54 protein-coding genes (1 of these 54 only partly in view) are annotated in these 56,559 nt (G+C 69.0%); 21 read left to right on the top strand and 33 right to left on the bottom strand.

Features of this window, described 5'->3' with window-relative positions:
* Positions 1 to 126: the 3' portion of a hypothetical protein gene (locus GGD89_RS02830; RefSeq protein WP_184042592.1), read on the top strand. The gene continues 33 nt to the left of window position 1, outside the view; only the last 126 of its 159 coding nucleotides appear in the window; its start codon lies beyond the left edge, outside the window; the stop codon is at positions 124 to 126.
* A gap of 105 nt (positions 127 to 231) precedes the next feature.
* Here the strand turns inward: GGD89_RS02830 and GGD89_RS02825 are convergent, their stop codons facing one another.
* From GGD89_RS02825 to GGD89_RS02810, 4 genes are all read right to left on the bottom strand, one after another.
* The gene (locus GGD89_RS02825; protein WP_246422352.1) at positions 232 to 750 is read right to left on the bottom strand and encodes a universal stress protein; all 519 of its coding nucleotides are present in this window, start codon (positions 748 to 750) and stop codon (positions 232 to 234) included.
* A gap of 128 nt (positions 751 to 878) precedes the next feature.
* Positions 879 to 1,697 carry a TIGR02186 family protein gene (locus GGD89_RS02820; protein ID WP_246422351.1) on the bottom strand — a complete coding sequence of 273 codons (819 nt, stop codon included), beginning with the start codon at positions 1,695 to 1,697 and terminating at the stop codon, positions 879 to 881.
* The gene (locus tag GGD89_RS02815) at positions 1,697 to 2,617 is read right to left on the bottom strand and encodes a sulfite exporter TauE/SafE family protein (RefSeq protein ID WP_184042591.1); all 921 of its coding nucleotides are present in this window, start codon (positions 2,615 to 2,617) and stop codon (positions 1,697 to 1,699) included. Before GGD89_RS02815 ends, GGD89_RS02820 begins: the two co-directional genes overlap by 1 nt.
* An 83-nt stretch (positions 2,618 to 2,700) precedes the next feature.
* The gene (locus GGD89_RS02810; protein ID WP_184042590.1) at positions 2,701 to 3,384 is read right to left on the bottom strand and encodes an NTP transferase domain-containing protein; all 684 of its coding nucleotides are present in this window, start codon (positions 3,382 to 3,384) and stop codon (positions 2,701 to 2,703) included.
* 532 nt (positions 3,385 to 3,916) lie between these two features.
* Here GGD89_RS02810 and GGD89_RS02805 point away from each other — a divergent pair.
* The gene (locus GGD89_RS02805; protein WP_184042589.1) at positions 3,917 to 4,465 is read left to right on the top strand and encodes a cytochrome b; all 549 of its coding nucleotides are present in this window, start codon (positions 3,917 to 3,919) and stop codon (positions 4,463 to 4,465) included.
* Between the two features lie 231 nt (positions 4,466 to 4,696).
* The gene (locus GGD89_RS02800) at positions 4,697 to 5,074 is read left to right on the top strand and encodes an FtsB family cell division protein (RefSeq protein ID WP_246422349.1); all 378 of its coding nucleotides are present in this window, start codon (positions 4,697 to 4,699) and stop codon (positions 5,072 to 5,074) included.
* Here GGD89_RS02800 and GGD89_RS02795 read toward each other — a convergent pair.
* Positions 5,062 to 6,873, bottom strand: a complete 1,812-nt coding sequence (locus tag GGD89_RS02795) for an AMP-dependent synthetase/ligase (protein WP_343058516.1) — start codon at positions 6,871 to 6,873, stop codon at positions 5,062 to 5,064. The genes GGD89_RS02800 and GGD89_RS02795 overlap by 13 nt on opposite strands.
* 336 nt (positions 6,874 to 7,209) lie before the next feature.
* On the opposite strand from GGD89_RS02795, the gene GGD89_RS02790 reads away from it, so the two are divergent.
* The 4 genes from GGD89_RS02790 to GGD89_RS02775 all read left to right on the top strand — a co-directional run bounded on the left by GGD89_RS02790 (position 7,210) and on the right by GGD89_RS02775 (position 12,606).
* Positions 7,210 to 9,048 carry a M3 family oligoendopeptidase gene (locus GGD89_RS02790; RefSeq protein WP_184042587.1) on the top strand — a complete coding sequence of 613 codons (1,839 nt, stop codon included), beginning with the start codon at positions 7,210 to 7,212 and terminating at the stop codon, positions 9,046 to 9,048.
* A gap of 3 nt (positions 9,049 to 9,051) precedes the next feature.
* On the top strand, positions 9,052 to 10,443 hold the full coding sequence (locus GGD89_RS02785) for an ABC1 kinase family protein (protein ID WP_184042586.1): 1,392 nt from the start codon (positions 9,052 to 9,054) through the stop codon (positions 10,441 to 10,443).
* A 250-nt stretch (positions 10,444 to 10,693) separates the two neighbouring features.
* Entirely contained in the window at positions 10,694 to 11,998 is a 1,305-nt protein-coding gene (locus tag GGD89_RS02780; protein ID WP_184042585.1) for a diguanylate cyclase domain-containing protein, read from the top strand.
* A gap of 188 nt (positions 11,999 to 12,186) precedes the next feature.
* A complete protein-coding gene (locus tag GGD89_RS02775) occupies positions 12,187 to 12,606 on the top strand; it encodes a response regulator (RefSeq protein WP_184042584.1) in 420 nt (139 codons plus the stop codon).
* Between the two features lie 46 nt (positions 12,607 to 12,652).
* Here the strand turns inward: GGD89_RS02775 and GGD89_RS02770 are convergent, their stop codons facing one another.
* The 8 genes from GGD89_RS02770 to GGD89_RS02735 form a co-directional block, all read right to left on the bottom strand.
* Complete coding sequence (locus tag GGD89_RS02770; RefSeq protein ID WP_184042583.1) at positions 12,653 to 13,618, bottom strand: NAD-dependent epimerase/dehydratase family protein; 966 nt, start codon at positions 13,616 to 13,618, stop codon at positions 12,653 to 12,655.
* A gap of 38 nt (positions 13,619 to 13,656) precedes the next feature.
* On the bottom strand, positions 13,657 to 14,361 hold the full coding sequence (locus GGD89_RS02765; protein WP_184042582.1) for an ABC transporter ATP-binding protein: 705 nt from the start codon (positions 14,359 to 14,361) through the stop codon (positions 13,657 to 13,659).
* Positions 14,362 to 14,385: 24 nt separating this feature from the next.
* Positions 14,386 to 15,147: an ABC transporter ATP-binding protein gene (locus tag GGD89_RS02760; protein WP_184042581.1), complete on the bottom strand. Its 762-nt coding sequence runs from the start codon at positions 15,145 to 15,147 to the stop codon at positions 14,386 to 14,388.
* Entirely contained in the window at positions 15,144 to 16,187 is a 1,044-nt protein-coding gene (locus tag GGD89_RS02755; protein ID WP_343058515.1) for a branched-chain amino acid ABC transporter permease, read from the bottom strand. The genes GGD89_RS02760 and GGD89_RS02755 overlap by 4 nt, the downstream gene beginning before the upstream one ends.
* A gap of 11 nt (positions 16,188 to 16,198) precedes the next feature.
* The gene (locus GGD89_RS02750) at positions 16,199 to 17,083 is read right to left on the bottom strand and encodes a branched-chain amino acid ABC transporter permease (RefSeq protein WP_184042580.1); all 885 of its coding nucleotides are present in this window, start codon (positions 17,081 to 17,083) and stop codon (positions 16,199 to 16,201) included.
* A gap of 279 nt (positions 17,084 to 17,362) precedes the next feature.
* Positions 17,363 to 18,532 carry an ABC transporter substrate-binding protein gene (locus GGD89_RS02745; protein ID WP_184042579.1) on the bottom strand — a complete coding sequence of 390 codons (1,170 nt, stop codon included), beginning with the start codon at positions 18,530 to 18,532 and terminating at the stop codon, positions 17,363 to 17,365.
* Positions 18,533 to 18,963: 431 nt separating this feature from the next.
* Complete coding sequence (locus tag GGD89_RS02740; protein WP_184042578.1) at positions 18,964 to 19,380, bottom strand: hypothetical protein; 417 nt, start codon at positions 19,378 to 19,380, stop codon at positions 18,964 to 18,966.
* Positions 19,381 to 19,409: 29 nt separating this feature from the next.
* Positions 19,410 to 20,243, bottom strand: a complete 834-nt coding sequence (locus GGD89_RS02735; RefSeq protein ID WP_184042577.1) for a Phenylacetic acid catabolic protein — start codon at positions 20,241 to 20,243, stop codon at positions 19,410 to 19,412.
* A 506-nt stretch (positions 20,244 to 20,749) separates the two neighbouring features.
* On the opposite strand from GGD89_RS02735, the gene paaX reads away from it, so the two are divergent.
* From paaX to GGD89_RS02680, 11 genes are all read left to right on the top strand, one after another.
* Positions 20,750 to 21,730: a phenylacetic acid degradation operon negative regulatory protein PaaX gene (gene paaX, locus GGD89_RS02730; protein ID WP_184042576.1), complete on the top strand. Its 981-nt coding sequence runs from the start codon at positions 20,750 to 20,752 to the stop codon at positions 21,728 to 21,730.
* Positions 21,727 to 23,046 carry an FAD-dependent oxidoreductase gene (locus GGD89_RS02725; RefSeq protein WP_184042575.1) on the top strand — a complete coding sequence of 440 codons (1,320 nt, stop codon included), beginning with the start codon at positions 21,727 to 21,729 and terminating at the stop codon, positions 23,044 to 23,046. Before paaX ends, GGD89_RS02725 begins: the two co-directional genes overlap by 4 nt.
* 59 nt (positions 23,047 to 23,105) lie before the next feature.
* Positions 23,106 to 24,083: a prephenate dehydratase gene (locus GGD89_RS02720; RefSeq protein WP_184042574.1), complete on the top strand. Its 978-nt coding sequence runs from the start codon at positions 23,106 to 23,108 to the stop codon at positions 24,081 to 24,083.
* Between the two features lie 34 nt (positions 24,084 to 24,117).
* Complete coding sequence (gene amrB, locus GGD89_RS02715; RefSeq protein ID WP_184042573.1) at positions 24,118 to 25,602, top strand: AmmeMemoRadiSam system protein B; 1,485 nt, start codon at positions 24,118 to 24,120, stop codon at positions 25,600 to 25,602.
* 41 nt (positions 25,603 to 25,643) lie between these two features.
* On the top strand, positions 25,644 to 26,087 hold the full coding sequence (locus GGD89_RS02710) for a hypothetical protein (protein ID WP_184042572.1): 444 nt from the start codon (positions 25,644 to 25,646) through the stop codon (positions 26,085 to 26,087).
* Between the two features lie 205 nt (positions 26,088 to 26,292).
* Positions 26,293 to 27,297, top strand: coding sequence for a TRAP transporter substrate-binding protein (locus GGD89_RS02705; RefSeq protein ID WP_221238294.1), 1,005 nt, complete (start codon positions 26,293 to 26,295; stop codon positions 27,295 to 27,297).
* A 97-nt stretch (positions 27,298 to 27,394) separates the two neighbouring features.
* Entirely contained in the window at positions 27,395 to 27,928 is a 534-nt protein-coding gene (locus tag GGD89_RS02700; protein ID WP_184042571.1) for a TRAP transporter small permease, read from the top strand.
* A gap of 3 nt (positions 27,929 to 27,931) precedes the next feature.
* A complete protein-coding gene (locus GGD89_RS02695; protein ID WP_184042570.1) occupies positions 27,932 to 29,245 on the top strand; it encodes a TRAP transporter large permease in 1,314 nt (437 codons plus the stop codon).
* Between the two features lie 66 nt (positions 29,246 to 29,311).
* Positions 29,312 to 29,611, top strand: coding sequence for a hypothetical protein (locus tag GGD89_RS02690; RefSeq protein ID WP_184042569.1), 300 nt, complete (start codon positions 29,312 to 29,314; stop codon positions 29,609 to 29,611).
* Positions 29,612 to 29,880: 269 nt separating this feature from the next.
* Complete coding sequence (locus GGD89_RS02685; RefSeq protein ID WP_184042568.1) at positions 29,881 to 30,423, top strand: DUF2141 domain-containing protein; 543 nt, start codon at positions 29,881 to 29,883, stop codon at positions 30,421 to 30,423.
* A 150-nt stretch (positions 30,424 to 30,573) separates the two neighbouring features.
* A complete protein-coding gene (locus GGD89_RS02680) occupies positions 30,574 to 31,065 on the top strand; it encodes a Dps family protein (RefSeq protein ID WP_184042567.1) in 492 nt (163 codons plus the stop codon).
* A 163-nt stretch (positions 31,066 to 31,228) separates the two neighbouring features.
* On the opposite strand, the gene GGD89_RS02675 is transcribed toward GGD89_RS02680, so the two are convergent.
* The 15 genes from GGD89_RS02675 to rpoZ all read right to left on the bottom strand — a co-directional run bounded on the left by GGD89_RS02675 (position 31,229) and on the right by rpoZ (position 47,125).
* Entirely contained in the window at positions 31,229 to 31,921 is a 693-nt protein-coding gene (locus GGD89_RS02675) for a glutathione binding-like protein (protein ID WP_184042566.1), read from the bottom strand.
* Between the two features lie 223 nt (positions 31,922 to 32,144).
* The gene (locus GGD89_RS02670; RefSeq protein ID WP_184042565.1) at positions 32,145 to 33,188 is read right to left on the bottom strand and encodes a DctP family TRAP transporter solute-binding subunit; all 1,044 of its coding nucleotides are present in this window, start codon (positions 33,186 to 33,188) and stop codon (positions 32,145 to 32,147) included.
* A 465-nt stretch (positions 33,189 to 33,653) separates the two neighbouring features.
* Entirely contained in the window at positions 33,654 to 34,271 is a 618-nt protein-coding gene (locus GGD89_RS02665; protein ID WP_184042564.1) for a type 2 periplasmic-binding domain-containing protein, read from the bottom strand.
* 3 nt (positions 34,272 to 34,274) lie between these two features.
* Complete coding sequence (locus GGD89_RS02660; protein ID WP_184042563.1) at positions 34,275 to 35,546, bottom strand: MBL fold metallo-hydrolase; 1,272 nt, start codon at positions 35,544 to 35,546, stop codon at positions 34,275 to 34,277.
* 195 nt (positions 35,547 to 35,741) lie between these two features.
* Positions 35,742 to 37,055: a hypothetical protein gene (locus GGD89_RS02655; protein ID WP_184042562.1), complete on the bottom strand. Its 1,314-nt coding sequence runs from the start codon at positions 37,053 to 37,055 to the stop codon at positions 35,742 to 35,744.
* Between the two features lie 86 nt (positions 37,056 to 37,141).
* Positions 37,142 to 37,579, bottom strand: a complete 438-nt coding sequence (locus GGD89_RS02650) for a hypothetical protein (RefSeq protein WP_184042561.1) — start codon at positions 37,577 to 37,579, stop codon at positions 37,142 to 37,144.
* On the bottom strand, positions 37,576 to 38,460 hold the full coding sequence (locus tag GGD89_RS02645) for a hypothetical protein (protein WP_221238293.1): 885 nt from the start codon (positions 38,458 to 38,460) through the stop codon (positions 37,576 to 37,578). Before GGD89_RS02645 ends, GGD89_RS02650 begins: the two co-directional genes overlap by 4 nt.
* Positions 38,461 to 39,467: 1,007 nt before the next feature.
* Positions 39,468 to 40,226, bottom strand: coding sequence for a DNA repair protein RecO (gene recO, locus GGD89_RS02640; RefSeq protein ID WP_184042559.1), 759 nt, complete (start codon positions 40,224 to 40,226; stop codon positions 39,468 to 39,470).
* Between the two features lie 17 nt (positions 40,227 to 40,243).
* A complete protein-coding gene (locus GGD89_RS02635; protein WP_184042558.1) occupies positions 40,244 to 40,402 on the bottom strand; it encodes a hypothetical protein in 159 nt (52 codons plus the stop codon).
* Between the two features lie 39 nt (positions 40,403 to 40,441).
* The gene (gene era, locus GGD89_RS02630; protein ID WP_184042717.1) at positions 40,442 to 41,386 is read right to left on the bottom strand and encodes a GTPase Era; all 945 of its coding nucleotides are present in this window, start codon (positions 41,384 to 41,386) and stop codon (positions 40,442 to 40,444) included.
* Between the two features lie 53 nt (positions 41,387 to 41,439).
* Positions 41,440 to 42,165 (bottom strand): ribonuclease III, encoded by a 726-nt coding sequence (rnc, locus tag GGD89_RS02625; RefSeq protein ID WP_184042557.1) that lies wholly within the window; start codon positions 42,163 to 42,165, stop codon positions 41,440 to 41,442.
* A gap of 381 nt (positions 42,166 to 42,546) precedes the next feature.
* The gene (lepB, locus tag GGD89_RS02620; RefSeq protein ID WP_184042556.1) at positions 42,547 to 43,284 is read right to left on the bottom strand and encodes a signal peptidase I; all 738 of its coding nucleotides are present in this window, start codon (positions 43,282 to 43,284) and stop codon (positions 42,547 to 42,549) included.
* A 126-nt stretch (positions 43,285 to 43,410) separates the two neighbouring features.
* Positions 43,411 to 44,223, bottom strand: coding sequence for a pyridoxine 5'-phosphate synthase (locus GGD89_RS02615; RefSeq protein WP_184042555.1), 813 nt, complete (start codon positions 44,221 to 44,223; stop codon positions 43,411 to 43,413).
* A 106-nt stretch (positions 44,224 to 44,329) separates the two neighbouring features.
* Positions 44,330 to 46,486 carry a RelA/SpoT family protein gene (locus tag GGD89_RS02610; protein WP_184042716.1) on the bottom strand — a complete coding sequence of 719 codons (2,157 nt, stop codon included), beginning with the start codon at positions 46,484 to 46,486 and terminating at the stop codon, positions 44,330 to 44,332.
* Positions 46,487 to 46,669: 183 nt separating this feature from the next.
* Positions 46,670 to 47,125, bottom strand: coding sequence for a DNA-directed RNA polymerase subunit omega (rpoZ, locus tag GGD89_RS02605; protein ID WP_184042554.1), 456 nt, complete (start codon positions 47,123 to 47,125; stop codon positions 46,670 to 46,672).
* Positions 47,126 to 47,528: 403 nt separating this feature from the next.
* On the opposite strand from rpoZ, the gene GGD89_RS02600 reads away from it, so the two are divergent.
* Complete coding sequence (locus GGD89_RS02600) at positions 47,529 to 50,765, top strand: AsmA family protein (protein ID WP_184042553.1); 3,237 nt, start codon at positions 47,529 to 47,531, stop codon at positions 50,763 to 50,765.
* On the opposite strand, the gene GGD89_RS02595 is transcribed toward GGD89_RS02600, so the two are convergent.
* Positions 50,762 to 51,190 carry a MerR family transcriptional regulator gene (locus GGD89_RS02595; RefSeq protein WP_184042552.1) on the bottom strand — a complete coding sequence of 143 codons (429 nt, stop codon included), beginning with the start codon at positions 51,188 to 51,190 and terminating at the stop codon, positions 50,762 to 50,764. The two genes, GGD89_RS02600 and GGD89_RS02595, sit on opposite strands and share 4 nt — an antisense overlap.
* Before the next feature lie 101 nt (positions 51,191 to 51,291).
* Between GGD89_RS02595 and GGD89_RS02590 the strand changes: the two genes are divergently transcribed.
* Positions 51,292 to 51,951 (top strand): cation efflux transmembrane domain-containing protein, encoded by a 660-nt coding sequence (locus GGD89_RS02590; RefSeq protein WP_184042551.1) that lies wholly within the window; start codon positions 51,292 to 51,294, stop codon positions 51,949 to 51,951.
* 96 nt (positions 51,952 to 52,047) lie between these two features.
* Positions 52,048 to 52,737: a GNAT family N-acetyltransferase gene (locus tag GGD89_RS02585; protein ID WP_184042550.1), complete on the top strand. Its 690-nt coding sequence runs from the start codon at positions 52,048 to 52,050 to the stop codon at positions 52,735 to 52,737.
* 19 nt (positions 52,738 to 52,756) lie between these two features.
* Here GGD89_RS02585 and GGD89_RS02580 read toward each other — a convergent pair whose 3' ends face one another.
* The 4 genes from GGD89_RS02580 to GGD89_RS02565 form a co-directional block, all read right to left on the bottom strand.
* Positions 52,757 to 53,509 carry an ABC transporter permease gene (locus GGD89_RS02580; protein ID WP_184042549.1) on the bottom strand — a complete coding sequence of 251 codons (753 nt, stop codon included), beginning with the start codon at positions 53,507 to 53,509 and terminating at the stop codon, positions 52,757 to 52,759.
* On the bottom strand, positions 53,506 to 54,204 hold the full coding sequence (locus GGD89_RS02575) for an ABC transporter permease (RefSeq protein ID WP_343058512.1): 699 nt from the start codon (positions 54,202 to 54,204) through the stop codon (positions 53,506 to 53,508). The genes GGD89_RS02580 and GGD89_RS02575 overlap by 4 nt, the downstream gene beginning before the upstream one ends.
* Positions 54,205 to 54,556: 352 nt before the next feature.
* On the bottom strand, positions 54,557 to 55,315 hold the full coding sequence (locus tag GGD89_RS02570; RefSeq protein WP_184042547.1) for an ABC transporter substrate-binding protein: 759 nt from the start codon (positions 55,313 to 55,315) through the stop codon (positions 54,557 to 54,559).
* A 100-nt stretch (positions 55,316 to 55,415) separates the two neighbouring features.
* Complete coding sequence (locus GGD89_RS02565) at positions 55,416 to 56,201, bottom strand: ABC transporter ATP-binding protein (protein ID WP_221238305.1); 786 nt, start codon at positions 56,199 to 56,201, stop codon at positions 55,416 to 55,418.
* Positions 56,202 to 56,559 lie beyond the last annotated feature (358 nt).

The raw sequence follows: 56,559 nt of genomic DNA, 5'->3' as shown, positions 1-56,559 counted from the left end.
CTGCTGGCGTACGCGGTGTTCGGCGCCATCGCGTTCTGGAAGCACCGTCAGCTCGTGCGCGAGGTGGAGAGCACCGCCGCGCGGACGCGGGCCAGCGCCCAGCCGCCGGAGGCGGCCCCGGACTGACCACCCACCCCGGCGACACATGACTCTGGATGGGGGCGGGCGGACCCGGTCGGGATCGGGGACGGCAACCGTCCGAAGGGAATAGACCGTCCAAGGACCGCCCCCTCACCCGAACCGGTCGATTTCCTCGTCCGTCAGTCCGGCGGGAATGACGATGGCCGGCACCCGCAGGCGCGCCCCGAACGAACCCGCGAGGCCCGCGATCAGGGGTCCCGGACCCTTCTTGCCCTTGCGCGCGGCCACGACCAGCGCGGAGATCTCGGGCTCGTCCGCCACGACCTCCAGGATCTGGTCAACCAGGAGGCCCTCGCGCACCTCCAGCATCGGCGTCTGCCGGGACCGCTTGTTGACCCCGGCCGCCAGGCGCTGCAACAGACGCTCCGCCTCCTCGCGCGCCTCGCGCTGCATCTGTTCGCCGACGAACCCGAAATGCTGGAAGTCGGGAGGCTCCACCACCCGCAACATGGCCACACGGCCGCCGGTGGCCCGCGCCCGCACGCTGGCGAACCGCAGGGCCTGGTGCATCTCCTCGGTGTCGTCCACCACCACCAGGAAGGTGAGCGGCGGCGACATCGGCGCCGGCGCCCGCCCGCCCGCAGGCCGACTCGGTGTCTCGTCGCTCATGCCCGCCTCCCGCGCGAACCGGTCCGGAGCCGACCGGGTCCGCCCTCTCTCGACCCGCTCACTCGACTCGCCGTCCGCGATCCCGCCCATCTGGCCATCCGGCATCCGGCCGCCCGTGGCGTCCGGTCTCACACCCGCCGGAAGACCGCCGCCGCCGCCCAGCCCGTGACGATGGCGATGGCGATCGCCGCCAGGCCATAGAGCACCGACCGCTGGTGCGCGAAATCGAACAGATCGGCGCCGAAGCCGGTCTTGCTGATGACCAGGGGCGTGATCTCGGCGCTGACCACGTCCCCGTCCCGGAACAGATAGACCTCCACCGAATACAGCCCGGTGGGCACGTTGGCCGGAAAATGCAGCTCCGCCCGGAACAGGCGGTTGGCCAGCATGGTGACCGGCATCGTTCGGATGCCGTAATGATGCTGTTTCTGCTTCAGGCGCACAAGCGCCGCCCGGAAGCCTGGAACAAAAGAATCGGTCACGCTCTGCGACATCAGCGTGAAGGCCAGGTGCTCGGTTCCGATCTGATGACGCGACAAGACGCTGGTCTGGGCGATGTCGTCCAGGGCGCGGTTGGCGAACACCTGATAGAACGCCGGCACGTTGTCATAGGTCACGCTGTCGCGATTGGCCCAGATGATGCCCCACAGCTCCTTGCGGCGCACGACCTTACGCGTCATCGGCCCACGCACCACCAGGACAACGTCACCGGGACCGTCGGTGGCGCCGAACAACAGCACGTCGGTTCCCGTGAAGCCCGTGGTGATGGCCACCAGATGCTTGGACAGGTCGGCGACCAGGGGCACCACGGTCTGCTGGGCCCGGGCGGACGCCAGCAGGCCAACGGCGACCAGCGACAGCAGGCCCGCCAGCACACCAACGCCGACCACCATCCATCGCGGACGGCCCGGACGCCGGCCGGACGCGGTGGTGGCGCGACGGCCCATCACCCGGCCTCCAGGACCAGGGTGAACACGTCATCGGGCGTGGCCACCAGGTCATAGGCCAGCTTCAGGCACACGGCGATCACCAGCGCCGCCAGCAACACGCGCAGTTGCTCGCTCTTCAAGCCGGCCCCGACCCGGGCCCCGAACTGGGCGCCGACCACCGCGCCAAGCAGCAGCAGCATGGCCAGCACGACATCGACGGTCTGGTTGATGGTCGCCTGAAGGAAGGTCGTGTTGGCGGTGACAAAAATAATCTGGAACAACGACGTGCCCACCACCACCTGGGTCGGCATGCCCAGAAGGTAGATCATCGCCGGCACCATGACGAAGCCGCCGCCCACACCCATGATCGCCGTCAGGACACCGACGAACACACCCACCGCCAGAGGTAGCAACGCGCTGATATACAGCTTCGACTTGCGAAACCGCATCTTGAACGGCAGGCCATGGATCCACATGTGGCGGCCGGCGTTGCTGCGATGCTTGCTCCCCTTGCGCTGACTGCGCACGATGGTCTGCAGGCTTTCGATCAGCATCAGGCCGCCGACAACCCCCAGGAACACCACATAACTGAGGGAGATGGTCAGGTCGATGTGGCCCAGGTCCTGAAGCACCGCGAACAGCCACACACCGGCGGTCGAGCCGATCAGCCCCCCCACCAGCAACATCCCCCCCATGCGGAAGTCCACGTTGCCACGGCGTGTGTGCGCGATGACACCGGACACGGAAGAGGCGATGATCTGGTTCGCGCCGGTGCCCACGGCCACGGCCGGCGGCACCCCCATGAACATGAGCAGCGGCGTCATCAGGAACCCGCCACCCACGCCGAACACCCCGGACAGAACCCCGACCGCTCCACCGAGACCAAAGATCAAGAGTGCGTTGACCGACATCTCGGCAATGGGCAGATAGATCTGCATGGAGGGCCGGATCCTCGATGGCGCGCGTCCGTCCGGACAAGAGGGCCGTGTGTGTCGGTTTTAGGGGGCCGCGCCCCCCCCAATCAAGGGAAAACCCTCGGCGCCGCGTGGGCGCGCGCGGCGGCCAGGGCAGCGGCGTCGTTGACGTTCAGGAAAGGATCCGGATCACGCGCCGGCCAGGACACGGACGCCAGGCCACAGCGCTCGGCCCACTGCCCCGCCCGGCGCAGCCCCTCGCGCTCCAGGGCGCGGCGCAGCGCCGGCGCCACGCTCACCGGCCACAGCGCCACCAGGGGATGCCGACGCCCCGCCGACACGGCGCAGGCCCCGGCGGCCCCGCCCGCCGCGCACCCGCGCCACAGCCGGTCCAGCAGGTCCTCGGGCACGAACGGCAGGTCCACGGGCACCGACACCAGCCAGGAGACGGCGGCATCCCGCGCCACAACGGCCTCCAGCGCGGCCAGCAACCCGGCCAGAGGACCGGCACGCCCGCCCCCGGGCTCGGTCAGGGCGTCGCCGACGACGGTATCGATCCGCCGGGCCGTCACGCCCTCGATCAGGCGTGCCCGGTCGGTGGCGGCATGCGCGCTGACCAGCACCGGTCCCGGCCACGGCGCCAGCCGATCCAGCACCCGAGCCAGCATCGGCCGGCCATCCCCCAGGTCGAGCCGCGCCTTGTCGCGCCCATCAAGACGCCGCCCGGCACCGCCCGCCAACACGCACAGGGCGACCGCGCCGGCCGGTGGCGCGGCCAGCGGGCCGGTCATGGTCCGCCTCCCGTCCCCGTGGGGCACCGTGTCGGCCGACTCATGCATGGCTGGAAAAACGCCCACACAAAGGACACCGAGAGGACGACACCCGGCCGGTCCTTCCTCGGACCTGTGCAAAGGACCATGGGAAGCCGCCCACCCCATGGGCGTTCGGTTTCGGGGATGAGACGGACGCCGCGCGCTCGGGGTGACGACAGGCCATAGCCGTGTGGCCGGCATGTCCGAGCTGGCACGTCACAGTTTGTCACACCTGGTGGCACTTCGTCGCACATGGGCACGCGCCCCGTCATCCTTCGGTGACGGCTCCATGGGACCTTGGCCTTGCGGTCGACCAAGCCGGCCCGGTCGCCGCACCCCCGCCCCGCGCGCCCGCCTCGTCCCCCCACCCCGGGGCCGCGCGCGGGGCGGCTCTCTGTCAGGACCGGCACCCGTCCACACCCCCATCGGGCCATCGCCCGGAGCCGTCGCACGGCAGTGGTTCAAGAAGCCCCCACGCAGCGCGTCAAGGCCAAGACTGAGGATACCAGGAATGCCACTCACCGACACCCGATCCCGCTATGGCTGGATCAGCATTATCAACCACTGGACCATCGCCCTGCTCATCCTGGGTCTGATCGCCTTCGGTCTGGTCCTGGCGGGCATGCCCCGGAGCCCGGACAAAGGCGCCCTGATCCAGGTGCACAAGACCCTGGGGGTCCTCGCCCTGGCGCTGGCGCTGGTCCGCATCGCCTGGGCCACCCTCCAGACCCGGCCGGGCGCGGTCGAGGGACAGTCCGTCGCGGCCGAGCGGTTGCGCGACCTGCTGCACAGAACACTGCTGGTGGCCACCGTGGCCCTGCCGGCATCGGGCGTCCTGATGTCCCTTTACAACGGCCATGCCGTCGCGATGCTCGGACTGTTCACCATTCCCGCGCAGGGAGAGGTCGCCTGGATCGCCGGTCCCGCCCACCTGATCCACGAGTGGGGCAGTTATCTCGTGCTGGCGCTGGTGGCCGGCCACGCCCTGGTCTCCCTGATTCACCATTTCTGGAATGACGATCCCACCCTGCGCCGCATGCTGAGCGCGACTCCCCGCTGAGCCCCACGCGCGGCGCCGTCGGTGCCGGATCGAGAGGGTGGCCTTCCTGGTCGGTGAGGGAATGGCCCCGTCGAACGCCCGGGTGTCGCCGCGACGCCCGGGCTTCGGTCGCCCACCGCCACGTCGCCGGGACGGACGACCTGCGGCATTCCGGCAACGCTTCCGCCATCACCGGGGACTCGGGGCCGCACCCTCCTTGACGGAGTCAGTGCCCCCTGATTCACTACGGTCATGTCTACACTTGCCGATTCGCGCCGGCGTGCCCGTCTGGTCGTGCCGCCCCTCCTGGGGGTGGCGGCCATGGCGTACTTCGCCTATCACGCCGTCCATGGCGACCGGGGGCTGACGACGTGGTGGTCCCTGCGCCACGCCATCAAGGAAGCCCGCGCCGAACTGGCCGTGGTCTCGGCCGAGCGCCGCGAACTGGAACACCGGGTCTCGCTGCTGCGGCCCGACCACCTGCACCCGGACATGCTGGACGAACAGGCCCGACGCATGCTGAACCTGATCGGCCCGGACGAGATCATGGTCCTGAATGCCGAGGTCGCGCCGGCATCGGCCGATCCCGGCGGCGATCTCGGCCCCGTCGATCCCGGTCAGGACCGATAGAGCCGTTCCAGGCGGTCCCCGTACTCCGCTTTCAGGATATGGCGCCGCACCTTCAGGGTCGGCGTCATCTGGTCGTTGTCCACGGTGAACGGCTCCGGCGCGATCATGAAGCGGCGCACCTTCTCGATCTGTCCCAGCTTGGCGTTGACCCGGGTCACCGCCGCGCCGATCGCCGATCGCAGGTCGGGATCGTCGGCCAGCGCCGGCAGATCGGCGTCCTTGCCGGCCTTGGCCGCCCAGCGGCCCAGCCATTCGCTGTCGGGCACCAGCAACGCCACCAGGTGCGGCCGCCGATCGCCATAGATCATGGCCTGGGCGATTTCCTGTTCCAGGCACAACAGCCCCTCGACCCGCTGCGGCGAGATGTTGTCGCCCCCCGAGTTGACGATGATGTCCTTCTTCCGGTCGGTGATCTGGATGCAGCCCTCGGCGTCAATGAGCCCGACGTCGCCGGTATGCAGCCAGCCGTCGGCATCGATCACGTCGGCGGTGGCCTTCGGGTTGTTCCAGTAGCCCTGCATGACCAGCCCGCCCTTGACCAGGATCTCGCCATCCTCGGCCAGACGCACCTGAACATCCTTCAACGGCGGTCCCACGGTGTGCATGCGCACCTTGCCCGGCCGGTTGACGCTGATCACCGGGGACGACTCGGTCTGGCCATAGCCTTGCAGGATGGGCACGCCCAGGGCATGGAAGAACAGCCCCACGTCCACGTTCAACGGACCGCCCCCCGAGACCATGGCCTTCAGGCGGCCGCCGAACCGCTTGCGCACCTTGGAGCGGACCAGGCGGTCCACGACGTAGTCCTGCAATCGCTCCAGGAGAGTCAGGGACTTGGGGTCGTGATAGCGCTTCAGGCCCAGGTCCAGCGCCCGCTGGAACAGCTTGCGCTTCGCCGGCGACTGGCTTTCCAGGCCGCGCACCACGCGCGTGCGCATCGACTCATAAAGGCGTGGCACGGCGGTCATGATGGTCGGCCGGGCCTCGGTCATGTTGCTGGCCAGCCGATCGACGTTCTCCGCGAACCAGATCTCGGCGCCGATGGACAGGGGGAAGTGCAGGCCGGCGGTGTGCTCGTAGGAATGGCTGAGCGGCAGGAACGACAGGAACACCTCGCGCCCCAGCCCGAGCGTCCTCAGCACGGCATAGGCCCCCGCGCAGTTGTGCAGGATGTTGGCATGGCTGAGCATCACCCCCTTGGGCACGCCCCCGGTGCCGCTGGTGTAGATGATGACCGCCACGTCGTCGGGCTCGATCGCCGCCAGGGTGGCCGGCCAGGGCTGGGCGCGATGACGCTCGATAAGGTCGCCCCAGGCATGCACGTCGATGCCGGTGTGCTGGTGGAGCTGGGGATCCTCGATGGCGACGGCGACGGGGGTGATCCGGGCCATGCCGGCGGCCTCCAGCGCCCGGGCCGCCAGTTGGGGCGTGGAGACGATCATCACCGTCGCGCCGGAATCATCCAGGACGTGCAGGTGGTCGGCGACGGTGTTGGTCACGTAGCATGGCGTCACCACGCCGCCCGCCATCAGGATCGCCAGGTCGGCGATGAACCACTCCGGCCGGTTCTCGCTGATCAGCGCCACCCTGTCCCCCGGGCGAACCCCCAAGGCGATCAGCGCGTTGGCCATCGCCACCGCCTGGGTCCGGACCTCGCCCCAGGACTGGGATCGCCACGCGCCGTCCCGCTTGCGCCACAACAACGGAGCGCGCTGGAAGCGCTTGGCCTGGTTGAGGAACACGCCGACCAGGTCGATGGCCGTCTCGAAGTCCGTGGCACGATGACGCGGGGATGGCACGAGATTCGTCTCCCTCTCGGTCGCGGTCGGGGTGCCACCCTGTCCGCGCGGTTGGTCTTTCCGTCGCCGGTCGCGGAGACTGACCGTCGGCCCGCTCATGGCCGCCCTCCGGGGCGCGGCCCCCTGTGTCCCGCTCACCGGTATTCTCTCGACAACCCACGATGTTTGGCGGCGCTCACCCCAACGTCCCAAGCCGGTTGTCGGTATACACATTTGTCCATCGGACGGTGGCCGCATGGCAAGCGCGGAGTGCCCCCGTCCGCCCCGGCCCACCGCCGGACGGTGGACTCCGTGCGTCACCGTCCCCATATCGCGGAAGACAGCAAGGAGACCCGCATGCCCGCTTCCGATCCCCTGCCCCCCACGCACACCCCCGGTCCCGCCCGCGCCCCGGAGGGCGGCGGCGGCCTGTCATCCACCCTGCCCGGCTGGGACCTGGCGGACCTGTACGGCGGCATGGACGACCCGGTGCTGGAGTCCGACCTGACGGCGGCGCGCGCCTCGGCCGCGGCCTTCCGGGAGCGCCACCTGGGTCAGGTCGCCGCCCTGTCCGGCGCGGACCTGGGCGCGGCGATCGCGGCGTTCGAGGCGATCAGCGAAACCCTCTACCGCATCATGTCCTACGCGCAGCTCCTGCACGCCGTGGACCAGACGGACGAGACCATCGGGCGCTTTCATCAGGGCATGCAGGAAAAGGTGACGGACATCTCGTCGCTGCTTCTGTTCTTCACCCTGGAGATCAATCAGCTCGACGACGAGACCCTGGCCGACAAGCTGACCGCGCCGGCGCTGAACCATTATGCCGCCTGGATCCGCACGGTCCGGGCCTTCCGGGATCACGAACTGCCCGAGGCCATGGAGCGACTGATCCACGAAAAGGAGGTGACCGGCCGCGCCGCCTGGGTGCGCCTGTTCGACGAGACGCTGGCGCACCTGCGCTTCGACATCGACGGGCAGTCGCGCACGCTGACCGAGGCCCTCGACCAGTTGTCCGACACCCAGCGGTCGCGACGCGAGAGCGCCGCCCGGGCCATCGGCGCGGAGTTGGCGGCCAACGCCCGCGTGTTCGCCCACATCACCAACACCCTGGCCAAGGACAAGCAGATCGAGGACACGTGGCGGCGGTATCCCCACGCCCTGGCGTCCCGCAATCTGGCCAACCAGGTGGAGGACGAGGTGGTGGAGGCGCTGGTCACGGCGGTGCGCGACTCGTACGCCGACACCGCCCACCGTTACTACGCCCTGAAGGCGCGATGGTTCGGTCAGGAGCGGCTCGCCACCTGGGACCGCAACGCGCCGCTGCCCGACGCCGAGGACCGCCGCTATGCCTGGCCCGAGGCCCGCGATCTGGTGCTGAACGCCTACGGGGCCTTCAGTCCGCGTCTGGCCGAGGTCGGCCAACGCTTTTTCGACAACGCCTGGATCGACGTGCCGCCGCGCCCGGGCAAGACCTCGGGGGCCTTCGCCCATCCCACGGTGCCGTCGGCGCATCCCTATCTGCTGCTGAACTTCATGGGCCGCAGCCGCGACGTGATGACGCTGGCCCACGAACTGGGTCACGGCGTGCACCAGGTGCTGGCCGCGCCGCGTGGCGTGCTGATGTCGGATACCCCGCTGACGCTGGCCGAGACCGCCTCGGTGTTCGGCGAGATGCTGACCTTCCGGGCCATGCTGAACGCCGAGACCGACCCGAAGCGGCGGCGGACCCTGCTGACGGGCAAGGTCGAGGACATGCTCAACACGGTGGTGCGTCAGGTCGCCTTCCATGAGTTCGAGTATCGCGTGCACCGGGAACGGCGCGAGGGGGCCTTGTCCGAGGACCGGCTAAGCGCCATCTGGATGGATGTCCAGCGGGAAAGCCTGGGGCCGGCGTTCGACTTCGACGACAGTTACCGCGTGTTCTGGGGCTACATTCCGCATTTCGTGCACACGCCGTTCTACGTCTATGCCTACGCCTTCGGCGACTGCCTGGTGAACAGTCTCTACGCCGTCCATCAGGCGGGCACGGTCCCCGACTTCCAGGAAAAGTACCTGGACATGCTGGCCGCCGGCGGGACCCTGCGCCACACGGAGCTGCTGGCCCCGTTCGGCCTGGATGCCCGCGACCCGGCGTTCTGGCGGCGCGGCCTTGGCGTGCTGACCACCTTCATCGACGAACTGGAGCAACTGGCCTAAGCCATGCCCGAGAACAAGTCGCGAGAAAACAACAACCTGGGCGGACGCGTGCGGCGCTATGCCCAGGTGTCCACCGCCATGAGCGGCATCGCCGCCCGGGCCGCCGGCGAGCGGTACCTGGGCATGCGATTCGACAAGGGCCGCCAGGCCAGCGAATTGCGCGAGGCGCTGGGCGGCCTGAAGGGGCCGTTGATGAAGGTGGCGCAGATCCTGTCCACCATCCCGGAGGCGCTGCCCGAGGAGTACACCCGCGAACTGGCGCAGTTGCAGGCCGATGCTCCGCGCATGGGCTGGCCGTTCGTGCGTCGGCGCATGAAGGCCGAACTGGGCGCGGACTGGCCGGCGCGGTTCGGCACGTTCGACCGCGAGGCCACGGCCGCCGCCTCGCTGGGCCAGGTGCACCGGGCCACCCTGCCCGACGGCACGCGATTGGCCTGCAAGCTGCAATACCCGGACATGGCCTCGGTGGTCGAGGCCGACTTGCGGCAACTCAAATGGATCATCTCCATCTACCGCAGCTACGACAGCGCCATCGACCCCAGCGACATTCACGCCGAGATCGCCGAGCGCCTGCGCGAGGAACTGGACTACGCCCGCGAGGCCCGCAACATGGCGCTGTACGGCCACATGTTGCGCGACGAGCCCCATGTGCACATCCCCACCGTCGTGCCCGAGGTGTCCACGCAGCGTCTGTTGACCATGAGCTGGATGGACGGCCGGCGCATGCTTGAGTTCGTCGACGAGTCGCCCGAGGTCCGCAACCGGATCGCCTACAACATGTTCCGGGCCTGGTACGTGCCGTTCTATGAGTACGGCGTGATCCACGGCGACCCGCATCTCGGCAACTACACGGTTCGCGATGATCACAGCATCAATCTGCTGGACTACGGCGCCATCCGCATCTTCCCGCCGCGGTTTGTGAAGGGCGTCATCGACCTGTTCTTCGCGCTGCGGGACAACGACCACGACCGCGCCGTTCATGCTTATGAATGCTGGGGGTTCGAGAACCTCAGCAAGGATCTGATCGAGGTCCTGAACCTGTGGGCGGAGTTCATTTACGCACCCCTGATGGAAGACCGCACGCGGCGCATCCAGGAAACGAACAGCGGGCGCCAGGGCCGCAACGTCGCGGAAGGGGTCCATGAAAAGCTCAAGCAGGTGGGCGGCGTGAAGCCACCCCGCGAGTTCGTGCTCATGGATCGCGCGGCGATTGGATTGGGTTCGGTGTTCATGCACCTGAAAGCCGAGATAAACTGGCACCAGTTGTTCCACAACTTGATCGATGACTTTAACGTCGACGCCCTGGCGGCACGGCAAAGCGATGCCCTGGCGGCCGCCCAGCTTCACCTGGCGGACGAGGCGCCACCGCGCGCCGCCGACCCCAAGAGCGCCTGACCCCGACGGGGGACCCTGGAAGGACCGTGGCGCTCCCGGTTTGATCTTGACCGTCCGGATTGTTTGCGCGTTGATGGGCCGCGACAGAGAGGAACGGCAAGGGGTTCATCGATTAACCCCGGCTCGGTCGGTGGCGTCGTCGCGTCGTCATGGCACCCAGGCGATCGCGGGCACGCGATGCCCGACGTCCGCGACGCTGTGAACTCTTCCGGCGGAACGGCGAACACGGGTCGGTACGACAACGATGGACATGGATCTGGGCGAAGGGCTGACCTGCCTTCTGATTGAGGACAACCTGGGCGATGCACGCCTGATTCAGTATCTGCTCGACGACGCGGATGGGGCCCGTTTGTCCTTCACCCATGTGACGTCGCTGGCGCCCGCCCTGGACCTCTTGCGCCAGGAGTCGTTCGACGTCATCCTGCTGGACCTAACCCTGCCGGACTCGAACGGCCTCGAAACCCTGGAAATCGTGCACCGCACGCGGGCCGACATCGCCATCGTCGTGCTCACCGGCATCGATGCCACCGACATCGCCATCGGGGCCGTGCAACGCGGCGCCCAGGATTACCTGGTCAAGGGGCGGGGCGACGGCCAGCTCATCAAGCGGTCGCTGCTCTACGCCGTGGAGCGTCAGCGCGCCAACCAGCGCCTGCTCCTGGCCGAGGCCGCGTTTCGCGCCATCGACACCGGCATCATGGTCACCGACGCCGCCGGCAAGGTGGTTCGCGTAAATCCGGCTTTCTGCCGCGTCACCGGATTCGAGAACCAGGAGGTGGTGGGCACCCAGTCCTCGCTCCTGCGCACGGGCATCCACGAGGCCGCCTTCTACGAGGCGCTCTGGCAACAGCTTCGGGAGACCGGCGCCTGGGAGGGTGAGATCTGGACCCGCCGCAAGCACGGCGAGGTCACGCCGGAGTGGCTGCGTATCAACGTGGTGCACGACGACTCCGGCGGCACGGCCGGCTACGTGGCGATCTTCAGTGACATCACCTTTCGGCGCCATGCCGAGCAGGATTTGCTGCGCCAGGCCACCACGGATCCGTTGACGGGGCTTGGCAACCGCCAACTGTTCCAGCGCCTGCTGGCGAGCACCATCGAACAGGCCACCCGCTATCAACGCGAGGCGGCGTTGCTGTTCCTGGACCTGGACGGCTTCAAGGACATCAACGATTCCGCCGGGCACGCCGTGGGCGACACGGTGCTGCGCGAGGTGGCCGCGCGGCTGCGCGGCGCGGTGCGTATCTCCGATGAGGTCTCCCGCCTGGGCGGCGACGAGTTCGTCGTCATCCTGCCCGAGGTCCGCAACCGCGACGCCGCCGAGGCCGTCGCCACCAAGCTGCTCCAGGAAATCACGCACCCCTTCGATGACGTGCCGACCGACCGGCCCCTGACGGCCAGCATCGGCATCGCCATGATCCCCGACAACGGCGACACCAACGAGGCGCTGATCGAGGCCGCCGACGCGGCCATGTATGCCGCCAAGCGATCAGGCAAGAACACCGTGCGCTTCTACTCCAAGACCCTCGCCGCCCGCCACGGGCAGGACGGCTGACCGCCGGGAGGACGGCCGCCGACAGGCCCCGCTCGCCGGGGTGTCCGGCGTTTCCCTCGCGCCCGAAGTTGCGGTACGTTTGTGGGCATCACGCGCTTTTTTCGGGCTCCGCCATCGACGTGCCCGAACCGCCCACGGACAGCGGACCCCATGCCCGCGCCTATCCAAGACGGAGGCTCACCGCGACTATGGACATCCTGCTTGTCGAGGATAATCCCGGTGACGCCCGTCTGGCGGCCGAGGCCTTCAAGGAAGGAGGATCGCAGACGCGCCTGCACGTCGTTCAGGACGGCATCGAGGCCATGTCGTTCCTCCGCCGGGAGGGCCGCTACCAGGACGTTCCGCGCCCCGACCTGGTGCTGCTAGACCTGAACCTGCCACGCAAGGACGGCCGCGAGGTGCTGGCGGAAATCAAGCAGGACACCGCCCTGAAGCGCCTGCCGGTGATCGTGCTCACCACCTCGCAGGCGGAATCGGATGTGGTGCGCGGCTACGAACTGCATGCCAACTGCTACATCGTCAAGCCGGTGGACTTCGACCGCTTCATCGCCGTGGTCAAGGGCATCGAAAGCTTCTGGCGCAACCTGGTGCGCCTGCCGCCGCATTGAAGGCGTTGAGACAGGACGCGGATCGGCGCGGTGGGACCAGTCCGCCTCACAGTCCCTGAGACCGTTCGGCGGCGATCGTGCGCGCAAGCGTGCTACACACATCCACCGGAGGGACATAGGACAGGTGATCGACAAGACGCTGGCCTGATACGGCGAGCGGCACGGTCAGGTCGAGAGTGGTGACACCCCCTGACACAGGCGGGGCGGCGGTTCTGTTGGATCGAAGGACACCGCGCCACCCGGTTACCGCCCGGAGATGCTCCAGCCACAAGCGATGGGACATCGGCGGCGTATCCACCACATTGAAGGTCGCCCCGAACGCGCGGGATTGGCCGACGGTCAGGGCTATGGCAGCCGCCACGTTGTCTATGAAGCCGAAAGTGGTCGTCCATGCCAGCCAGGCCGGGGCCACGTCGATATGGCCCGCCCCCGCCAGCATCGGCTCGATGGCCCAGCGGAACCGGCGTTGACGGTCGCCTGGACCGTAGACCATGGGCAAACGCAGGATCGTCCAGGCGCTCGCCAGGCCACGCACGGCCTCTTCGATGGGAATCTTGTCATAGTCATCCAGCCACGCGAGAGGATCCTCCGGCGGCCGTCGTGTCGCACCCCGGTAGGGATACAGGCGCAACCGAAGCGGCGCGTTCTCGTCCAGCGGACCCGGATCCGGGACACCGGTCTCCAGGCCATGCAACAGCCCGTAGTTCCGGTAGACGTCCAACGAACTGACCAGGACGTACTGCGCGACCCGCCCATCGATGGCGGTCAGAAGACGCGCGGTTTCGGCCGACGCATAGGCGACGATGTCCACCAGCACGTCGATGGCGTGCGCGTTCAGGAGAGCGCGGACAGACGTCGGATCGGCGCGATCGGCGCGCACACCACACCAGCCATCGTAAGATCCGAGCGGACCAGCCCGAGATGCCCCAAAGGTCTCGATGCCGCGCGCGGCCAGAGCCCGCGCCACCGCATCGCCAATCATGCCGCCCGTGCCGAGAACCAACGCCCGCATGTCCGCCACCCATCCTGGCGGCGCCCCGCCGGTGAGGATCAAATCCCCAGATAGGCCGATTTGACCCGCTCGTTGCGCAGCAGGTCCGCGCCCGTGTCGGTCAGCACCACGGACCCGGTGTCCAGCACATAGCCCCGGCTGGCGATGCCCAGGGCGGCGAAGGCGTTCTGTTCCACCAGGAAGATGGTGGTGCCCTGCTCCTTGAGGATCTCGATGGAATCGAAGATCTCTCCGGTCAGCAGCGGCGCCAGCCCCATGGACGGCTCGTCCAGCAGCAGCACGCGCGGTTGCGACATCAAGGCCCGGCAGAGAGCCAGCATCTGCTGCTGGCCGCCGGACAGCGTGCCGGCCGGCTGCTTGCGCTTCTCGCGCAGCACGGGGAAGCGGGTGTACATGCGGTCCAGGTCGCGCGAGACGTCCTTGCCGCGCCGCCGCACGGTACCCAGTCTCAGGTTGTCCTCCACCGACAGCGGCCCGAACACCTGCCGCCCCTCGGGAACCTGACTGATGCCCAGCCGCACCCGCTTTTGCGGCGAGGCGCTGGTGATGTCCTGACCATCGAACAGGACGCGCCCCCCGGACACCGGCTGAAGACCGGACAGGCACCGCAACAGCGTCGTCTTGCCCGCGCCGTTGGCGCCCACCAGGGCGACCAGTTCGCCCTCGTCCACCGAAACGGAGACGTCGGTCAGGGCCTGAATGCGGCCGTAGTGGCTGGACAGTCCCTCGATTTCCAGAAGCATGTTCTTTTGCCCTACCCCCTCGGCTCAGCCCACGGCGCCCAGATAGGCGGCGACCACGGCGGGGTTGGCGCGCACCGCCTCGGGCGTCCCTTCCGCCAGCTTGCGGCCGTAGTCCAGCACCAGGATATGGTCGGAAATGCCCATCACCAGCTTCATGTCGTGTTCCACCAGGACCACGGTGACGCCGGAGCGGGCGACCTTGACGATCACCTCGTCGATCTCCTTGGTCTCGGTGGCGTTGAGGCCGGCGGCCGGCTCGTCCAGCAGCAGCAGCTTGGGTTCGGCGGCCAGCGCCCGGGCGATCTCCAGACGCTTGAGCGCGCCGTAGGGCATGGCCCCGGCCTCGGCGTCGATGTAGCCGCCCAGACCGACGGACTCCATCAGCTCGACGCAGCGCTTGCGGGCCTGGCGGTCACCCCGGGTCACCGACGGCAGCCGCAGTAGACAGGACAACAGGTTGCGGTTCAGGTGCAGGTGGCGCCCGACCATGACGTTGTCCAATGCCGTCATGGTCCTCATGATCTGCAGGTTCTGGAAGGTCCGCGCCAGCCCCAGGCGCGCCAGATCGTGGGGACGACGCCCGGTGATCGGCACGTCATCCAGATAGATGGCCCCGGTGCTGGGCGCATAGATCCCCGTGATCATGTTGAGCAGCGTCGTCTTGCCGGCGCCGTTCGGTCCGATAATGGAGTGGATGGTGCCGGGGTTGATGACGAAGTCCAGGTCCTGAATCGCCTGCACGCCGCCGAACTGGATGCTGACACCCTCCACGCGCAAGAGCGTCATGACCCGGCCCTCCGCACCCATCGCTTGACCAGCGCGGTGAGCGTGGGCACCAGCCCCTTGGGCAAAGCGATCATCACCGCCATCATGATGAGACCCAGGATCACCTGCTCATAGTCCGCGAAGTCCGCCAGCACCTGGGGCAACAGCGTCAGCATCACCGCGCCGAGCACCGCACCGAAGGTGGAGGCCATGCCCCCCAGCACCACCATGGTCACGAACAGGATGGATTGCAGGAAGCTCGCCTTGGTCGGGGAAACGAATTCCGAGAAGTGCGCCGCCAGGCTCCCGGCGACGGCGGCCATCACCGCCGACAGCACGAACACCATCACCTTGTAGCGGGTGGTGTCCACGCCCGCCGCCTGGGCCGCCACCTCGGACCCGTTAAGGCCGCGCAACGCCCGCCCGACGGGGCTGTCGATCACGTTGAGCGACAGCCAGACCGCCAGGATCAGCGCGCCGGCCACGATCCAGTACCACACCGGCCCCCCGTAGACCGCCACCCCCATGACCTCAAGGGGCGGCACGTACATGCCGTCCGGGCCACCCGTCAACCACGCCTCGCGACTGATGACGATGTGGATGATCAGACCCACGCCCAGTGTCGCCATGGCCAGGTAGTGCCCGGACAACCGCAGCACCGGCCGCGCGATCGCGTAGGCCAGGATGCCGACCCCGAGGGCGCCAACGGGCAGGGCCACCAGGCCATGCACCCCATAGCGCGCCGTCAGGACCGCCGAGACATAGGCGCCCAGGCCGAAGAACCCGGCATGCCCCAGGCTGATCTGCCCGGCATGGCCGATCAACAGGTTGAGCCCGACCACCACGATGGCGTTGATGCCGATGTTGACGACCACGTCGTAATGGTAGTTGTTGGCCAGGAACAGGGGCAGCACCAGGATGACCAAAATCAGCAGGGACAGGCCCCCGCCGCGCTCGGACAGCAGCATCTGCGCCCGGTTCTTCTTGGTGCCCATGCGGCGCGTGTAGGTCTGCTTCTTGGCGAACTTGCTGTAGCCGGAGGGCCTGACGTTGTGAGCCATGGTCGCGCGCCTTACACCCTCTCGGTCCGGCGGCGGCCGAACAGGCCGCTCGGCATGAAGAACAGCACGCCCAGGATGACCACGAAGGCCATGGCGTCCTTATAGTCCGACGAGATGTAGCCGGCTCCCAGGCTTTCGATGATCCCCAGCAGCAGGCCGCCGACGATCGCCCCCAACCCGTTGCCCAGGCCGCCCAGGATGGCAGCGGCGAAGCCCTTCAGGCCGAGGATGATGCCCACCTCGAAGTTGGTGGCGGTGATCGGCGCGATCAGGATCCCGGCCATGGCCCCCAGCATCGCCGACAGGCCGAAGCTGAGCAGCAGCACGAACCCCACATTGACGCCCATCAGCCGGGCCGCATCCCGATTGTAGCTGGTCGCCAGGATGGACTTGCCGAGCAGCGTGTAGCGGAAGAAGAGCTGCAAGGCGATGACCACCAGCGCGCTCACCCCCAGGACCCACAGGCTCTGGGGCATGATGGTCGCGCCCAAGACGCTGATCGGGTCATCGCCGGAGAACGACGGCAGCGGATGGAAGTCCTTGCCCAGCGTCACGCTGACCACGCCGCGCAGGAAGATACCGGCGCCGATGGTGATGATGATGAGCGTCACCACATCCGCGTCCCTGGCCGGTTCTATGGCCAGCTTCTCCAGCGCCAGGCCCGCCAGGACGGTGAGGGCCACGGCCGCGCCGATGGCCAGCGGCAGATCGAGACCGGCGCTCATCAATGCCCAGGTCAGCATGCCGCCCAGCATGACGAACTCGCCCTGGGCGAAGTTGATCACGTGGCTGGCGTTGTAGATGAGGGCAAATCCCAGACCCACGAGAGCATAAATGGCGCCGCTGGTGATGCCGGAGAGAAGGAATTGAAGGAACTCGACGAACGCGGGGGGCATGAAGCGATCCATCGCACGGAAGAAGCGGAAGGGACCCGGCGGACGCCGGGGTCGGAGGACTGTCGTGCCGGCGGACGGCCCTCATGAGCCGCCAGCCGACCGGTCGGCGCGATCACGCCGCGTTACCGCGGCCGTCGGGGCCGCCCCGATGAAAACCCCGCGTCGCCACACATCACGGCGCGGGCGAGGCCCGGTCGTCCCGGACAGAGGAACGCGCGTCGCCCTCCTCTGTCCGGACCGGGGCATGCCGACACGACGCCCATGCCCCGACCGGTGTCTTTACTCCACCAGCGCCCAGTCGCCATCCCGGATTTCCAGCATGCGGAAGGCCGAGAGGCCCAGGCCCAGGTGATCGTCGGCGCTCATGGTCACCTCGCCGGCGGTGCCCATGTAGCCCCGGGTGTTCTCCAGGGCATCGCGGACGGCGGCCGGCTCGATACCGCCGGCGGCCTCGACGGCGCCCTTGTACAGCATCAGGCCGTCCAGCGCATGGCCGCCGAACGTGGACACGGACCCCTCGCCATGCACCGCCTCGTAGGTGGCCTTGTAGCCCACCACGACCGGGCGCTGCGGGTCGTCCATGGGCAGCTTCTCGGCCACCAGCAGGGCGGCGGCCGGCAGGCGCACCCCTTCGGCGGCGTCGCCGGCCAGTTCGATGAACTTCTTGGAGGCCACGCCATGGGACTGGTACAGCGGCACGGTGAAGCCCAACTGGGCGACGTTCTTGGTAACGATGGCCGGTCCCTGTCCGAAGCCGGCGTTGACCACCGCCTCGACGCCCTCGGTGTTCTTGATCTTGGTCAACTGGGCGACCATGTCGGTGTCGCCCGGGCCATAGGTCTCGTCGGCCACGATCTCGATCCCGAATGTGGGGGCCACGTCCATGCACTGGCCGCGCATGGACTTGCCGAAACCGCCGGTGCCGGAGATCAGCGCCACGCGGGTGATGTCGCGACCCTGCATGTCCTCGAAGATCTTCTCGCAGGCCATGCGGTCGGTGTGGGGCGTCTTGAACACCCAGGGTTTGACCGGGTCAATGATCGACACGCCGCCCGCGAAGGACACGAAGGGCACCTCCGCCCGCTCCACCAGGGGAATCACGGCCATGGTGGTGCCGGTGGTGGAGCCGCCGAGGATGACGTCGACCTCGTCCTCTTCCAGCAGCCGCTTGACGAAGGTCCGCGCCTTGTTGGCGTCGCCGGCGGTGTCGTAGTGCACCAAGTCCACGGCGCGGCCGTTCAGGCCACCGGACTCGTTGAGTCGCTCGATATACATCTCCAGGGTCTTCAACTCGGGATCGCCGAGGAAGGAGGCCGGGCCGGTCACCGCCAGGAACGAGCCGACGCGAATGGGGTCGTCCTCGGCGTGTGCCGGGCTGGGATCCGCCAGGCCCAGGGCGCCGAGCGCCAGACCGGCCAGCATCAGGCCCGTCTTGAACGAGTGTGTCATGGGTGGTCCTCCCTGTTTCATTTTTTGCCTGTTTCGGCTTTTGCCCGTTTCGGCTCTTGTCCGTGTCGTTCGGGCATGTCCCGTGACCGCCCCTCCGGACCGATGCCCGTGGTCGCCGCGCATGTCCTTGGACATCCATACGCGCCGCCGCATGCCCCATGGGCACGCCCCCATGACCATGCGATGCGTGGGCCCCCGACCGACGCCGCGCGACCCTAGACACAAACGGTTTCAAGTGAAACCGTTTTCATCGTCGAGAGCGCGCGAGGAACCATAACTACTTCGATGAAATCGTGAAAGCCCTCTGTCGCCAGGCGCAACAAAACCCCGCATGCCGCCTGGACATCCGGAATCAACGAGCTGGCGATTTTCCTCGACCCGGCACACTCCGAAAGGCGATTACCCTCGGGTGGACCCGGGCCGGCGGGCCCTCAGGCGACGGTGTCGCCCCGCGCGAGCAGGGTGGCAAGGCGGAGGCGCGCCGCCCCGAACGCCTCGACACTGTCCTCGTAGGCATCACGGGCGATGGCGTAGCGCTCCACCGCATCGGTGTTGACGCCGTTGGCGAAGATGTCCACGTGCAGCCGTTCACAGCGCTCCAGGTTGCGATCGGCGATCAACCGCGCCACCATGTAGTCCCGCGCCGCCCCGCGCGTCGGCTCGTCCAGGTCGTGGAACGCGGGGACCGCCTCGCCGGCCGGCGCGGAGAAGTCGCCCCGCAACAGGTCCCACATGACCGCCCAGTCCTCTCGGGCCTCCTGATCGTCCCTGTGCTGGTACCCGAACCGCGCCAGCACGCTCCGGCCGCTGGCGAACAACGGATTTGGCAACTCCGGAAGGGTGCTCATGGATCGGCTCTCCCGCGTCGGTCCAGGAATCAGGACGCCGTCGAGACCGCGAACGTCGGCGCCACGGGGGCGTCGCCGGCCTCGTACCCCACGCGCATGTCGTAATCGGGTTCCACGTCGCGCGGCAACGCCAGCCCCACCTCCTTGAGGCGGTCCTCCAGCAGGTCCAGGTACTCGGCCTGCAATTCTTCTGGCGTGCGTGTCTTGATGCCGTATTCGTAATACTTGTCGAACATGGCGGATCGTTGACCGCCACGGCTGGGACGACCATAGAAGCCCAGGCCGACGCGCAGGAACTTTTCGACCTTCGACTGGCAGATCTCGCGGGCCGCCTCGCCCCCGAAGGCGATGTTGCGCTTGGTGGCCCAGACGCCGAAGGCCAGGTGGCCATGCTCTTCCTTGTGGATGCGCGTGTTGACACGCGCCCAGGGCAGGTACGAACACTCGCGATACTGCCCCAGGAAGGCCACGGCGGCCGGCGTCACCACCGTGGAAAACAGGCCGACGTCGTACCAGTCCTCGAACCAGGTGGACCAGTTCTCCTTGCGGAACCCGTTGATGACGTTGACCTTGGCCGGGTCCGGGTTGTCGGGGTTGGTGACCAGTTCCTGGATGCGCGCGTCCACGTCCACGCCCAGGTCCTGCATCAGGTTCCAGACATAGTAGCCGTGCCCCATCTCCTCCATCACCTTCTTGGACAGGCGATAGGCTTCTTCGGGACGCGGCGCGAAGCGCATGTTCTCCATCACCCGCTGACCGCCGGCATATTCCGAGTCCGCCTGGAAGGACATCAGATTGAGCAGCAACGCCTTGTAGTCGTCCGGCAGCGCGTCACCCTTGTCGTAGGTTTTCCACGTGGGCATGGCGGACCTCCCTGACGTGACGCCGCCGTCCGGCTCATCCCGCCGGCCGCTCGACCTCGGCACGTCACCCTGTTGACTGGTATTCCCGTCCGTCGTCGACGCAGACCGTAGGCCGTAGGCCGCACGACCGCCGGGGACGGCCGAGATGCGGCGCGCCCCCACCCTCGACGAGATCTGACCGGCGCCACGATAACCTGACACGATCGTTGACGCTCTCATGACGGTAGTGTATCGATTTGAGTTATGTCAATCGGTTTCCGGGCCCGGACGACTCTCGGTACCGCGACGCGAACGTCGCCTAACGCCCTGGTCTCGAACTTTCTTTCGGGCGACTGGCGCCGGTCGGAACGCGACCGGCGGCACCCCATGACCGGGTCCGGTACCGGCCTGTCGCATCCCCGGGCCGTACCACATCCCCGCACCGGACACCGGACTCGCGGCGCGGACACGGCCCTTCACGGCCCGCCAGCCCCCCGCCTTGGGCCGCGACCCGGAACCCCCGCGAGATGAGCCGGACCCGCCGTCTGGACGACCTGGTCGCCGCGCTACCGGCATTGATGCCGGTGCGCGCCACGTCCCTGCTCGTCACCATCTACGGCGACAGCATTCTCCCCCACGGCGGCAGCACGTGGCTGGGCAGCCTGATCCGCCTGGTGGCGCCGCTCGGCCTGTCGGAGCGCATGGTGCGCACGGCGGTGTTCCGTCTGGCGCGGGACGGCTGGCTGTCGGCCGCGCCGGTGGGCCGGCGCAGCTACTACAGCGTCACCGCCGAGGGCCGGCGCCGGTTCGACGCCGCGCACCGGCGCATCTACGCCGCCGACCCGCCGCCCTGGGACGGCGACTGGCTGCTGGTGCTGACAAGCGCCCTGCCGCTGGAGCCCGAGGCTCGCGAGGCCCTGCGCCGCGAGTTGCTGTGGCAGGGCTTCGGCACGCTGGCGCCGACCGTGCTGGCCCATCCCCGGGGCGATGAGGACGGCCTGCGTCAGATCCTCGACGGTCAGGGCCTGGCCGACCGGGTGGTGGTCATGCGGGCGCGCGACCATCCGCTGACCGGCCCGGCGGCCGGCCTCGCGCTGGTGCGCGCCGGCTGGGACCTGGACACCCTGGCCGCCGGCTACCACGCCTTCCTGGGCCGATTCCGCCCGCTCTGGCAGGCCCTGCGGCGCCTGGACGATCCGGCGCCCGACCAGGGCTTCCTGATCCGCACCCTGCTGATCCACGATTATCGGCGCGTGCTGCTCCGCGACCCGCTGCTGCCGGCGGAGGTGCTGCCGGACGACTGGCCGGGGGCGGCGGCGCGGCAGTTGTGCCGCACGCTCTATCGCGCCACCCAGGCCGCCGCCGAACGCCACCTGATGGCACGCCTGGAGACCGCAGACGGCCCGCTGCCCGACGCGGCCCCGGCGTTCCACGCACGCTTCGGCGGCCTTGATGATGCCGCACCGATTCCCACCGCGACGCCCATCGGACAGGGAGGAGCACCGTGACCGTCTCCCTCTGCGTCGTTGGCTCGGGACCCGCCGGGCTCTATGTCGCCGACGCCCTGGCCCGCCGCCACGCCGGCGCGCGCATCGACGTGCTGGAGCGCCTGCCGACCCCCTATGGTCTGGTACGCGCCGGGGTCGCCCCCGATCACCCCGGCACCAAGGCCGTCACCCGCCAGTTCGACCGCACCCTGGCGCGGCCCGGCGTGCGCTTCCTGGGCAACGTGACGGTCGGCCGCGACATCGCCCTGGCCGAGGTGCGCGCCGCCTACGACGCCGTGATCCTGGCCGCGGGCGCCCCGGAGGACCGCCGGCTGGGCATCCCCGGCGAAGACCTCGCCGGAGTCTACGGCTCCGGTGCCTTCGTCGGCTGGGTCAACGGGCATCCCGACCACGCGGCGCTGGCGCCTCGCCTGCCCGGTCCCGCCGTGGCCATCATCGGCGCCGGCAACGTGGCGCTCGACATCGCCCGGGTGCTGGCCAGGACGCCCGAGGAGATGGCGCGGGGCGACCTCTGCGCCCACGCCGCCCGGATCATCCACGCCGCGCCGCTCACCGACCTCTGGGTGATCGGCCGGCGCGGCCCCCTGGACGCCGCCTTCACCCCGGCGGAACTGAGCGAACTGGGGTCCCTGGCCCGCGCCCGCCCGGTGGTGGAGTCGACCGCCCTGCACGAACCGACACCCACCGAGGCCATGCCTCGGAAGACCCTGGAGATCCTGCGGGGGTTCGCCGCCCGCCCGGACGCCGAGGACGCGCCGGTCCGCATCCGCATCCTGTTCAACGCCGCCCCCCTGGCCATCGAGGGCGCGGCCGGCGCGGTCACCGCCCTGCGGCTGGCCCGCACCCGGGCGGAGGACGGTCGCGCGGTGTCCACCGGCGAGACCCTGACCCTGCCCGTGGGCACGGTGGTTAGCGCCATCGGCTATCGCCCTCGCCCCCTGGACGGTGCCCCCCTCGACGAGGCCCGCAGCCGGATCGCCAACACCGACGGCGTGATCGCCGACGGGCTGTTCGTGGTCGGCTGGGCGCGGCGCGGCCCGACGGGCGTGATTCCCGCCAACCGCGCCGACGCCCTGGCCGTCGCCGACCGGGTGAGCGGCTGGCTGGCCGACCACCCCAAGGGAACCAGGCCAGGGCCGGACGCGCTGGATGCCCTGCTGCGGCAGCGGGGCGTTCGGGTCGTCTCCCGCGCCGACTGGGAGCGGATCAACCAGGCCGAAATCGCGTGTGGCGACATGACCGGCCAGCCCCGCCAGAAAATCACCGCCATCGCCGAGATGCTGTCCCTGCTGGACGACACGGCGACCGAGGCTTGACGCCCGCCAGGGCCCGGTCTACGCAGGCGGCCCCGGCCCTCCCGTCAGCGAGCCTCGCCATGTCCGACCAGCCGCCACCGTCCGTCGAGGATCACAGTCAGCCCGTCGCCCGCGAACCGGCGATGGCGTTCCAGGGGCATCTGGGCGCGTACTCCCATGCCGCCTGCCGAACCGCCTACCCGGACATGCGCCCGCTGCCCTGTGCCGCCTTCGAGGACGTGTTCGCCGCCGTGCGCAACGGCAAGGCCCTGCACGCCATGATCCCCATCGACAATTCCGTGGCCGGGCGCGTGGCCGATATTCATCATCTGCTGCCGGGGTCCGGGCTGCACATCGTCGCCGAACACTTCCTGCGCGTGAATCACCACCTTCTCGTCGTCCCGGGAACCAAGCTGGAAGACCTGCGCACCGTGGAAAGCCATGTGCACGCGCTGTCCCAGTGTCGCCGCCTGCTGCGCGACCTGGGCCTGAAGCCCGTGGTCACGGCGGACACGGCCGGCGCCGCGAAGGACGTGGCGGCCCGGGGCGACACATCCGTCGCGGCCATCGGCTCCGCCCTGGCCGGCGAAATCCACGGCCTGGAGTCCCTGCGCGCCAACGTCGAGGACGAGGACCACAACACCACGCGCTTCGTCATCATGGCCCGCGAGCCGGTGTCCCCCCGCGCCGACGTGGAATCGGTCACCTCGTTCATCTTCCGCGTCCGCAACGTGCCGGCCTCGCTGTACAAGGCGCTGGGCGGCTTCGCCACCAACGGCGTCAACATGACCAAGCTGGAAAGCTATCAGGTGGGCGGCACCTTCATCGCCGCCCAGTTCTACGCCGAGGTGGAGGGCCGGCCCGACGACCGCCCGGTGGCCTATGCCCTGGAGGAACTGCGCTTCTTCTCCCACGAGGTGCACATTCTCGGCGTCTATCCGGCGCATCCCTACCGGTTCGAGGCGCGGCGCCGGGTGCTGGAGGCGGAGACGCGCCTGGAGCACACGCGGCCCGACCCGCTCGCCAATCGTTGGGCGGAGACGTCGAACGGTCTATAGTGGCGGGGTGGTCACTCCACCTGGGAGGTCCTCGATGACCGCCGTCCGTTCGCCCCGGACCCCGTCGGTTCGCGCCCCGGCCATCGCCGGCACGTTCTACGCGGCCGATCCCGACGCCCTGCGCCGGAGCGTGCGCGCGGATCTGGACCGGGCCCGCGCGCGCCGTCCGGCCGACGCGCCGGTCCCCAAGGCGATCATCGCCCCCCATGCCGGCCACGTGTACTCGGGCGCCCTGGCGGCCCGTGCCTATGTCCTGCTGGAGCCGGCGCGGAACCGGATCCGGCGTGTGCTCCTGGTCGGACCGTCCCACCGCGTGGCGTTCGAGGGCGTGGCCCTGTCCGGCGCCGATCGCTGGCGCACCCCCCTCGGCGAGGTCCCCCTGGACCACGCCTGGACGCGGGACCGCCTTGGCGACGACACCGCGGTCTCGGTCCTCGACCACGCCCATGCCCAGGAACACTGCCTGGAGGTTCACCTTCCCTACCTTCAGGAGGCCCTGGGTGACATCGCCCTGGTGCCGCTGGTCGCCGGGCGGGTTGCCTCGCCCACGCTGGCGCGGGTGCTGGACGCGCTCTGGAACGGTCCCGAGACCGCCATCGTCATCAGTTCCGACCTCAGCCACTTCCTGGACTATGACGCCTGCCAGGCCCGCGACGGCGCCACGGCCAGCGCCATCGAGGCCCTGCGACCCGGCGTCATCGGCCCCCGCGATGCCTGCGGCTGCCGGCCCGTCGACGGCCTGCTCACCCTGGCGCGGCGGCGCGGACTGCGGGTCGAGCGCATCGGCCTGTGCAACTCCGGCGACACCGCCGGCACGCGCGACCGGGTGGTGGGGTATGGGGCCTGGGCCTTTCACGAGCCCGAGGGCACCGCCACCGACTCGGACCCTGTCGAGGCCACCGCGCGGCTCGCGCGCGCGCATACGGACCTGCTGGTCGGTCTGGCCAAGGAGGGCGTCGACCACGCGGTGCGCGACGGCACGCCCCCCCGGGTGCCGGTGGAAAGCCTGCCGCAGGCGCTGCGCGCCCACGGCGCCGCCTTCGTCACCCTGACGCGCGCCGACGGCGGCCTGCGCGGCTGCATCGGATCACTGGAGGCGCGCCGCCCCCTGGCGCAGGACGTGGCCGGGCATGCCTTCAACGCCGCCTGCCGAGACGCCCGCTTCCCGCCGGTGACCGCGGACGAGTTGCCGGGCCTGACGGTGTCGATCTCGGTCCTCACGCCGCCCATGCCCCTGCCCTTCGCCGACCGCGACGATCTTCTTCAGGCGATGCGGCCCGGCGTCGACGGCCTGATCCTGGAGGACCGGGGCCGGCGCGGCGTGTTCCTGCCGCAGGTGTGGGAGCAGGTGCCCGAACCCGAGGTATTCCTTGCCCACCTGCTGCGCAAGGCCGGCCTCGCGGACTCCCACTGGTCCGACGACGTCCGGCTGTGGCGCTTCGAAACACGGGGCGTGAAGGCCGCGCCCTGGTCGCCGGCCGCCGCGCCGGCATCCCCATCCGGCCCCCAGAACCCCTAACCCCCTGAACCCCTGATGACCCTGGAGGCGAAACACCCGATATGTGGAAGATGATCCTGGGAACCATTGTCGCCTTGGGGACCTCGGCGATCATCGTCATCTACCTGGACAGCATTTCCGAGAAGACCGCCGCCTCCTACCGGGGCGAGGGAGTCGCCCTGGAGGGTGGGTGGACGGGCACGCTGCCCACCCAGTTCAAGGGGATCTGGGTGGTGGGGGGTGATTGCGACAGTGAACACGCGCCGCTGATCGTGATGTCCAACGGCGGCTACCGCTGGCGGGACGGTCCCACCAACTGGGGTTATGCCCGTGGGCACTACAAGTTCGACAGCCCGGCGAGCAACAAGCTCATGTTCCGCCTGAGCAAGCTCAACAGCCCCCACGACGGCACCCCGGACTACATCATCACCGTATCAGGTGTACAATTGAAGAAATACAATCTGAAGAGTCGCACCGAGGTCGAATACGAGAAGTGCCCGGAGTGAGTCCGGCGCGCGCGCCGTGCCCCCCGGCGTCCCGGTCGGGCGGCGCGATGTGTCCCCGTGTCTCCGCGCCCCTCGCCCATGGGGACACTCCCCCTGGGGTCGACCTGACACGCCGACCCACGCCTTTGGCGATCATGGGGCTTGTATCCCGCGCATCACGGGCACACAGTTGGACCCGCATTGACCACAATCAAAGGCGGGCACCATGTTTTCTCGCACCACAGCCGGCATGCGTACCCTGGCTCTCGGGCTGCTGATCTCGGCGGCGGCGATCCCCACCGCCGGCCCGGCCGTGGCCGGCGAGACCTGGGACATGCCCATGGCCTACGCGGCGTCCAACTTCCACTCCGAGACCGGCGCCGCGTTCGCCCAATGCATCACCACCGGCACCGGCGGCGATCTGGAGGTCGTGACCCACCCCTCGGGCGCGCTGTTCAGCGGCGCCGACATCAAGCGGGCGGTGCAGACCGGGCAAGTGCCGATCGGCGAGCGCCTGCTGTCCGCCCACCAGAACGAGAACCCCTTGTTCGGGTTCGACTCCATTCCCTTCCTGGCGACGTCGTTCGAGGACTCCGCCGCCCTGTGGCAGGCGGCCAGGCCGACCATCGACCAGGTGCTGGCCGACCAGAACCTGGTGTTGCTCTATGCCGTACCCTGGCCGCCGCAGGGCCTCTACTTCAACAAGGCGGTCGACAGCGTCGCCGACATGGCCGGCGTCAAGTTCCGCTCCTACAACACCACCACGGCCCGCCTGGCCGAACTGACCGGCATGCTGCCGGTGCAGATCGAGGCCGCCGAGATCAGCCAGGCGTTCGCCACCGGCGTGGTGGAGTCCATGATGTCGTCGGGCGCCACCGGCTATGACCGCAAGGTCTGGGAAAGCCTCAGCCACTTCTATACGGCGGACGCCTCGCTGCCGCGCAACTATGTGTTCGCCAACGCGGATGCCTGGGACGGCCTGGACGACGCCACCCGCGATGTCATCACCGCCTGCGCGGACCTGGCCGAGTACGCCGGCACCGCCCGTGCCATGGAGTACACGACCTTCACCGTCACCGGGCTGACGCGGAACGGCATGACCGTCACCGCGCCGGGAGACGCCCTGACGGCGGAACTGGCGGCGATCGGCGAGACCATGACCGCCGAGTGGCTGGAGGCCGCCGGCGACGACGGCCGGGCCATCGTCGACGCGTTCAAGGCCAGGCCGTGAGGACGGACGGGATGATGTCCATGGTCACGCGGCGGGATCGGGATGTCGAAGCCCGCCCGTGGCACCGGTCATGGCACCGGTCATGGGGCACCCGCCGATGACGCTTCTGAGGGGCCTGCGCGCGCTTCTGGACGGCCTGTACACGGCGGGCGGCGTGCTCGCCGCCCTGTGCATGCTAGGCATCCTGGTCATGATCGTGCTGCAGATGCTGGCACGCTGGACCGGCGAGGTCTTTCCCGGCGCGCCCGAGTACGCCGGCTACTGCATGGCCGCCGCCTCGTTCCTGGCGTTCGCCCATGCCCTGACCCGGGGCGCCCATATCCGCGTGGGCATCCTGGTGCAGGCCCTGGGGCCGCGCGCCCTGTGGCTGGCGGAGGTCTGGTGCTTCGGCGTCGGCGCGGCGCTGGCCTGGTACCTCACCTATTATGCCGCGCGCGCCGCGTCCTGGTCCTGGCGGCTCAACGACATCAGCCAGGGCCAGGACGCGACGCCGCTGTGGATTCCACAGTTGGCCATGGTCGCCGGCGCCGGCCTGTTCGCCCTGGCGTTGACCGACAACCTCGCGCACCTGCTGGTCACCGGACGCCACCGCATCCGGGCCGAGGCCATCCAAGACCGGCCGGATCGTTAGCGGATGGACGAGATCCAGCTCATCGGCCTGTTCCTGTTCGTGCTGTTCCTGTTGCTGGGCACCGGCGTGTGGGTCGGTCTGGCGCTGCTGGGCGTGGCCTGGGTGGGGATGGAGCTGTTCACCAGCCGCCCGGCCGGCGACGCCATGATCACCACCATCTGGACGACCACATCGTCGTGGACCCTCACGGCCCTGCCCCTGTTCATCTGGATGGGCGAGATCCTGTTCCGCACCCGCCTGTCCGAGGACATGTTTCGCGGCCTGTCGCCCTGGATGGCGCGTCTGCCCGGCGGGCTGCTGCATACCAACATCGTCGGCTGCACGGTGTTCGCGGCCGTGTCCGGCTCGTCGGCGGCGACCCTGACCATGGTGGGCAAGATGTCCATTCCCGAGTTGCGCCGGCGCAACTACCCGGAACACATGGTCATCGGCACCCTGGCCGGCGCCGCCACCCTGGGCCTGATGATCCCGCCCTCGCTGACCCTGATCGTCTACGGCGTCAGCATCAACGAGTCCATCACCCGGCTGTTCATGGCCGGGGTGCTGCCGGGCCTGGTGCTGGCGCTGATGTTCATGGCCTATGTGGCGGTTCGGGCGCGCGCCAGCCGGCACTTCAACCCGGACCAGGAAACCGGACTGTCGTTGCGGGAGATGCTGGCCACCTCCCGCGCCCTGATCCCGGTGATGATGCTGATCACGGTGGTCATCGGCTCCATGTACCTGGGCTTCGCCACCGCCACCGAGGCCGCCGCCTTCGGCGTGCTGGGATCGCTGGTGCTGGCGGCGACCCAGCGGTCGCTCACCTGGGCCACGGTCACGGCCAGTCTCATGGGGGCCACCCGCACCTCGGCCATGATCGCGCTGATCCTGGCGGGCGCCGCCTACCTGTCGCTGTCCATGGGCTTCACCGGCCTGCCCCGGGCGCTGGCGGAGTGGATCGCCACGATCGAGTTGACCCGCTTCGAGTTGCTGATGGTGCTGCTGGTGTTCTACATCGTCATCGGCTGCTTCCTGGACGGCATCTCCTCGGTGGTGCTGACCATGGCGGTGGTCGAACCGATGATCCGCGCCGCCGGGATTGATGTCATCTGGTTCGGGGTGTTCGTCGTGGTGGTGGTGGAGATGGCGCAGATCACGCCCCCCATCGGCTTCAACCTGTTCGTCCTGCAAGGGATGACGGGCCATCACATGGGTGTCATCGCCCGCGCCGCCTTTCCCATGTTCCTGATCATGGTGGTGATGGTGTTCGTGCTCATCGCCGTGCCGGAACTGGCCACGTGGCTGCCGGACACCATGCGCGAGGCGCGCGCGGGATAGGCACGGCCGGGGTCCCCGGGCTACACTCGGGCCGCCGGCCTCGACCTTCCCGCACGAGAGCATTCCATGTCTTCGCCGCCCCCCGACGACCCCTCCAAGGACGCCTCAGACGGCATCCTCAAGCCGCCTCCCAAGCGCGCCGGCCTGCGGTCCCGCGCCCGCGTGGCCCTGGGCGACACTCAGGCCGAGCCGCGCCAGCCGCCCAACATGGTCTGCCAACGCTGCAACGCCGAATTCCGCTGGGTGCGGGCCGAGAAACCGGGCAGCGGCACCGCCGAATGGGCCGCGCGCCTGGTGAAGGGCTCGGAAAAGTGCGATTGCGGCTATGGCCTGCGCACCGCGCGCCGCAAGGGTCCGCATCCCTGAAATCGACGGACGCGCCGCGATCGGCCCTTGCGAAGGCGGCCGCGCCACCCCAATAGACCAGCGGTGTGTGTTGCGCGCGCGAATGTGCCGACACGGCATGGCACGTTGTGCACGCACCCATGCGGCGGATACGGCTGACCGGTCCGCCGGACGAGAGCGGTCAGTCTCGATGACCGTTGGCTCACTTACCGACTCTTCCGCGCGTGTCGCCCTCCGAGGCGGCGGGACGGACGCATGACGACCCGGGTCGGACGGAAGCGGACACAGGAATGAGCAGCGGCGGGCACGGACGGTGGACCCTTTTCGCGCACCAGGGAACGGGACGGCTGGCCAAGCGGGGAGGCGCGGCGCTGCTGGTCGCGGGGCTGCTCACGGGCGCGGTCGCGGCGGCCCGGGGGGAGACGTCCATCCCGCCCCCCGACCGGGCGGAAGCGCCGGATCTGGCCGTCCTGGACCTGACCATCACTGGCCTGCGCGACGGCAACGGAACCGTGTTCCTGGCCATCTATGACCGTCCGGAGACCTTCCCGGAGCCTCAGGGCATGCGTACCCGCCTGCGCGCCGAGGTCACCGGCGGATCGGTGAGCGTCACCGTCCCCGATCTGCCGCCGGGTCGATACGCGGTGGCCGCCTTCCACGACCAGAACGGCAACGGCGCCTTCGATCGGGGCCTGTTCGGCGTCCCCCTCGAAGGCTTCGGCTTCACGCGCGACGCGTCCGTCTTTCCGGTCGGTCCGGCCTTCGACGACGCGGCGGTGACCGTCGCGCCGCCCCGCACACAGGCCCGCGTGCGCATGCGGTACGGCCTGTGACACGGCACATTGATAGGCAAATTCGATGAAAACTCATTGATCAATTCGTTAGACCATCTCTTCCCCGTGCGCCAGAGTGCGACGAATTGCGGCGCCGCGCGCGACGCTCCCCCACTCTGGACACTCAACACTCAAGAAGGAGAAACACCCATGACCGATCAGAGCGTGTCCCCCGCTGTCGACACCGGCCTTGGCGATCAGGCGCGTGAGTCCATGGCGCGCGGGCTGACCGCCGTCCTGGCCAGTTCCTTTTCGCTGGCCCTGAAGACCCAGAACTTCCACTGGAACGTGACGGGACCGCGCTTCCACGGCCTGCATGCCCAGTTCGAGGAGCAGTACACCGATCTTTACACCGCCACCGATGATATCGCCGAGCGCGTCCGCGCCCTGGGGATCATGGCGCCCGGTGGCCTGACCGCCTTTGGCGCCCAGAGCGTCATCGAGGACGCGCCCGAGGTGCCCCCGTCGGCCAACGAGATGGTGGCCACCCTCGCCCGCGATCACGACGCCATGGCGCGCCTGATCCGGGGACAGGTCGGCGGTGCCGCCGAGGCCGGCGACGAGGTCACCGTGGGCCTGTTGAGCGATCGCCTGGGCGTGCACGAGAAGACCGCGTGGATGCTGCGCTCCAGCGTCGGCTGAGCCGCCGACGCACCTCCTGACGCGCCCCTGTCGCGCCCGGGACGGCCCGCCCCCATCGGGGCGGGCCTTTTTCTGGTGGTGCGTGTGACCATCGGTCCTCGGGCAGGACGGTCGAGACCCGCGACCGGCCCGGCGCATGAGTCCCGTCCATCCGCCGATGGCCTCAGGCGGTCCGATGGGCGGCCAGAACGCGCAAGGACTCGTCGCTGGTCACCGTGCCGTCGGCGGTCCAGTCCTGGCCCACGGCCCGGCCCGCCCGGGTCGCCGGCCGCGCGGCGATGGCCTCGAACCAGCGCTTGAGATTCGGATGTGAGTCAAGGGCCTGACCCTGCCGTTCATGGGACGCCACCCACGGCCAACTGGCCATGTCGGCGATGGTGTAGTCCTCGCCCACCAGGAACGGCCTCTGGTCCAAACGCCGGTCCATCACGCCATAAAGACGCGTGACTTCCTTGGTGTAGCGCTCGACGGCATAGGGAATGGGATCGGGCGCGTAGTGGCGGAAGTGGTGCGCCTGCCCGGCCATCGGCCCCAAGCCGCCCATCTGCCAGAACAGCCATTCCAGCGTGGCCAGGCGCGTCCTGGGCGCCGTGGGCAGGAAGCGCCCGTGCGTCTCCGCCAGGTAGATGAGGATGGCACCGGACTCAAACACGGAGAGCGGCGGGCCGCCGTCGGCGGGCTGGGAGTCGATGATCGCGGGCATGCGGTTGTTCGGGGCGATGGCCAGGAAGTCCGGGTGGAACTGGTCATTCTTGGTGATGTTGATGGCGTGCACCCGGTAGGGAACGCCCAGTTCCTCCAACATCAGGGTGACCTTGAACCCATTGGGGGTGGGCCAGAAAAAAAGGTCGATCATGACTCCTCCGGCGTGAGCGGCATGGGAAGGCGCCACCGCGCCCGACGCGGCGGGGCCAGAATTATGGACCAATTGGTCCTATAACCCCGATGTCGGACCGGCACACCATCCACGCAAGGGGCCCCGGATCACAAACGACGGGACCGGTCACGGCGGCCCGGTATGACCAGCCACCCGGTGTGCGAGGCGACGACGGCCACGGGCCTCCGCCGTGCCGGACGGGTCACCGATTGGCGATGGACTCCTCGGCCTGGGTCACCAGGTCGCGGCCGATCTTGTTCGCCCAGGTCTCGTAGACGTCCTGCGTGGCGTCCACGAACATCTGGCGCTGCGCATCGGTCAGGCGCGTGACGGTGACGCCCTGGCCCTCGATCTCCTCGATCAGCGACTCGTCGTCGGCGGTCAGGCCCGCGCGCGCGACCTCGATGCCCTTGGCCCCGGCGTCAATGGCGGCCTGACGCAGGATCTCCTGATCCTCGGGCGTGAAGGTCTCCCAGACCTTGTGACTGACACCAAAGATCAGCGGGTCGGCCATGTAGTGCCACAGGGTCACATGGGTCTGGCCGACCTCGTGCATCTTGGCGATGGCGAAGATGGTCAGCGGGTTTTCCTGACCGTCCACGGCGCCGGTGGTCAGCGCCGGCTTGGCGTCGGCCCAGCTCATTTGCGCCGGGTTGGCGCCGAGCGCGGTGAACGTGTCGTTGAACAGCGGCGAGCCGACCACCCGCATTTTCATGCCGGCGAGGTCCTCGGGCGTGGCGATGGCATGGCGGGAGTTGCTGACCTCGCGAAAGCCGTTCTCGGCCCAGCCCAGGGGCTCGACTCCGTTCTCGCGGATGATTTCGAACAGGCGCGCGCCCACCGGTCCCTGGGTCAGGGCGTCCAGCGCGGCGTAGTCCGGCATCAGGAACGGCAGGGAAAACAGGTTCAGTTCGACGATCTGCGGCGACCAGTTGATGGTCGAGCCCACGGCCATGTCGATGCCGCCCCGGCGCAGCGCGGTGAACTCCTTGGTCTGTTCGCCGGCCACCAACTGGGCACCGGGATAGAGCTTCATGGTGATGCGGCCGTCGGTGCGCTCGGCCACCAGCCTCGCCCACTCCTCGGCGGCGATGCCCCAGGGGAACGGCACCGGGATCACGGTGGAGACCTTGTACTCGTTCTTGTAATCGGTCGCCTGGGCTGGTGGGGGGGCCATCGTGACGGCGATGGTCAGCGCGGCGGCCGCCACGGCGACGGCACGCGGAAGCATCCTGGACACGGTCATGCGAACGTCCTCCTGTATCCTTATTCATCCTTTTGGGGTATCGAGGCCCGCCGAACCCGGCGGTCTCCTCCCGTCCTTCTCTCGCGTCGGACCCCGCATCGTGTCGACGGTCCTGACCCGACCCCGCGCCGACACCCGGTGGCCTGCCCCTTGGAGGATACAACGGCCCTCACATCGCTTTCGCGGGGTCTCACGGGCCGTCGCATCCCTCGACAACACGAGACTCACAAACGTACGGGTCTCCCGGCCGAATCCCAAGGCCGTTGACGGGACGCGGCACACAGCGGCGACCTTCGGAGTCGGGACACGCGAGCCCCCTGATATCCCAGGTCCGGGCCGCTGGAGAAGGAAAAAGGACGAAAACGCGAGCGGGGGATCTCCTGCGATGGAGATCCCCCGGCACGTCTGCTCTTTCGGACATCGCGGGCGGATACTGCGGGCGGGACCCGCCCGAACCGGCCGTGATCAGCGGTCGGCCTCGGGTGTCCCGTACCAGTCCTTGGCCTTGAAGGGCCGGCCGCCGTCGCCTTTCTCGCAGGATCCCGAGCTGAACTCGGGACAGAGGGCCAGCATGTTGCGGATCCACGGTTCATTGGACTGCAACCAGACGGCCAGCGTGCCCTCGGGAATGGTGTCGTCCTCGACCAGCGAGGCCATCTCGTCCAGGCGCGATCCCGAGACGAAGAAGAGGTTGAGGAACTCCACCACCTCCGGTGCCGTCTCCACCAGGCTCCGGGCCACCACGGTGTGGCGTTCCGGAAGGCCGCCCATCTGGTTCGGCCCCAGGTCGACGAGGCCGGCGTCCTCGAAGGTCGAGACGTCCTCGGACGTGGGATCCACGTCAAAGGTCACCTGGGCACGACCACTGACCAGGGCGTCCCGCAGGTCCTGGGGCGCCACCACCACCATCGAGGCGGTGTGCTGGTCGGTCAGGCTGTCCAGGATGCCCACGAAGGCGCTGGCCTTGGCGATGGACGGCGGTCCGCCCACGGCCGCGAAGGTGATGTCGGCCGCCACCGCCCCGGTGGGGGCGGTCAGCAGGCCCAGGGCCGCCACGGCGGCCCCGATGCGAAGATGTCTCATGGCTCAGTACGTCGCCCCTTTCACGCTGCCGTCGTCACCGCCCGTGGCGGGCGCGCCGGCCGATCCGGACAGATGGGCGCTGGCCGGGCTCATCAAGGCCACGTCGACGCCGAAGCCGATCTGGTCACCGTTGCCCAGGTACACCGGGTCCTTGCTGCCGAACCGCGCCGTGCCCTGCACCACCGGCAGGCCCCGCGCGACGAACTTCTTCACCGTCAGCAGCCCCGTGCAGTGGTTGGCGCCGATCTTCTCGAAGCCGTAATCGCCCAGCGTGAACACCAGATCGTCGTACTTGGGATCCCAGTCGTCGAACGGGCTGATGTGCAGGCCGCCATAGATGCCGTACAGCTTCTCCATCTGGATTTCCTGCAAGGCCGTCTCGGCGAAGCGAATGATACCCTGGTGGCAACAGCCGGTCACCGACACCAGGCCCTTCCCCTCCACGTTGACGTACAGCGAGTTCTCGCCATAGACACGGGTGATGATGGGAATGGCGAAGTTGTAGATGGCCACGCCGTCGAACATTTGCGTGAGCCCCGGTTTCAGCACATGCAGGGCGCCCCGATGCCCGGAGTCCTTCACGTACTGGAAGCCTTCCTCGTAGAACCCCTCGGGCACGTAGACGTCGATCTCCGGGGCGTACTTCATGGTCACCGGGAAGCCCCAGAAGTGATCGAAGTGCTCGTGAGAGATCACCAGGGCATCGATCTCGCCGTTGGCCAGCATCTTGTCGATGCCCTCGCGCTGGAACGACTTGTCGATCCAGTCATAGGACCAGCCCGAGTCCAGCAAAATCTTCTTGGTGCTGCCGTCGCGCAGTTCGATTTCCAGCAACGCGGCATACCCGCCCGCGTTCTCGGGATGAACGGCGTTCTCCATCTGGAACGCCCAGGCCCGCTCCAGGTTGTTGGGCAGGTCGTCCTTGATGTGCTTGATGCCGTCGGCGTAGGAGCCCTCGGCCAGCTTGCCGTTCTTGTTGGCGAAGGGGGGCCAGTTGAAGCGGTACTGGTTGACCAGCAGGCCACCGGCGCCCCGGATATCGCCGATCAGGTCGGCGTTGTTGAACCAGCTCGTCTCGGAGATGTTGGTCACCTTCAGCGACCGGACGGCGCCGATGTCCGCCTTCTCGTTCTCGTCCTTGGCGAAGTGGGCGTGGCGCAGGGGCGAATACGAGTACGCCCCCATCATGCCCAGCGCGCCCAGCGCGGTGCCGCCCGCCGCGCCGCGCAGGAAGGCGCGGCGATCACCGGTCGAGCCATGCGATGTGTCGGTCATCTCTGTTCACTCCCGTGGGGCGGGGGCAACAGCAAACCCCCGCCCGTGGTTCGTCGAAACCGTTACCAGTCCGTCATCACGTCCAGCGTGCCGGCCCATCGAAGGACCAGGACCACGACAAAGAACAGGACGATGCCGATGGGAATGCCGGCCACGAGGCCCTTGGCGTAGGAATTCATGATCCGCCTCCTCGCTCTATTCGGCCGCTTGCATGCTGGGCGCGGCACCGGTCTTGGCGGCGTCGCCCGGCACGGTGCGGGTCGCGGGCGCGATCTTCCATCCGGGCCAGTTGTCCATGAACCAGTGGTTGATCAGCATGATGTTGATCATCCAGATGGTCGGGATCATGGGGAACTGCTGCGGATGGCTGAAGCCCTTCTGGGTTCCCAGGAAGAGATGGCTGGTGTTGTAGTACAGCCAGTAGAGAACCACGGCCGCCAACAATGCCACCAGGGTCCGAATGAGGATTCGGGACGTGGGGCTGCCCTTGCGGGGCCAGTTGTTGAAGTAGAAGGTGATGACCAGGGCCGGCAGCAGGTAGAAGATCATCATCTCGCCCACATGCAGCCAGCGCCAGTCCGGCGCGAACAGCCGGCGGGTGCCGCGCACGGCCTCGCCCCACCACAGCTCCTGCGCGAAGTACAGGAAGAAGTGGCAGCACACGGCAATGGCGATGATGCCGAAGAAGGTGGCGCAGCGGCGCAGCCAGTCATGCCGGATCAGGCGGAACGGATAGCGTTCCCAGATGGTTTCCACCAGCCAGACCACCACCGTGCAGCACATGATCCAAGAGACGTGGAAGTTGCCGCTGACCGTGTCGGCGAACTCGTGCCACCAGGGCGGCGCGATGGCGGCGAAGGATTGCCACTGCTCGTACAGGATGCCCATGTGCGGGTGCATGGTCATGAAGAAGATGATGGTGGCCAGGAAGAAGGTCACCAGCAGGATGGTGATGCCCCGCACCGGCTGGCGCTCGCGCTGCCAGGGGGCGTTCTCCATGCCGACGACCCAGGCCGGCGACAGCCAGGAGGCCAGGGCGGCGAACATCAGGATCGCTAGCGCCGCGTATTCCTCGGCGAAGAAGTCGGTGATGCCCAGCTTCTGCATCTCGGACGGGCTGAAGTAGGCCATGGCATAGCTGCCCAGCAGCCCCTCGAAGAAGCCCTTGATGACCAGAACCATGATCACCACGGCGACCGAGGTCAGCACCACGGCCTTGATCAGCGGGTGGGTACGCTCCAGCCAGGCGCGGCGGAACGGCCAGAAGTTGAAGATGTAGACCATCCAGATGAAGATGATCAGCAGCCATCGGCAGTACATGTACCCGACATACGGTGTGTACATGCGCAGCCAGCCGCGCGGATCCTGGAAGATCCACCAGGTGGCGTAGAACAGTCCCGCGAGCAGGACCAGATTGAGAATCTGCGGGATGGGGCTGGGCCAGCGCTGGACGAGGTTACGCTCCTCCAGATAGCCTTCCCCATAGCGCTCCATGGGCTCTGATTGCATGCGCGCTCTCCTTGGCACCCATGGCCGACGAGTCCTCCCCCCCCGGCCTTGGCGTCCGACCGGTCACCCCTGGTGACCGCCGGCGTTCAGGTGTTTCCGCCACGCGAGGTCTTGGCCGGAGACTCCGGCAAGGGCACACCCGGGGTGTCGGAAACGGACGTCCGCGGCGCGGCCGGACTAGGGCGCTGGTGCGCCATGATCTCGCGTGCGAGATCCACATCCGTCTTGCCGTGCGGATCGATGCCCAGATCACGGATGGCGTCGGCGAGAAACGGACGCATTTCCGCGATCAGGGTGTGACACTGGTCGAAAGACGCGAAGAAGTCGGGAACGGGCGCGGCCGAGGGACGATCCCGCGACGCGGCGGACCGATCCTCCGCCGGACGGTCGGCGGAACCCGGCTCGGGCCCCGGATCCCCGGACAAGTCGGCGAGGGTCTCGGCCGGACCCTGGGTCACGGCGCGGACGGCCCGGGACACCAGGCCGCGACACAGCGCGCGACGGTCGAGGGGGGCCGTGGTCATGATCCACTCCCGGCCGGCGCGAGGCCGGCCTCTTGGCGATGATGGTGATCGTGATCGTGATGATGGTGGTGGGGCGAGACGTGCCCGTCGTGACCACCGTCGCCGGCATGGCAGGCGCACAGGGCGGCCTCGGGCACGGCCTCCCAGCCGCCGGCGGACCACCAGCGCGCCGGCGCGGCCGGCGGCGCAAGCAAGGGCCCCCCGGCGCGCGCGGCGGCCACGAAGGGCTCGGCCCCGATCGTCGGCGCGTCGCCGGCCGGGGCCGGATGCGCGGGGGACCACGGCAGCACCGCATGGAGGCCGTCGACCGCGCCACACTCCTGTCCGGAACCGTCCAGGCCGACGACGGCCAACGGTGCCACGCGGTGCACGAACGCCAGTACGGTCATCAGGAGATCATGGAGAGGGCGTGTCCCCGCCCAGCCCGCGGCCGTCCCGGATACGCCCTGCACGGCCATCACGGCCCCCGCCGGGTCCAGCGCCAGACGCAGAAGACCGACCCCGAACAGGGGCGTCTCGAACAGCGCGCGGGTCAACGCGCGGTCGGGCGCGCCGGTGCCATCGAAGCCCGGATCGCGCCGCAGCGCCCGTTCGTCCCCGGTCAGCGCCGTAAGCGCGGGTGAGTCGACGGCCGGGAAGAAACGCACCAGAAGATCGGCCCGCCCGGCGCCGTCCGGCATCAAGGGGGCCGGACCGGCCTCCGGCAGGACCTCCAGGCCATGCACGCCGTCCACCCCGTCCAGCCAGAGCTGGGCGGCGAACGGATGCCCGGGGCAGATGTGCAGGCCCGCCAGCCCGATCCGCGCGGCGGCCTTGGCATCCATCTTCAGAAGACGCAGCCCGTGATCGACGATCCGGGCGCAGACGTCCACGGCCTCCAAGTGCCGACCGATCCCGCCGACAGCGTCCGATCCACGAGAGTCACGCATGGATAGTCAGTGCCCACGCAGGAGCACTCCCCCCGGTTCCGACCCCGCGATACCGACCCTGGACGCGAGGGCGTAGCGGCAAACGACCCGGTTGATGGTAGCGTCGCCCGAAAAAGTTGGCGTCGCACCAGAAACAATCGGATCGCAGCCAGTGACCGTAGGCTATGGGCCTACTAGCGACAGGGAAACGACATTTATCAATGCTCGGGTCTGAATCGCCCAGCTTTTGGCGTATTCGAACTCGTTTCTTCGCAGATAGGTTTTTTATTGAAAGCCCGAAGCCTATTGGTGTTCTCGGCGGACCCCGGTGGTCGCGACGGTTCATACAGGCCGCCGACCATGCCTTTGCGGTCGGGCGCGGCCCCGGCCATGCGCGCCGCCCCACGCCCAGTGCCGATCGGGGACAGGCACACGCCCGACGGATCCAGGGCTGGTGGATCCGACGCGACTTCCGATGCTGGTCTGATGCTGAGCATGGGCGTTCCTGGTCCCACGGGACCCATCGCCTGCCTGTCTGGCCCGCCTTTCTGGCCCGTCGGCAGCGGCCGAGCCGCGGTCCGTCTGGACGGCGACACACGGCATCCTCGCCACGTCCCGGACAAACGACCGACCGGGACGCCGGAACGAGATGATGGAGTAACCCCATGGTTCGTCAGGAGAATCGACAGGTCAATGCAAGACGTCGAGATCACTCATGTGAAGCAATCTATACCCGTTCGAAAGAAGGAGTCGTCGCCCCTAATTGGCTGCTGTTTTATTGGCGGCACCCGTCAAAATTCGACCCGCGACTTGCACCTAAGAATAAAAGGCAACGAATCGACAGCCCGATTGCTGCACTGCGTCTTAAATAGGCTGGGCTCGTTAGCAATTGCAGCAAATTTCGTGAGTCAAAGCCTCACGATTCTCGGCGAGACCGTCCCAGTGATCAGATCGGCGCCCATGTTCTCCTGGTGTTTTGTTTAGGCGGAGACACGACCCCGCGCAACCCGCCGCGCCAGGCGCACCCGCGCCGCCGGCAAACCCAGGTTGCGCGGGGCGAAGACATGGCGGTCCAGGAAAAAGCCCGTCAGACGCAGGCCGTCGGCCACCTGCGCCGGTGGCACGGCGGCCAGGTCCACGTGCTCCCCCAGAAGGAACGGCGGCAGCGGCAACAGGCGGTCCCCGTAGGGCTCTCCGGCCGACGCCGACACCGCTCGGCCACTCTTGGGCGATACGTAGATCAGGGTGTCATGACGCCCGGTGGCGGCACAGCGGGACAGGTCGAGGCCGAAGCCCAGGTCGGCCAGCAGCGCCCGTTCCCAGACCACCAGGGCCGCGCCGGCCTCGGCCGCCCGCGCGTCGTCCATCAGCAGCGCCAGCAGCGCCAGGACATCGTCGAAGACGGCGGCCATCGGCTCGCGCTCGGGCAAGGCTCCATCAGCCACGGCACAGGCCGCCGCCAGCACCGACAGACGCTCCGGCGCCGCCAGCAGACGCGCGGCGACCGCGTCGGCCATTTCGGCGGTCAGGTTGCCCAGGTGCTCGGCCAGACGCGCCTTCCAGGTGACCGAGAGGCGATTGCCCGGTTGATAGAGACCGCGCGCCGCCTTGCCGGCACCGCCCCGCACCAACCCCATGTGGCGGCCATGCTCGCGGGTCAGGACCGAGACGAGCAGGCTGCTTTCCCCATGCGGCCGGGCGGACAGGACCACGCCCTCGTCGCGCCAGTCGATCGCCATGGCGCCCCGCTCCCCGATCAGCCCACCAGCAGCGCCAGGGTGAACACCCCCATGCCGGCCAGAATGCCCCCGACGCCCGTGAACAGCAGCAGGGGCGACAGCCAGCGCGGCACGCGCCAGCGATGCTGGCCCACCAGGGCGATCAGGCTGACCGCCCCGATTGTCAACAGGATCATGGCCCCGGCGTTCATGGCGCCCTCGCCTCCCCGGCGTCGTCAGGCGTCGAAGTCCAGCCCCCACTCGGCATAGTGACGTCGGTCATCCCACAGTTTGTCCTGAACCTTCACATGCAGGAACAGGTGCACGGGCCGCTCCAGAAGGCGGCTCATCTCCTGGCGCGCGGCGGTGCTGATGGCGCGGATCCGGCTTCCCCCCTTGCCCAGAACGATGGCCCGCTGGCTGTCGCGCTGCACGAAGACCACCTGATCGATGCGCACCGAACCGTCCGTCCGCTCCTGCCACGCCTCGGTCTCCACCTGGACCGCGTAGGGCAGTTCCTGGTGGAGTTGCAGGAAGACCTGCTCCCGCGTCATCTCCGCCGCCCACATACGCTGCGGCAGATCGGAGATCTCGTCCTCCGGATACATCCAGGGACCGGGCGCCACCGCCCCGGCCAGATGCGCGAGAAGGTCGGCGGTGCCGTCCTCCTTCACCGCCGAGATCATGAACACCGCCCCGAACAGCCCGGTGGCGTCCGCCGCCGCCGCCAGCGCCAGCAGGCTCTCGCGCCTCACCAGGTCCACCTTGTTCAGCACCAGCAGGCAGCCGGTCCGTCCCGACGCCCGCAAGCGATCCATGATGGCCCGCGTGTCGTCGTCGAGGCCCCGGTGGGCGTCCACCACCAGCAGCACTTGGTCGGCATCGGCCGCGCCATCCCAGGCGGCGGCCACCATCGACCGCTCCAGCCGCCGCTTGGGCGTGAAGATGCCCGGCGTGTCGATGAACACGATCTGCGCCGGACCCCGCAAGGCCACGCCGCGCACCCGCGCGCGGGTGGTCTGCACCTTGGGGCTGACAATGGTCACCTTGGTGCCGACCATGGCGTTGACCAGGGTGGACTTGCCGGCGTTGGGCGCGCCCAGCACGGCCACGAACCCGCATCGAGAGGCCGGGGCCTCGTCGCCGGGCTTGTCGCCGGGCTTGTCGCCGGTGTCGTCGATGGGGTTTTCGGCGGGGTCTTCCGTCGGGTCGCCAAGGGTCCCGGGCGTCTCGGTCACAACCGCAGTCCTTTCAAGAGCAAGGCGGCCGCGCGTTGCTCGGCCTGCCGCTTCGATGCCCCGTCGGCGCGCACCTCGGGCCGCCCCTTGACCCGGACCGCCACCGTGAAGGTGGGCGCGTGATCTGGACCGCTGGCGGCGACCGTCTCGTATACCGGCAGCGGCAGGCCCCGCCCCTGCGCCCACTCCTGGACGCTGGTCTTGGGGTCCTTGGGCGGGGACAGATCCTGGTCCATCAGCGGCGTCCAGTGACGGCGCACCACCCGGTCCACCACCGCCAGCCCGCCGTCGAGGTAGAGCGCCCCCAGCACCGCCTCGCACACATCGGCCAGGAGCGTGGGGTTGTCGCGCCCGCCGAGATCCACTTCGCCCTGGGACAGCCGGATCAGCGACGCCAGGCCCAGGGTCCGGGCCACATGGGCCAGGGTCTCGCCGCGCACCAGGGCCGTATGGCGGCGCGCCAGCGAGCCCTCCGGCTCGCGGGGGAACCGGTCGTACAGCATGTGCGCGACCAGAAGGTTGAGCACCCGGTCGCCCAGGAACTCCAGCCGTTCGTAGCTCTCCAGACCACCGCCCAGGCTGCCGTGGGTCAGGGCGCGGTCCAGAAGGTCGGGCCGGTCGAACCGATGCCCCAGGCGGTCCTCGAGAATGACGAGGTCACGGGCGGGGTCAGCGGTGCCGGGGGTGGCGACATCGGCCGGGCGTGACGGCGATCCCGTCATGCGATGCAATCCTCGTATCGGTCGTTGTCGGGCGTCATCGCCCCTCGGTGTCTGGCCGGACGGCTCCGAAAACCAAGACTGGCGGCGGGCCGGGTCGGCACGGCCCCATGCCACGTCAGGGTCCCGAGTCGATCCGGGCGGTCCGTCGGAGGCTCGCGCGCGGGGGACCCCCTGGGGACCGGCCCCGTCACGCGACGGTCATCGGTCTCCCTCAAGACCGCTCAGGATGACATGACGTCGGTGACGAATGCGTCAACCCCCCGAGGGCGCGTCGTGACCGGAAAATCCGGACGCCCCGCTCCCCGGCCCGCTCTCCGTCCCAGGGGCGCGCCAGCGTCACGGATGTGGCCATGCGGCCGAAAGCCCCTCCCCTGCGACCCCTCAACGGACCCCGTCGAGCAGGCGGTCGTAGCGAATCGCCATGGGCCACTTCCAGACTTCCCACAGGGCGGCCGAGCCGTCCGTGGAAAAGAAGATGACGTCGGCACGGCCCACCAGGTTGTCCCGGGGTACGAATCCCACGTTGGCGCGGCTGTCGGCGGAGTTGTCGCGGTTGTCGCCCATCATGAAGTAGTGCCCGTCCGGGACCGTGAACTCGCGCGTGTCATCCAGGGGTCCGGTGTCGCGGCGGTCTTCCAGGATGATGTGGGTCCGCCCCCCGGGCAGGGTCTCGACATAGCGGGGCGAGCGGTGGACGTTGCCGGCGTTGTCGTGCCACACCGCGTCCTCGATGCGCTCGCGCGGCACCGGCTCGCCGTTGATGTGCAGCACGCCCCGGATCATCTGAATGCGGTCGCCCGGAAGGCCGATGATGCGCTTGATGTAGTCCACGGAGGGGTCGGCCGGCAGCTTGAACACGGCGATATCGCCGCGCTCCGGCTCGGTGAACAGCACGCGCCCGGGAACCGGCGGGAAACTGAACGGCAGGGAGTGGCGGCTGTACCCGTAGGAAAGCTTCGAGACGAACAGATAGTCCCCGATCAACAGCGTCGGCACCATGGAGGCCGAGGGAATGTTGAACGGCTCGTAAGCCACGGTACGGATGACGATGGCGATCAGGACGGCATAGACCACGGTCCGGATTGTCTCGCCGAAACCACCGGTTTTTTTCTTCTGCATGAACGGGCTCGCGTGTTCCCAGGGGATCCCCGGAGAGGAGAAGACTCCGCGACACGACCAGACAGCGCCGCGTCACGCCGAGGCCCGGCGATCAAGCCAGCCGCTCCCGGCCTTGTCAAGGCTGGGTCAGGCGCCGGTGCCGGCGGCGGGGTCGATGGCCGGTCCGGACGCGGCCGGTGCATCGGCGTCGGGCCGCGCCGCGTCCATCATCGACCGCATGCGGCGGATGGACGCCTCCAGGCCGACGAAGATGGCCTCGCCAATCAGGAAATGGCCGATGTTCAACTCGCGGATAACCGAAATGGCGGCCACGTCGCCGACGGTGTCATACGTCAGGCCATGGCCGGCGTGCACTTCCAGGCCGGCTTCGGCGGCGCGGGTGGCGGCGGCGCGCAGGCGCTCCAGTTCCGCCACGCGCGCCGCGCCCTGAACGTCGCAGTACCGCCCGGTGTGCAACTCCACCACCGGCGCGCCCAGGGCCACGGCCGCGTCGATCTGGCGCGGGTCCGGTTCGATGAACAGCGACACGCGCACATGGGCCGCGCCCAACGCCCTGACGAACCGGGCCAGGTGGTTGTGCTGGCCGGCGGCATCCAGCCCGCCCTCGGTGGTGCGCTCCTCGCGCCGTTCGGGCACGATGCAGGCCGCGTGCGGCCGGTGGCCCAGGGCGATGTCCAGCATTTCGTCGGTGGCCGCCATCTCCAGGTTCAGCGGCAGGTCGATTTCGCGCGACAGCCGGACGATGTCGTGATCGGAGATGTGGCGCCGGTCCTCGCGCAGGTGGGCGGTGATGCCGTCGGCGCCGGCGGCCGCCGCGATGTGCGCGGCCCGCAGCGGATCGGGCACCAGGCCGCCCCGGGCGTTGCGGATGGTGGCCACGTGGTCGATGTTGACGCCCAGACGCAACGACCGGGAGGCGCGAAGGGAACGGACGGGCATGATGCACGGATCCTTGTGCGTGATAGGGCCGAGTGCGGCGACGCACAAAACACTGCGTCCAGGGCCTGTTGACAATAGGGGCGCGGCCTCGACGGCCGGCCGGCGCTCAACGGCGCGCGCGCTCCACGGAGTTGACGGACGGCGAGGCCCGCAGCGCGGCGATGATATTGGTCAGGTGGCGCACGTCGTGGACCTCGACGTCGATCATCATGTCAAAAAAATCGATGCTGCGGTTGGTGATCTTCAGGTTGGTGATGTTCCCCAGGTTCTTGGCGATGACGGTGGACAGTTCTGAGAGGGTCCCCATGTGGTTGCCCACCACCACCTTCAGGCGCCCGGTGTGCACGTCGGCGGTGGCCTGATCGTCCCAGGCCAGATCAAGCCAGCGCTGGGGTTCGTCGGTGTAGCTTTCCAACTGATCACAGTCGATGGTGTGAATGGTCACGCCGGTGCCCGTGTTGACGATGCCGACGATGCGGTCGCCCGGCAAGGGGTGACAGCAGCCGGCGTACTTGATCGCCATGCCGGGGATCAGCCCCTTGATGGGAATCGGGGTCTTGCCGGTCTCGGGCCGCGATCGCGACCAGCCGCGGCTGAACGGCTGCATCACCCGCGCCAGACGGTGCGGGGCCTTGAGCCCCGGGTAAACGGCGGTCACCACCTCCCGGGCGCTGGTGGTGCCGGCGCCCACCTCGGCGCACAGATCTTCCAGGCTCGGCGCGCGGAAGCGCGACAGGACGCCCTCCAGCCCCTTCTCGGTGAACGAGTATCCGGACTTGGCGAATTCCCGCGAGAGCATCTGCCGGCCCAGGCTGGCGTACTGCTCGCGCTGGCGCAGCCGGATAAACCGGCGTATCTGCGCCCGCGCCTTGCCGGACACGACGAAGTTCTCCCAGTCCGGCGACGGCGTCTGGGACTTGCTGGTGGCGATGTCCACCTGATCGCCGTTGTTCAGCACGTGGCGCAGCGGCACCAGGCGGCCGTTCACCCTGGCCCCGGCGCAGCGGTTGCCGACGTCGGTATGCACGGCGTAGGCAAAATCCACCGGGGTGGCGCCCACGGGCAGGTTGATGATGTCGCCCTTGGGCGTGAAGCAGAACACCTGGTCGGCGTACATCGCCAGCTTGGTGTGCTCCAGGAACTCGTCGGGGTTGGATGTGTGCTCCAGGATTTCGATCAGTTCGCGCAGCCAGCGGTACTGCTTGCCGTCGACGTTCTGGCGCAGGCCCTGTTTGTAGGACCAATGGGCGGCGACCCCGCGTTCGGCCACCTCGTGCATCTCGTGGGTGCGGATCTGCACCTCGATCCGATGGTTCCGGGGCCCCAGCACCGCCGTGTGGATGGACTGGTAACCGTTGGCCTTGGGGGTCGAGATGTAGTCCTTGAAGCGGTCCGGCACCATCCGATAGCCGGCGTGGATGACGCCCAACGCGCGGTAGCAGTCCTCCAGGGAGTCCACCATGATCCGGAAGGCCATGATGTCGGAGAGCTGCTCGAAGTCCACCTCCTTGCGGTGCATCTTCTCCCAGATCGAGTAGGAGCTTTTGACACGGCCGGAGATGGACGCCTCCAGGTCATGCTCGCCCATCACCTTGTGAAGCTCGTCCAGGATCTGGGCCTTCAACTCGGCGCCCTGTTCCTGAAGAAAGGACAGTCGGGTGAGGATGGACTCGCGGGCGTCCGGGTGCAGTTCCTTGAACGCCAGGTCCTGCAACTCGTCCTTGACCTCGTGCATGCCGATGCGCTCGGCCAGGGGCGCGAAGATCTCCATGGTCTCCAGCGCGATGCGCCGGCGTTTCTCGGGTTTCTTGACGAATCGCAGGGTGCGCATGTTGTGCAGGCGGTCGGCCAGCTTCACCAACAGCACGCGAATATCGTTGGACATCGCCAGGACCAGGCGGCGGAAATTCTCCGCCTCGCGCGTGGACCCGCCCGGTTGCAGCTTGATCTTGGCCAGCTTGGTGACGCCGTCGACCAGCGTCGCCACCTCGGCCCCGAACAGGCGCGCCACCTCGTCCACGGTGGCCGTCGTGTCCTCGATCACGTCATGCAGCAGCGCGGTGATGATCGAGGCACAGTCGAGCTTGTAGGCGGTGAGAATGCCCGCCACCTCGATGGGGTGGGAAAAATAGGGGTCCCCCGACTCGCGCAACTGCGAGCCATGCATCTTCATGGCGTAGACATAGGCGCGGTGAAGCGCGTCCTCGTCCGCCGCCGGGTCGTAGCTCATGACCCGGTCGACCAGTTCCACCTGCCGCATCATACGGGTCATGGCGCCGCCCTCCCGGACCACGCCGCCGGCCGCGCCTCCCGCCGATGCGGATTACGGCGCGCCGCGTTTGCGCCGGCACCGGTCCGGAACAGCCCAACGGAGCCCGCGCGCGGCGCGCGCGGGCCGGGCTCCGGCACGCTGCATGGCGGCTCAATCAACGTCGTGGACGCGCGTCTAGGACTCATCCTCGAGGGGGGCACCATCCATGGTCGCCTCGTCCGTCGCCGCCGGGGGCGCGACGGTCACATCATCGGTCAACTCCTCGACGTCACCGCCGTCGCCATGAATGGTCAGGCCGTCGGCCGCCACTTCCTCGGCCTCGTTGGCCGTGTCGCCGATGTCGACACCAAGCTGATGCTGCGACGCCAGGGCGTCGAAGGCATCCTCCGCCGGCTCGTCGGTTTCCACATGCTTCTGGAGACCCTTGACCAGGTCATCCTCAAGCTGGTCGAGATCCGTGGTCGTGTCGGCGATCTCGCGCAAGGCGATGACCGGATTCTTGTCGTTGTCCTTGTCCACGGTCAGGGGCGATCCGGCGGCGATGTCGCGCGCCCGCTGTGCCGCCATCAGCACGAGTTCAAATCGATTCGGGATTTGCTCAATACAGTCTTCGACTGTTACGCGCGCCATGCAGGAGTCTCCCCAAGGGTCTCATCGAACTGCTTTATATAGAGCCTCCCACGGCGCCCCGCAAGAAAACCGACGCCGCCGCATCGCGGCCCCGGACGCCCGGCGGCGCGATCGCGCATCCTCCCGCCGGGGCCACGACTCGCGCCAGACGAAGCCCCCTGCAACCACGACCGGAGGTGTTGCCCGCCTGACACGCCCCCCGGCCGCCATTGCCGGCACGTCGCGCCGATTTTTGCGGTCTCCCCGGTTTGCGACTAGGATGCCCGGGGCATCTGGACCTTCCGACGACGGGACGGACCGGGGCGGACACGCCGCCACGACCGGTTCGGCATGCCCCATGATGCCGGACGAACCCCAGGGGTCCAGCGTGGACCGACGGTGTGGTGCGCGGGAGGACGCGGCGGTGCGTAAGCTGGCCCTGGTGCTGCCAATCCTGCTGGTCCTGGGGATCGGGGTCGTCCTGGTGGCGCCGTCGATCATCGACTGGAACGCCTGGCGCGAGGACGTGGCCGCCCGCATCGAGGCCGCCACCGGCCGGGCCGTGGACATCGACGGCGACCTGTCTTTGCGGATCCTGCCCCGGCCCACGCTGGCGGTGGACGGGGTGCGCCTGGCCAACGCGCCCGGCGGCTCGACCCATCACATGGTGCGGATCGCCGCGCTGCGGGCCAGCCTGGCCTGGGCACCCCTGCTGCGGGGTGAGATCCGCGTCACCTCGGTGGACATCGTCGATCCGGTGATCCTGCTGGAGCGGCTGCCCGACGGGCGGGCGAACTGGATGATTGATCCGCCGGGTTCCGGTGGAACCGGACGCCAGGGCCGATCGGTGACCATGCCCGTGCCCGCGCTGCGCGACGCGCCGCCGGCCGAGCCCGACGGCATCGGCCTCACCGTGGCCCTGGAGAACGTGCACCTGCGCAACGGTCGGCTGGTGTTGCGGGATGCCCGGCGGGACACCGAGTCCGAATGGACCATCACCACCCTCGACCTGTCCGCCGACAGCCTGTCCGGCCCCTACCGCGTGAGTGGCGATGTCACCGCCAGCACCACGCCGAGCACGCCGGTGCTGTTCGACGCCCTGGTGGGCAGCCTCACGCGCACCGGCACCATCCCGGTTGACGTGCAACTGCTGCTGCCCGACAGCGGCGCCACCGCCACCGTGACCGGCACCCTGGACGCCCCCCTGGACCATCCAACCCTGCGCGGTGACCTGCGCATCAACGGCGCCGACCTGGCCGCCGCCGAGGCCATCCTGGGACCCGCTCTGGCGGCGATGCCCGGCGCCGGCGCCCTGCCCATGCGCCCGTTCGCCGTGTCGGCCCGCGTCGTCGCCGACGCCCGGGTCGTGGACCTGTCGGACCTGCGCGTCGACCTGGACGGCGCGGAGGGCCGGGGACATGCCCGCGTCGCCTGGACCGATACCGGCACGGACGCCTCGATCACCCTGCGACTGCGCGCCCTGGACGTGGACGCGTGGCTGACCGATCCGCCGCCGGCCGCCGCCGCCCCCGCCGAGACGTCCGATGATGCCCCGTGGGACGAGACCGGCGCGGCCTGGCCGCCGATCCGGCTTCCGGCCCTGCCCCCGGGCCTGTCCGGGCGCCTGACACTGAGCGCCGAGGCCATGACCTGGCGCGGCGAGGGGATCCGCCAGGCCCATCTGGAGGCGACCGTGGACGCGGGACGCCTGACGGTCGAGCAGGCGCGCGCCAACCTGCCGGGCGGGTCCACACTGTCGGGCCGGGCCACGCTCGCCACGCAAGACGGTATCCCCCGCGTCGACGGTCACTTGTCCGCCACGGCCGGCAACCTGCGCGAGGTGCTGGCATGGCTCGACCTGCCGGTCCACCGGCTGCCCGCCGACCGCCTGCGCGGCTTCGCCCTGGAGGTGGACGTCGCCGGCACGCCGGTGGAAGCACGGCTAAGCAACCTGGACCTGACGGTGGACACCACACGGGCCACCGGCGCGGTGGTGCTGCGGGGTGGTCCGCGCCTGGGCATCGGCGCCAACATCCATGTCGAGTCCCTCGCCCTCGACGCCTACCGTCCCGCCCCACCGCCATCCCGGACCGAACCCGGCGATGGATCGACGCCCGACGCGTCGCCCCCCGCCCTGCCCTGGCTGGCCGCGCTGAACACCGTCGATGCCAACGCCCGCATCCGCGTGGACACGCTGATCGTCGATGGCCTGCCGCTCTCGGACATCACGCTCGACGGCTCGCTCCTCAGTGGGCGCCTGACCGTCCGCGAGGCCCGCATCGGCGCCCTCGCCGAGGCCCGCGTGACCCTCTCCGGCGGTCTGTCCGGGTTCGGCGGACCGCCGCGCTTCCACGGCCTGGCGGTCGGGATCGAGGTCGACGACCCGGCCCACACCGCCCGCCTGCTGCGCATCGATCCGCCGCTGGCGCTGCGCGACCTGGGGCCGGTGACGCAGACGCTGCTGCTGGACGGTCCGGCGGACGCCCTGGAGGTCACCGGCGCCCTGCGAGCCCTGGGCGGCAGCCTGGACGTGAACGGCAGCCTCCAGGACATCCTGTCGCCCGGGGCGTCCTGCGACCTGGCGGTAGACCTGCGTCTTCCGGATGCCACCGCGCTGGCCCGGCTGATGCCCCGGCGGGCCAGCCCGTCGACGCCCCCGGACACGGCGCCGGTGCCCTTGCGCGTGGTCGCGCGGGTGGCCGGCAAGGACCGGATCCTGACCCTCGGCACCCTCGATCTGCGGGCCGGCGACAGCCGCGTGCACGGCGCGGCCACGCTGGGATGGGAGGGGTCGCGCCCGCATCTGGTGGCCGACCTGCGCGCCGGCCACCTGCGCCTGCCCCGGCCCCCCGCCCTGCCGCTACCGGATTGGATGGACGCGGACGTGACCGTCGGCGCCGATACCCTAGTCCTCGCGAGTGCCCCGCCCCTGACCGGCGCCACCATGGGGCTGCACTGGATCGACGGCGTACTGACCCTGGACGGACTGAGCGCCGACCTGGCCGGCGGCACGCTGGAGGGCAGCGGAACCTTGACCGCCCCCGCCGCCGCCCGGGGGCCGGCATGGTCGCTTCGGCTGGACGCCCGTGACCTGGACCTGGGACGACTGCTGGACGCGACGGCCCCGACGCCGCCGGACACCGCGACGGGTGGGATCGGCTCGGCGACCGTCGCCCTGGCGCTTCAGGGCCGGGGCATGCGCGCACCGATCCCCCTCACCGACCTGACCGGCGAGGCACGCCTTGCGCTGCATGGCCTGCGGGCGATCCCGGCCGGCGCCGCCGGGTCGCCCCTGGCCGTCCTTCTGCGGCCGCTGGCGGAGCTGGACCAGGCCGCCGCCGGCCTGCTGGGCGACGCCGCGCCCCCCGATCGCGCCACCACCCTGGACGGCCGGGCGCGCATCGACGGCGGCCTGCTGACGGTGGACGCGCTTCGCCTGCACCACCCGTTGTTCCGGGGCACGCTGACGGGCACGGTCGATCTGGGCGCGGGGACCATGGATGCCGGCGGCACCCTGACGGTACCCGAGGGTCCCTTGCGCGCGACCGTCGGCCCGGCCATCCCGGTGCGCGTTTTCGGATCGCTCACCGACCCGGCGGTGCGGGCCTCCTTCCGCCGTCTGCGCCTGGATCCGGGGCACCTCGGCGGCGGCCGACGCTAACCCCCAACCCCGTCGTCGGCGTCCACCTCCGCATCACCACCATGGGACAGGGCGTCCAGGATCCCGCAGTGGTCCACCCGGCCACCCACGCACTGGTCCACCATGTGCGCCAGTTCGTCCCGCAAACGTTCCAGGTGGGTGATCTTGCCCCGCACGGCCTCCAGGTGGCGCCCCGCCACGGCGTGGATCTCGGCGCAGGAGTGCTCCGCATGACGTCCGAGGGCGATCATCTCGCGCACCTCGTCCAGCGTGAACCCCAGCCGCCGCGCGCCCCGCACGAAGGACAGCCGGCGCAGGTGCTCCCGCGTGTAGACCCGATGGTTGCCCGAGGTGCGCGCCGGCGCCGCCAGGACGCCGATGCGTTCGTAATAGCGGATGGTGTCCACCTTGGTGTCGGTCAGGCGGGCCAGGGTGCCGATGTTCACGGGCCGTCCTCCGGATGGGGTGCACAGATGCCTCTTGAAGCTTGAGTGGCTCCAGGTTTCACACTGGGGCCAACCTGTGATGATGCAAGAGGAGAGATCGGATGGCGGGGTGCGGCTGTTCCCAGGGCGTGCGGTTCGACGGCGTGTCGCGACGGTATCGCCAGGTGCTTCTGGCGGTGATCGCCATCAACGCCAGCATGTTCCTGGTGGAGATGACCAGCGGCATGATGGCGCAGTCCATGGCCCTGAAGGCGGACGCGCTGGACTTCCTGGGGGACAGCCTGACCTACGCGCTTTCGCTGGCGGTGATCGGGATGTCGCTCCGGGTGCGGGCCACCGCCGCCCTGGTCAAGGGCATCAGCCTCGCGATCATGGCCGTGGTGGTGCTGGGCGCCAGCCTGTGGCGGGTGCTGGTGGCGGCCCAGCCGGACGAGGTGGTGATGAGTTCCATCGGCCTGCTGGCCTTCGTCGCCAACGTGGCCTCGGTGCTGTTGCTGCTGCGCTACCGGGATGGGGATTCGAACGTGCGGTCGGTCTGGCTGTGCAGCCGCAACGACGCCATCGGTAACCTGGGCGTCATCGGCGCCGGCCTCCTGGTGGGGCTCACCGGCACGCGCTGGCCCGACCTGGCCGTGGCCGCCATCCTGGCCGGCCTGTTCCTGACCTCGGCCGTGGGCATCATCCGCCAGGCCCGAACCGAGCGCCGGGAGGCCGCGACGGACGCCCGCGTCGCCGACCGCCGGCCGGTGGCCGCCGAATAGGCCGACCGGGCCGGAGGCATCGGGCTTGCGCCGCCAGGGCCGGCTGTGGTGGGGTGCGCGCCTCACCCGTCCCAGCGTCCCATTACCGGATCGACGATGCCCGACCTGCCTGTTCCGCCACCGCTCACCCCCACGCCCAGTGTGTCGATGACCCTCGCCGAGGCCATGGCCCGGCCCATTCCGCCCGGCCGGCTGCGCGAGACCGTCACGTACATGGAATGCCACCAGCCACCGGAGCAGCCGCAACCGCCGCTTCCCCCGGGCGTGACCCTCGCGCGCCACGCCGGCACGCTGACGTGGGCGGACTTCGGGCCCCTGTTCCATGCCGTGGGCGATCCCTGGCTGTGGCGCGACCGGCTGCTGTGGCCACGCGAGGCCATCGACGCGCATATGGCCGACCCGGGCATCGTCATCCACCTGCTGGCGCGGGACGGACAGCCCCTGGGCTTCTGCGAGATGGACCGGCGCGACCCGGCGGACGGGGTCTCGGTGCTGTACTTCGGACTGGTCCCGCGGGCCATCGGCGGCGGCCTGGGCCGCGCCCTGTTCATCCATGCGCTGGCCGACGCCTGGGCCGAGTCCCCGGCCTGTGTGCGCCTCAACACCTGCACCCACGACAGCCCGCGCGCCCTGGCGTTCTATCAGGCATACGGCTTCGCCGTCGTGGATCGCCGCGTGACCGAGGCCGACGACCCGCGCCTGACCGGGATCCTGCCGGCGGAGGCCGGGGCGCGCTTCCCCCTGGCGCCGCTGATCACGCGGCCACCGGCGCTCTCGACGGCGTGACGGATGTCGCCGTCGCGCCTCAGTCCCGCGCGCCGCGCCTTGGGGGCGCCGGAAGCCCGGGCCCGGCGCCGGCCACGTCGGCGGGACGCGCCCGCGTGTGGGCGCTGGTCCGATGCTCCACCCAGCGCAGGCCGCGCACCAGCACGAAGGTGATGGTCATGTAGATCAGGCCGGCGGCCAGGAAGGTTTCGACCGGCATGTAGTTGCGGGCGATGACGGTGCGCGCCATGCCGGTCAGGTCCAGCAGGGTGATGGTGCTGGCCAGCGCGCTTCCCTTGAGCATGAGGATCAACTCGTTGCCATAGGCCGGCAGGGCCAGACGCGCCGCGCGCGGCAGCACGATCCGCCCCATGGTGGTCGCCCGGCCCATGCCCAGGGCGCGCGCCGCCTCGATCTCGCCGGGTGGCACCGCCTGGATGGCACCCCGCAGGATCTCGGCGATGTAGGCGGCGGTGTGCAGGGCAAAGGTGATGATGGCGCACCAGTAGGGCTCGCGCAGAATCGGCCACAGGATCGGACTGTCCTGGATGACCTGGAACTGCGACAGGCCGTAGTACACCAGGAACAACTGCACCAGCAGCGGTGTTCCCCGGAAGAAGAAGATGTAGGCGAACGGCAGCGCCCGCACCAGCACCAGCGACGAGGTTCGCGCGATGGCCAGCGGCACCGCCAGCAGCACGCCGAAAAAGCCGGAAATGAACAGCAATTGAAGGGTCAGCCAGGCGCCTTTCAGCAACTCCGGCAGGACATCGAGACTCACCTGGATGTTCATGTGACGCGCATCCCCGGCAAGCCCCGGTTGGCGCGCCGCTCCAGCACCGCCAGGATGCCCATGGAGATGACGGTCAACCCCAAATAGATCACGGCCGCCGCCAGGTAGAAGGTGAAGGGTTCCTTCGTGGCGCCGACGGCGAACTGTGCCTTGCGCATGACCTCTTCCAGGCCGATGACGGACACCAGGGCCGTGTCCTTCATGAGCACCAGGAACAGGTTGCCGAGCCCCGGCAGGGCCAGCCGCCACGCCTGCGGCAAGACGATGCGGAAGAAGATGTCCACTGGTCCCATGCCCAGGGCCTGCGCCGCCTCGCGCTGGCCGGGGGACACGGACTGGAAGGCGCCCCGGAAGACCTCGGCCGCATAGCCGCCGAAGGTCAGGCCCAGGGCCAGCGAGCCGGCGATGAAGGGACTGAGTTCCAGATACCCGGTGTGTCCGAACGGCCGCGCCACGGCCATCAGCACCGTCGAGGCCCCGAAGTAGATCAGCAACACCACCAGAAGCTCCGGGATACCCCGGATGATGGTGGTGTAGGCCGTGGCGATCCAGCGCGCGGGCGCGATCGACGACGCCATGGCGGCCGCCCCCGCCAGGCCCAGGACCAGCCCGATGGCCAGCGCCGTGAGCGCCAGGCGGACGGTCATCCACAGGCCGAGAAGCAGCTCATCCTCAAAACCATGCAGATCCGGCACCGGTGGCGGTCCCTTTCCCCTCTGTCGTCGCGTCCATCGCCGCCGGTCGGGCGAGGCGCATCCATGCGGACGCCCGCATGCCCCCTCATGTCGTGTCCCGACCGACCCGTCGCGCCCGCCGTCACGCGCCAAGAAACGCTCACGGTAACGCCCAAGGACGGGGAGACAACCAACCCTTGAACATCCCATCCCGGATAGCGACGGGGTGGGCCAACCCCCTTGGGCCGGACCCACCCCTGGCACGCGCGGGGTCACCCCCCTTGATCAGCGTCCGGTCCCTCACCAGCGGTCATGGACCGGGACCGGTGACATCCGTGTCGGACGGACGAGACACCCGCGTCCGCCGCCGGTCTCAGTAGATGCTGAACGGGAAGTACTTGGCGTTGATCTCCGCGTAGGTCCCGTCGTCGACGATCTCGTCGATGGCCGTGTTGAACGCCTCCACCAGATCCTCCTCGCCCTTGCGGACGGCGATGCCGATCAGGTCGTTGTCGAAGACGGGCTCGCCCTTGAACTCGAAACCGGCGCCGGCGTCGGACTGAAGCCACTCGTAGTTCACCAGCACATCGGCGATCACGGCGTCCAGGCGCCCGGCCTCCAGGTCCAGGTAGGCGTTCTCCTGGGTGTCATAGAGCTTGGCGTCGACCCCCGGCATGTTCTCCGTCAGCCACTGGGCGGCGATCGTGGCCCGCTGGGCTCCCACCGACTTGCCCTCCAGGGCCTCGGCGGAGATATCCAGATCGTCTTCGTTGGCGCCGACGAACTGAAGCTTGTTGGTGTAGTAGTGGTTGGTGAAATCAACCGCCTTCTTGCGTTCCTCGGTGATCGACATGGAGGCGATGATGGCATCGTACTTCCCCGCCATCAGGCCCGGCAGGATGCCGTCCCAGTCCTGCTTGACGAAGGTGCATTCCCGCTCCATGCGCTCGCACAGGGCGTTGGCGATGTCGATGTCGAAGCCGTGCAACTCGCCGTTCTCATTGACCATGTTGAACGGAGGGTAGGCGCCCTCGGTACCGATGCGCAGGGGTTCGGCCCAGGCCGTGGCGGTCAGGGCGGCCGTGGCGGCCGCCACGACGACGCCCAGGGCGGTGGCACGCAGTCCGGTCATGGTGTGTCCTCTCCCAGGTTGTGGGTCCGTTTGGCGTTCGGACCTCGGGGACGGAACGGTGCCCCGCGCCGCCCCCCGATCGATTCCGACCGCGCGGTCGTCAGTGCAGGTGCCGCGCCAGGAACCGGCGCAGGCGATCGGAATCCGGATTGGTGAACAGGATGTCGGGCGGCCCGTCCTCCTCCACCCGTCCCTCGTCGAGGAACAGGGCGCGGGTGGACACGTCGCGGGCAAAGCCGATCTCGTGGGTGACGATCAACATGGTGCGCCCCTCCTCGGCCAAGGCGCCGATCACGCCCAGCACCTCGCCGACAAGCTCCGGGTCGAGGGCCGAGGTGGGCTCGTCGAACAGGATCACCTCGGGGTCCATGGCCAGCGTGCGGGCGATGGCGGCGCGCTGCTGCTGGCCACCGGACAGGTGCGCCGGGTAGTAGTCGCGCCGCTCCGCCAGGCCCACCTTTTCCAGAAGGGCCTCGGCCTTCTCGACACATTCCCTCTTGGGCAGGCCCCGAACCCGGCGCGGCGCCTCGATCAGGTTGTCGAGGACCGACATATGGGGCCACAGATTGAACTGCTGGAACACCATGCCCACCCGCGCCCGCAGCCGGGTGAGTTGCCGGCTGTCGGCCGGGCGCAACGCGCCGGCACGGTCGCGCCGGGTGCGGACCTCCTCGCCGTGCACCCAGATGCGGCCGGCCGAGGGCGTCTCCAGGAAGTTCAGGCAGCGCAGGAACGTGCTTTTGCCCGACCCGCTGGACCCCAGCACGGCGATCACGTCCCCCGTGCGCGCGGTGAGCGAGATGCCCCGCAACACCTCCAGGGCGGCGAAGCGCTTGTGGATGTTCTCGACGGTGAGCACCGCCGGGGCGGCATCATCGGCCGGCAGCCCGGCCCCCGACCGAAGGGAGCCTGTCGCCGGGTGATCCGGAGACAACAGAGCGTTGGACACGATGGCGGTCTCCCGGGCGGGCGTCGGTCACGGCATGGAGGGACGGACCGGAGTCGGCCCGCGTTGTCCGAGTCATATCCCCGACGCGGGCCATCTGGCAACATCGGCAGCAGTTCTCAGGATGGGGTTGGAGTGTGTCGCAACCGGGTCTGGTGATTGAAGGGACAGGTGAGGAGGGGCGGGCTCAGGGTGGCTGGGGCGGCGGGACTCCGGTTGTGAGGGTGCGCATGAGGGCGGCCCAGGACGGGAAGACGAGATAGGCGGTGATGGTCGCCAGATGGGTGAACATCCGGGT

The organism is Roseospira visakhapatnamensis (assembly GCF_014197915.1).
GTDB lineage: Bacteria > Pseudomonadota > Alphaproteobacteria > Rhodospirillales > Rhodospirillaceae > Rhodospira > Rhodospira visakhapatnamensis.
The sequence above is the reverse complement of the archived record's forward strand: the minus strand, read 5'-3'. Positions and strand labels throughout refer to the sequence as shown.

What these genes read in the sequence shown, in the direction of transcription:
- GGD89_RS02610 (WP_184042716.1), bottom strand. Translation starts at nt 46,486, where the DNA reads ATGATGCGGCAGGTGGAACTGGTCGACCGGGTCATGAGCTACGACCCG.
- GGD89_RS02710 (WP_184042572.1), top strand. Translation starts at nt 25,644, where the DNA reads ATGTGGAAGATGATCCTGGGAACCATTGTCGCCTTGGGGACCTCGGCG.
- GGD89_RS02755 (WP_343058515.1), bottom strand. Translation starts at nt 16,187, where the DNA reads ATGGCTCACAACGTCAGGCCCTCCGGCTACAGCAAGTTCGCCAAGAAG.
- GGD89_RS02705 (WP_221238294.1), top strand. Translation starts at nt 26,293, where the DNA reads ATGTTTTCTCGCACCACAGCCGGCATGCGTACCCTGGCTCTCGGGCTG.
- GGD89_RS02580 (WP_184042549.1), bottom strand. Translation starts at nt 53,509, where the DNA reads ATGAACATCCAGGTGAGTCTCGATGTCCTGCCGGAGTTGCTGAAAGGC.
- GGD89_RS02735 (WP_184042577.1), bottom strand. Translation starts at nt 20,243, where the DNA reads ATGCCCACGTGGAAAACCTACGACAAGGGTGACGCGCTGCCGGACGAC.
- GGD89_RS02615 (WP_184042555.1), bottom strand. Translation starts at nt 44,223, where the DNA reads ATGCCCGTCCGTTCCCTTCGCGCCTCCCGGTCGTTGCGTCTGGGCGTC.
- GGD89_RS02690 (WP_184042569.1), top strand. Translation starts at nt 29,312, where the DNA reads ATGTCTTCGCCGCCCCCCGACGACCCCTCCAAGGACGCCTCAGACGGC.
- GGD89_RS02570 (WP_184042547.1), bottom strand. Translation starts at nt 55,315, where the DNA reads ATGACCGGACTGCGTGCCACCGCCCTGGGCGTCGTCGTGGCGGCCGCC.
- rnc (WP_184042557.1), bottom strand. Translation starts at nt 42,165, where the DNA reads ATGACGGGATCGCCGTCACGCCCGGCCGATGTCGCCACCCCCGGCACC.
- GGD89_RS02720 (WP_184042574.1), top strand. Translation starts at nt 23,106, where the DNA reads ATGTCCGACCAGCCGCCACCGTCCGTCGAGGATCACAGTCAGCCCGTC.
- GGD89_RS02740 (WP_184042578.1), bottom strand. Translation starts at nt 19,380, where the DNA reads ATGAGCACCCTTCCGGAGTTGCCAAATCCGTTGTTCGCCAGCGGCCGG.
- GGD89_RS02670 (WP_184042565.1), bottom strand. Translation starts at nt 33,188, where the DNA reads ATGACCGTGTCCAGGATGCTTCCGCGTGCCGTCGCCGTGGCGGCCGCC.
- amrB (WP_184042573.1), top strand. Translation starts at nt 24,118, where the DNA reads ATGACCGCCGTCCGTTCGCCCCGGACCCCGTCGGTTCGCGCCCCGGCC.
- GGD89_RS02775 (WP_184042584.1), top strand. Translation starts at nt 12,187, where the DNA reads ATGGACATCCTGCTTGTCGAGGATAATCCCGGTGACGCCCGTCTGGCG.
- GGD89_RS02820 (WP_246422351.1), bottom strand. Translation starts at nt 1,697, where the DNA reads ATGGGCCGTCGCGCCACCACCGCGTCCGGCCGGCGTCCGGGCCGTCCG.
- GGD89_RS02780 (WP_184042585.1), top strand. Translation starts at nt 10,694, where the DNA reads ATGGATCTGGGCGAAGGGCTGACCTGCCTTCTGATTGAGGACAACCTG.
- GGD89_RS02660 (WP_184042563.1), bottom strand. Translation starts at nt 35,546, where the DNA reads ATGACCGACACATCGCATGGCTCGACCGGTGATCGCCGCGCCTTCCTG.
- GGD89_RS02650 (WP_184042561.1), bottom strand. Translation starts at nt 37,579, where the DNA reads ATGACCACGGCCCCCCTCGACCGTCGCGCGCTGTGTCGCGGCCTGGTG.
- GGD89_RS02815 (WP_184042591.1), bottom strand. Translation starts at nt 2,617, where the DNA reads ATGCAGATCTATCTGCCCATTGCCGAGATGTCGGTCAACGCACTCTTG.
- GGD89_RS02825 (WP_246422352.1), bottom strand. Translation starts at nt 750, where the DNA reads ATGAGCGACGAGACACCGAGTCGGCCTGCGGGCGGGCGGGCGCCGGCG.
- GGD89_RS02635 (WP_184042558.1), bottom strand. Translation starts at nt 40,402, where the DNA reads ATGATCCTGTTGACAATCGGGGCGGTCAGCCTGATCGCCCTGGTGGGC.
- GGD89_RS02700 (WP_184042571.1), top strand. Translation starts at nt 27,395, where the DNA reads ATGACGCTTCTGAGGGGCCTGCGCGCGCTTCTGGACGGCCTGTACACG.
- GGD89_RS02805 (WP_184042589.1), top strand. Translation starts at nt 3,917, where the DNA reads ATGCCACTCACCGACACCCGATCCCGCTATGGCTGGATCAGCATTATC.
- GGD89_RS02665 (WP_184042564.1), bottom strand. Translation starts at nt 34,271, where the DNA reads ATGAGACATCTTCGCATCGGGGCCGCCGTGGCGGCCCTGGGCCTGCTG.
- GGD89_RS02770 (WP_184042583.1), bottom strand. Translation starts at nt 13,618, where the DNA reads ATGCGGGCGTTGGTTCTCGGCACGGGCGGCATGATTGGCGATGCGGTG.
- GGD89_RS02745 (WP_184042579.1), bottom strand. Translation starts at nt 18,532, where the DNA reads ATGACACACTCGTTCAAGACGGGCCTGATGCTGGCCGGTCTGGCGCTC.
- GGD89_RS02800 (WP_246422349.1), top strand. Translation starts at nt 4,697, where the DNA reads ATGTCTACACTTGCCGATTCGCGCCGGCGTGCCCGTCTGGTCGTGCCG.
- GGD89_RS02695 (WP_184042570.1), top strand. Translation starts at nt 27,932, where the DNA reads ATGGACGAGATCCAGCTCATCGGCCTGTTCCTGTTCGTGCTGTTCCTG.
- recO (WP_184042559.1), bottom strand. Translation starts at nt 40,226, where the DNA reads ATGGCGATCGACTGGCGCGACGAGGGCGTGGTCCTGTCCGCCCGGCCG.
- GGD89_RS02680 (WP_184042567.1), top strand. Translation starts at nt 30,574, where the DNA reads ATGACCGATCAGAGCGTGTCCCCCGCTGTCGACACCGGCCTTGGCGAT.
- GGD89_RS02675 (WP_184042566.1), bottom strand. Translation starts at nt 31,921, where the DNA reads ATGATCGACCTTTTTTTCTGGCCCACCCCCAATGGGTTCAAGGTCACC.
- GGD89_RS02685 (WP_184042568.1), top strand. Translation starts at nt 29,881, where the DNA reads ATGAGCAGCGGCGGGCACGGACGGTGGACCCTTTTCGCGCACCAGGGA.
- GGD89_RS02810 (WP_184042590.1), bottom strand. Translation starts at nt 3,384, where the DNA reads ATGACCGGCCCGCTGGCCGCGCCACCGGCCGGCGCGGTCGCCCTGTGC.
- GGD89_RS02785 (WP_184042586.1), top strand. Translation starts at nt 9,052, where the DNA reads ATGCCCGAGAACAAGTCGCGAGAAAACAACAACCTGGGCGGACGCGTG.
- GGD89_RS02790 (WP_184042587.1), top strand. Translation starts at nt 7,210, where the DNA reads ATGCCCGCTTCCGATCCCCTGCCCCCCACGCACACCCCCGGTCCCGCC.
- GGD89_RS02585 (WP_184042550.1), top strand. Translation starts at nt 52,048, where the DNA reads ATGCCCGACCTGCCTGTTCCGCCACCGCTCACCCCCACGCCCAGTGTG.
- GGD89_RS02590 (WP_184042551.1), top strand. Translation starts at nt 51,292, where the DNA reads ATGGCGGGGTGCGGCTGTTCCCAGGGCGTGCGGTTCGACGGCGTGTCG.
- GGD89_RS02765 (WP_184042582.1), bottom strand. Translation starts at nt 14,361, where the DNA reads ATGCTTCTGGAAATCGAGGGACTGTCCAGCCACTACGGCCGCATTCAG.
- GGD89_RS02750 (WP_184042580.1), bottom strand. Translation starts at nt 17,083, where the DNA reads ATGCCCCCCGCGTTCGTCGAGTTCCTTCAATTCCTTCTCTCCGGCATC.
- paaX (WP_184042576.1), top strand. Translation starts at nt 20,750, where the DNA reads ATGAGCCGGACCCGCCGTCTGGACGACCTGGTCGCCGCGCTACCGGCA.
- GGD89_RS02655 (WP_184042562.1), bottom strand. Translation starts at nt 37,055, where the DNA reads ATGCAATCAGAGCCCATGGAGCGCTATGGGGAAGGCTATCTGGAGGAG.
- lepB (WP_184042556.1), bottom strand. Translation starts at nt 43,284, where the DNA reads ATGCAGAAGAAAAAAACCGGTGGTTTCGGCGAGACAATCCGGACCGTG.
- rpoZ (WP_184042554.1), bottom strand. Translation starts at nt 47,125, where the DNA reads ATGGCGCGCGTAACAGTCGAAGACTGTATTGAGCAAATCCCGAATCGA.
- GGD89_RS02760 (WP_184042581.1), bottom strand. Translation starts at nt 15,147, where the DNA reads ATGACGCTCTTGCGCGTGGAGGGTGTCAGCATCCAGTTCGGCGGCGTG.